This window comes from Pseudomonas sp. W15Feb9B (genome assembly GCF_000828175.1).
GTDB classification, from domain to species: domain Bacteria; phylum Pseudomonadota; class Gammaproteobacteria; order Pseudomonadales; family Pseudomonadaceae; genus Aquipseudomonas; species Aquipseudomonas parakoreensis.
On sequence record NZ_JTKF01000002.1, the window covers coordinates 1 to 56694 of the forward strand.

At 61.2% G+C, this 56694-nt stretch carries 52 protein-coding genes (1 of these 52 only partly in view); 30 read left to right on the forward strand and 22 right to left on the reverse strand.

Annotated elements, in window-relative coordinates:
* Positions 1 to 688 precede the first annotated feature (688 nt).
* Positions 689 to 1051, forward strand: coding sequence for a DUF6124 family protein (locus OC71_RS01180; protein WP_041063089.1), 363 nt, complete (start codon positions 689 to 691; stop codon positions 1049 to 1051).
* A 247-nt stretch (positions 1052 to 1298) separates the two neighbouring features.
* On the opposite strand, the gene nagE is transcribed toward OC71_RS01180, so the two are convergent.
* The 7 genes from nagE to OC71_RS01215 form a co-directional block, all read right to left on the reverse strand.
* Complete coding sequence (nagE, locus tag OC71_RS01185) at positions 1299 to 3014, reverse strand: N-acetylglucosamine-specific PTS transporter subunit IIBC (RefSeq protein ID WP_041063092.1); 1716 nt, start codon at positions 3012 to 3014, stop codon at positions 1299 to 1301.
* Between the two features lie 35 nt (positions 3015 to 3049).
* Positions 3050 to 5563 carry a phosphoenolpyruvate--protein phosphotransferase gene (ptsP, locus tag OC71_RS01190; protein WP_041063095.1) on the reverse strand — a complete coding sequence of 838 codons (2514 nt, stop codon included), beginning with the start codon at positions 5561 to 5563 and terminating at the stop codon, positions 3050 to 3052.
* 34 nt (positions 5564 to 5597) lie between these two features.
* Positions 5598 to 6608 (reverse strand): SIS domain-containing protein, encoded by a 1011-nt coding sequence (locus tag OC71_RS01195; RefSeq protein WP_041063098.1) that lies wholly within the window; start codon positions 6606 to 6608, stop codon positions 5598 to 5600.
* Positions 6601 to 7707 carry an N-acetylglucosamine-6-phosphate deacetylase gene (gene nagA / locus OC71_RS01200; RefSeq protein ID WP_041063102.1) on the reverse strand — a complete coding sequence of 369 codons (1107 nt, stop codon included), beginning with the start codon at positions 7705 to 7707 and terminating at the stop codon, positions 6601 to 6603. The genes OC71_RS01195 and nagA overlap by 8 nt, the downstream gene beginning before the upstream one ends.
* A 30-nt stretch (positions 7708 to 7737) precedes the next feature.
* Positions 7738 to 8469, reverse strand: coding sequence for a GntR family transcriptional regulator (locus OC71_RS01205; RefSeq protein WP_027610964.1), 732 nt, complete (start codon positions 8467 to 8469; stop codon positions 7738 to 7740).
* Positions 8470 to 8751: 282 nt separating this feature from the next.
* Positions 8752 to 9267 carry a murein L,D-transpeptidase family protein gene (locus OC71_RS01210; RefSeq protein WP_041063109.1) on the reverse strand — a complete coding sequence of 172 codons (516 nt, stop codon included), beginning with the start codon at positions 9265 to 9267 and terminating at the stop codon, positions 8752 to 8754.
* Between the two features lie 92 nt (positions 9268 to 9359).
* A complete protein-coding gene (locus OC71_RS01215; protein WP_041063112.1) occupies positions 9360 to 9911 on the reverse strand; it encodes an NUDIX hydrolase in 552 nt (183 codons plus the stop codon).
* Positions 9912 to 10057: 146 nt separating this feature from the next.
* On the opposite strand from OC71_RS01215, the gene OC71_RS01220 reads away from it, so the two are divergent.
* The 5 genes from OC71_RS01220 (at position 10058) to purT (ending at position 13408) form a co-directional block, all read left to right on the forward strand.
* Positions 10058 to 10657 (forward strand): CoA pyrophosphatase, encoded by a 600-nt coding sequence (locus tag OC71_RS01220; RefSeq protein ID WP_007967803.1) that lies wholly within the window; start codon positions 10058 to 10060, stop codon positions 10655 to 10657.
* Between the two features lie 47 nt (positions 10658 to 10704).
* Positions 10705 to 11229: a gamma carbonic anhydrase family protein gene (locus OC71_RS01225; protein WP_041063115.1), complete on the forward strand. Its 525-nt coding sequence runs from the start codon at positions 10705 to 10707 to the stop codon at positions 11227 to 11229.
* A complete protein-coding gene (locus tag OC71_RS01230) occupies positions 11226 to 11435 on the forward strand; it encodes a DUF1289 domain-containing protein (protein ID WP_041063118.1) in 210 nt (69 codons plus the stop codon). The genes OC71_RS01225 and OC71_RS01230 overlap by 4 nt, the downstream gene beginning before the upstream one ends.
* Before the next feature lie 224 nt (positions 11436 to 11659).
* Entirely contained in the window at positions 11660 to 12127 is a 468-nt protein-coding gene (locus OC71_RS01235; protein ID WP_041063121.1) for a preQ0 transporter, read from the forward strand.
* 99 nt (positions 12128 to 12226) lie between these two features.
* Positions 12227 to 13408, forward strand: coding sequence for a formate-dependent phosphoribosylglycinamide formyltransferase (gene purT / locus OC71_RS01240; protein ID WP_041063124.1), 1182 nt, complete (start codon positions 12227 to 12229; stop codon positions 13406 to 13408).
* Between the two features lie 118 nt (positions 13409 to 13526).
* Here purT and OC71_RS01245 read toward each other — a convergent pair whose 3' ends face one another.
* The 3 genes from OC71_RS01245 to OC71_RS01260 form a co-directional block, all read right to left on the reverse strand.
* On the reverse strand, positions 13527 to 14843 hold the full coding sequence (locus tag OC71_RS01245) for an MFS transporter (RefSeq protein ID WP_041063127.1): 1317 nt from the start codon (positions 14841 to 14843) through the stop codon (positions 13527 to 13529).
* Positions 14844 to 15200: 357 nt separating this feature from the next.
* Positions 15201 to 16433 carry a transporter associated domain-containing protein gene (locus OC71_RS01255; protein ID WP_041063133.1) on the reverse strand — a complete coding sequence of 411 codons (1233 nt, stop codon included), beginning with the start codon at positions 16431 to 16433 and terminating at the stop codon, positions 15201 to 15203.
* Positions 16434 to 16445: 12 nt separating this feature from the next.
* Positions 16446 to 17258, reverse strand: coding sequence for an inner membrane protein YpjD (locus OC71_RS01260; protein ID WP_041063136.1), 813 nt, complete (start codon positions 17256 to 17258; stop codon positions 16446 to 16448).
* Between the two features lie 195 nt (positions 17259 to 17453).
* Between OC71_RS01260 and ffh the strand changes: the two genes are divergently transcribed.
* The 6 genes from ffh to OC71_RS01290 all read left to right on the forward strand — a co-directional run bounded on the left by ffh (position 17454) and on the right by OC71_RS01290 (position 21530).
* Positions 17454 to 18830 carry a signal recognition particle protein gene (gene ffh / locus OC71_RS01265; RefSeq protein ID WP_041063139.1) on the forward strand — a complete coding sequence of 459 codons (1377 nt, stop codon included), beginning with the start codon at positions 17454 to 17456 and terminating at the stop codon, positions 18828 to 18830.
* A 249-nt stretch (positions 18831 to 19079) separates the two neighbouring features.
* Positions 19080 to 19331, forward strand: a complete 252-nt coding sequence (rpsP, locus tag OC71_RS01270) for a 30S ribosomal protein S16 (protein WP_003185073.1) — start codon at positions 19080 to 19082, stop codon at positions 19329 to 19331.
* A 5-nt stretch (positions 19332 to 19336) separates the two neighbouring features.
* Positions 19337 to 19873 (forward strand): ribosome maturation factor RimM, encoded by a 537-nt coding sequence (gene rimM / locus OC71_RS01275; protein WP_041063145.1) that lies wholly within the window; start codon positions 19337 to 19339, stop codon positions 19871 to 19873.
* A 3-nt stretch (positions 19874 to 19876) separates the two neighbouring features.
* On the forward strand, positions 19877 to 20629 hold the full coding sequence (gene trmD / locus OC71_RS01280) for a tRNA (guanosine(37)-N1)-methyltransferase TrmD (protein WP_003221981.1): 753 nt from the start codon (positions 19877 to 19879) through the stop codon (positions 20627 to 20629).
* A 45-nt stretch (positions 20630 to 20674) separates the two neighbouring features.
* Positions 20675 to 21025 (forward strand): 50S ribosomal protein L19, encoded by a 351-nt coding sequence (rplS, locus tag OC71_RS01285; protein ID WP_003175895.1) that lies wholly within the window; start codon positions 20675 to 20677, stop codon positions 21023 to 21025.
* 91 nt (positions 21026 to 21116) lie between these two features.
* Positions 21117 to 21530 carry an acyl-CoA thioesterase gene (locus tag OC71_RS01290; RefSeq protein ID WP_041063151.1) on the forward strand — a complete coding sequence of 138 codons (414 nt, stop codon included), beginning with the start codon at positions 21117 to 21119 and terminating at the stop codon, positions 21528 to 21530.
* A 106-nt stretch (positions 21531 to 21636) separates the two neighbouring features.
* Here OC71_RS01290 and OC71_RS01295 read toward each other — a convergent pair whose 3' ends face one another.
* Positions 21637 to 23445: a sodium:proton antiporter gene (locus OC71_RS01295; protein ID WP_041063161.1), complete on the reverse strand. Its 1809-nt coding sequence runs from the start codon at positions 23443 to 23445 to the stop codon at positions 21637 to 21639.
* 108 nt (positions 23446 to 23553) lie between these two features.
* On the opposite strand from OC71_RS01295, the gene xerD reads away from it, so the two are divergent.
* The 7 genes from xerD to OC71_RS01330 all read left to right on the forward strand — a co-directional run bounded on the left by xerD (position 23554) and on the right by OC71_RS01330 (position 30781).
* Positions 23554 to 24450, forward strand: coding sequence for a site-specific tyrosine recombinase XerD (gene xerD, locus OC71_RS01300; RefSeq protein ID WP_041063163.1), 897 nt, complete (start codon positions 23554 to 23556; stop codon positions 24448 to 24450).
* Between the two features lie 236 nt (positions 24451 to 24686).
* Positions 24687 to 25418: a bifunctional protein-disulfide isomerase/oxidoreductase DsbC gene (dsbC, locus tag OC71_RS01305; protein WP_007967782.1), complete on the forward strand. Its 732-nt coding sequence runs from the start codon at positions 24687 to 24689 to the stop codon at positions 25416 to 25418.
* 131 nt (positions 25419 to 25549) lie between these two features.
* A complete protein-coding gene (locus OC71_RS01310; protein WP_007908972.1) occupies positions 25550 to 26854 on the forward strand; it encodes a homoserine dehydrogenase in 1305 nt (434 codons plus the stop codon).
* Between the two features lie 66 nt (positions 26855 to 26920).
* Positions 26921 to 28330, forward strand: a complete 1410-nt coding sequence (thrC, locus tag OC71_RS01315) for a threonine synthase (RefSeq protein WP_041063169.1) — start codon at positions 26921 to 26923, stop codon at positions 28328 to 28330.
* A gap of 119 nt (positions 28331 to 28449) precedes the next feature.
* The gene (locus OC71_RS01320; protein ID WP_041063172.1) at positions 28450 to 29802 is read left to right on the forward strand and encodes a transporter substrate-binding domain-containing protein; all 1353 of its coding nucleotides are present in this window, start codon (positions 28450 to 28452) and stop codon (positions 29800 to 29802) included.
* 127 nt (positions 29803 to 29929) lie between these two features.
* Positions 29930 to 30337 carry a response regulator gene (locus OC71_RS01325; RefSeq protein WP_041063175.1) on the forward strand — a complete coding sequence of 136 codons (408 nt, stop codon included), beginning with the start codon at positions 29930 to 29932 and terminating at the stop codon, positions 30335 to 30337.
* A gap of 162 nt (positions 30338 to 30499) precedes the next feature.
* The gene (locus OC71_RS01330; protein ID WP_041063178.1) at positions 30500 to 30781 is read left to right on the forward strand and encodes a DUF3509 domain-containing protein; all 282 of its coding nucleotides are present in this window, start codon (positions 30500 to 30502) and stop codon (positions 30779 to 30781) included.
* A gap of 176 nt (positions 30782 to 30957) precedes the next feature.
* On the opposite strand, the gene OC71_RS01335 is transcribed toward OC71_RS01330, so the two are convergent.
* Together OC71_RS01335 and OC71_RS01340 are read right to left on the reverse strand one after the other, a co-directional pair.
* Positions 30958 to 31917 (reverse strand): TIGR02285 family protein, encoded by a 960-nt coding sequence (locus OC71_RS01335; protein ID WP_256198905.1) that lies wholly within the window; start codon positions 31915 to 31917, stop codon positions 30958 to 30960.
* Entirely contained in the window at positions 31865 to 33064 is a 1200-nt protein-coding gene (locus OC71_RS01340) for a CaiB/BaiF CoA-transferase family protein (protein ID WP_041063181.1), read from the reverse strand. The genes OC71_RS01335 and OC71_RS01340 overlap by 53 nt, the downstream gene beginning before the upstream one ends.
* 146 nt (positions 33065 to 33210) lie before the next feature.
* Between OC71_RS01340 and OC71_RS01345 the strand changes: the two genes are divergently transcribed.
* From OC71_RS01345 to OC71_RS01360, 4 genes are all read left to right on the forward strand, one after another.
* Entirely contained in the window at positions 33211 to 33753 is a 543-nt protein-coding gene (locus OC71_RS01345) for a YaeQ family protein (protein WP_041063193.1), read from the forward strand.
* Between the two features lie 55 nt (positions 33754 to 33808).
* A complete protein-coding gene (recJ, locus tag OC71_RS01350) occupies positions 33809 to 35518 on the forward strand; it encodes a single-stranded-DNA-specific exonuclease RecJ (protein ID WP_041063196.1) in 1710 nt (569 codons plus the stop codon).
* 267 nt (positions 35519 to 35785) lie between these two features.
* Positions 35786 to 36892: an NADH:flavin oxidoreductase/NADH oxidase gene (locus OC71_RS01355; RefSeq protein WP_041063201.1), complete on the forward strand. Its 1107-nt coding sequence runs from the start codon at positions 35786 to 35788 to the stop codon at positions 36890 to 36892.
* An 89-nt stretch (positions 36893 to 36981) separates the two neighbouring features.
* The gene (locus OC71_RS01360; RefSeq protein ID WP_041063205.1) at positions 36982 to 37515 is read left to right on the forward strand and encodes a GNAT family N-acetyltransferase; all 534 of its coding nucleotides are present in this window, start codon (positions 36982 to 36984) and stop codon (positions 37513 to 37515) included.
* A 125-nt stretch (positions 37516 to 37640) separates the two neighbouring features.
* Here OC71_RS01360 and OC71_RS01365 read toward each other — a convergent pair whose 3' ends face one another.
* Positions 37641 to 39269 (reverse strand): glucan biosynthesis protein D, encoded by a 1629-nt coding sequence (locus tag OC71_RS01365; protein WP_041063208.1) that lies wholly within the window; start codon positions 39267 to 39269, stop codon positions 37641 to 37643.
* A gap of 393 nt (positions 39270 to 39662) precedes the next feature.
* On the opposite strand from OC71_RS01365, the gene OC71_RS01370 reads away from it, so the two are divergent.
* Entirely contained in the window at positions 39663 to 39848 is a 186-nt protein-coding gene (locus OC71_RS01370; RefSeq protein ID WP_041063212.1) for a hypothetical protein, read from the forward strand.
* A 106-nt stretch (positions 39849 to 39954) separates the two neighbouring features.
* Here OC71_RS01370 and OC71_RS01375 read toward each other — a convergent pair whose 3' ends face one another.
* The 8 genes from OC71_RS01375 to OC71_RS01410 all read right to left on the reverse strand — a co-directional run bounded on the left by OC71_RS01375 (position 39955) and on the right by OC71_RS01410 (position 49908).
* On the reverse strand, positions 39955 to 41439 hold the full coding sequence (locus tag OC71_RS01375) for an APC family permease (RefSeq protein ID WP_041063215.1): 1485 nt from the start codon (positions 41437 to 41439) through the stop codon (positions 39955 to 39957).
* Positions 41440 to 41652: 213 nt separating this feature from the next.
* Entirely contained in the window at positions 41653 to 43077 is a 1425-nt protein-coding gene (locus OC71_RS01380; RefSeq protein ID WP_041063218.1) for a gamma-aminobutyraldehyde dehydrogenase, read from the reverse strand.
* A gap of 164 nt (positions 43078 to 43241) precedes the next feature.
* Positions 43242 to 44051, reverse strand: coding sequence for an ABC transporter permease (locus OC71_RS01385; protein WP_041063221.1), 810 nt, complete (start codon positions 44049 to 44051; stop codon positions 43242 to 43244).
* A complete protein-coding gene (locus OC71_RS01390; protein ID WP_041063224.1) occupies positions 44041 to 44976 on the reverse strand; it encodes an ABC transporter permease in 936 nt (311 codons plus the stop codon). Before OC71_RS01390 ends, OC71_RS01385 begins: the two co-directional genes overlap by 11 nt.
* Position 44977: 1 nt before the next feature.
* The gene (locus OC71_RS01395) at positions 44978 to 46015 is read right to left on the reverse strand and encodes an ABC transporter ATP-binding protein (protein WP_041063227.1); all 1038 of its coding nucleotides are present in this window, start codon (positions 46013 to 46015) and stop codon (positions 44978 to 44980) included.
* Positions 46016 to 46170: 155 nt separating this feature from the next.
* A complete protein-coding gene (gene ydcS, locus OC71_RS01400; RefSeq protein ID WP_041063230.1) occupies positions 46171 to 47322 on the reverse strand; it encodes a putative ABC transporter substrate-binding protein YdcS in 1152 nt (383 codons plus the stop codon).
* Between the two features lie 83 nt (positions 47323 to 47405).
* Entirely contained in the window at positions 47406 to 48893 is a 1488-nt protein-coding gene (locus OC71_RS01405) for a gamma-aminobutyraldehyde dehydrogenase (protein WP_084234106.1), read from the reverse strand.
* Positions 48894 to 48993: 100 nt separating this feature from the next.
* Positions 48994 to 49908 (reverse strand): LysR family transcriptional regulator, encoded by a 915-nt coding sequence (locus tag OC71_RS01410; protein ID WP_007954670.1) that lies wholly within the window; start codon positions 49906 to 49908, stop codon positions 48994 to 48996.
* Between the two features lie 176 nt (positions 49909 to 50084).
* Here OC71_RS01410 and OC71_RS01415 point away from each other — a divergent pair, with 176 nt between their 5' ends.
* The 6 genes from OC71_RS01415 to OC71_RS01440 form a co-directional block, all read left to right on the forward strand.
* Positions 50085 to 50807, forward strand: coding sequence for a tellurite resistance TerB family protein (locus OC71_RS01415; protein ID WP_041063239.1), 723 nt, complete (start codon positions 50085 to 50087; stop codon positions 50805 to 50807).
* Between the two features lie 357 nt (positions 50808 to 51164).
* A complete protein-coding gene (locus OC71_RS01420) occupies positions 51165 to 52787 on the forward strand; it encodes a methyl-accepting chemotaxis protein (RefSeq protein WP_041063242.1) in 1623 nt (540 codons plus the stop codon).
* A complete protein-coding gene (locus OC71_RS01425; RefSeq protein ID WP_041063245.1) occupies positions 52787 to 53305 on the forward strand; it encodes a chemotaxis protein CheW in 519 nt (172 codons plus the stop codon). Before OC71_RS01420 ends, OC71_RS01425 begins: the two co-directional genes overlap by 1 nt.
* Positions 53302 to 54570: a protein-glutamate O-methyltransferase CheR gene (locus OC71_RS01430; RefSeq protein WP_041063248.1), complete on the forward strand. Its 1269-nt coding sequence runs from the start codon at positions 53302 to 53304 to the stop codon at positions 54568 to 54570. Before OC71_RS01425 ends, OC71_RS01430 begins: the two co-directional genes overlap by 4 nt.
* Positions 54567 to 55262, forward strand: a complete 696-nt coding sequence (locus OC71_RS01435) for a chemotaxis protein CheW (RefSeq protein ID WP_041063251.1) — start codon at positions 54567 to 54569, stop codon at positions 55260 to 55262. The genes OC71_RS01430 and OC71_RS01435 overlap by 4 nt, the downstream gene beginning before the upstream one ends.
* Positions 55259 to 56694: the 5' portion of a hybrid sensor histidine kinase/response regulator gene (locus OC71_RS01440; RefSeq protein WP_041063254.1), read on the forward strand. The gene runs 859 nt beyond the window's last position; the window shows 1436 of its 2295 coding nt (coding positions 1-1436); its start codon is at positions 55259 to 55261; its stop codon lies beyond the right edge, outside the window. The genes OC71_RS01435 and OC71_RS01440 overlap by 4 nt, the downstream gene beginning before the upstream one ends.

Below are 56694 nucleotides of genomic sequence, written 5' to 3' on the forward strand. Positions count from 1 at the left end.
CCCTCCACTCAGCCTTCCGACGTCGCCCGTGGATCAAGATCAAGATCAAGAACGACAGCCGAGCTTGCGCTCATCCTGGAGTGGGGCGGCTTCGCCGCATGGCGGTGTTCACAAGTTAAAAATATGGGAGCTGGCTTGCCGGCGAAGGCGCCCTGCCAGCCAACCGTTCTCCAATTGAATACCCCCAATCCATTGTGGAGCTGGCTTGCCAGCGATGGCGGCCTGAAAGCCGACCAATTTCTATCTGGTGCAGTACTCACCTGTAGGAGCTGCCGAAGGCTGCGATCTTTTGACTTTGGTTTTTTACAGGCAAAGGGCAGATCAAAAGATCGCAGCCTTCGGCAGCTCCTACACGAGATGTTTTGTGTTTAAGAGTGTGTGGAATTACCAGAACCTTCCCACAAGATTTTCAGGTTGTCCCTCGGACGTCCGGTCTCTAGGCTTCGTCTGTCGCTGCCAATTCAGCGACCGGGAGGTGAGATACCCGATTTGGATCCCCAGACAAGTGCCCCCATAATTGCGGCCAGCTTTCGCTGTCAGCAATTCCTTATGGCGGCTATGTACGGGCGGACTTCGGTCCGGCCGGATTTGGGGTCCTTACCGGTAATCTCACTCCGTACATGGCTGCCACCTCTTCTCCGAGTGAGATCGGGATCAAGTGGCTACAACACTTAAAAGGACTTGTTCGATGGACAAACTGATCCCCGACCCACCCCACAAAACCACAGCACCACCCGTCGACGCCATCCGCGTCGAAGACCTGACGAAAGACCGTGAAGCCATCAAGCGCGCTGTCGATTTCTACTTCACCCAGCAACCCGCTCAGGCGCATCAGCCCAGCACAATGTTCCTGGTCAACCCCAGCATCGACACCGAAACCCTGCTAGCCCACGCCTACGAATCGTTGGCCTGCGCCAGTGCCATGGCCAGCAACTTCGCCAGCGAACTCAGCGGCCTGCAACGCAGCAACGCACTGGCGATCCAGCAAATCGTCATGCTCGCCGAACTGGCGGTAAACCGCGCGCTGGACCGGGTCGATCCACAAACCTGACAACGCGACATCGTTGATCGCCAGTAGGCTTGCTTCCACAACGTCGTGTACGATTTTGAGAACTTTGCCCAACCTGTGGGAGCCTGGCTCGTCAGCGATGGCGACCTGATTCTTGGGAAAGATAGCTTCCATGTAGGAGCTGTCGAGTGAAACGAGGCTGCGATCTTTTGATCTTTGCTTATGATTGTAAAAAGCAAAATCAAAAGATCGCAGCCTGCGGCAGCTCCTACATGGGTGATGTGTGGGGTCAGACTTTGGCGCTGACCTCACTGCGATTAACCAACGCCTCAATCGCCCCACTCAAACTCGCGGCTTTCTCGCCAATCAACAAGTGCCAGACCCCACCTTCCAACGGGCTTACACCCTGGCAACCCAGCTCTTTCAACTGAGCCTCGGAAAGCGCTTTACCATCGGCCAGTTGCAGGCGAATGCGGGTCAGGGCGATGCAGTCCAGCTGCAGCACATTCTCGCTACCACCCAGTGCTGTCAGCCATTGCTGGGCTTCCGGTGCAGCGACGAATGCAGCTTTCGATTCCTCGACCACCACCGTAGGCGTAGCCACCAACGCACGCCCCAGCGCTGGCATCGCGAGCCGGATTTCGTCGGCGATGCTGTCGGCCAATGGCCCAACCACCACCTGCAAGCTGCCGCCCTTGCCCGGGCGTACCACGGCCATCGCGCCCAGCGCTTTCAAATCCGCATCGGATGCCTTGTTGCGATCGACCATTTCCAGGCGCAGACGAGTCGTGCAGGCGCCCACGGTAAGCAGATTCTCGGCACCGCCCAAGGCCTTGATGTACGCAGCGGCACGTTCGTTTTCCGTGAGCACTGACTTCTCGGTGGCGGCCACATCCTCACGACCCGGCGTCTTCAAATTGAAGCGACGAATGCAGAAATCAAACACCGCGTAATACACCACGGCGTAAGCCAGCCCGACCGGAATCACCAGCCAGCCATTGGTCGAGCGCCCCCAACCGAGCACCATGTCGATGAAGCCGCCGGAGAAGGTGAAACCCAGGTGAATGTTCAGCGCATTGGTGATCGCCATCGACAGGCCGGTCAGCAGCGCATGCAGCAGATACAGCAGCGGGGCGAGGAACATGAAGGCGAATTCGATTGGCTCGGTCACGCCCGTTAAAAACGAGGTCAGGGCCATCGACAGGAAGATCCCGCCCATGACCTTGCGCCGCTCCGGCAGCGCGTTGCGGTACATCGCCAGGCACGCAGCAGGCAGACCGAAGATCATCATCGGGAACATGCCGGTCATGAACTGGCCGCCCTTCGGATCGCCGGCGAAGTAGCGTGACAGATCGCCGGTGACCAGTGCACCGGTGGTCGGATCGGTGAAGTTGCCGAACACGAACCACGCCATGTTGTTGAGGATGTGGTGCAGGCCGGTAACGATCAGCAGGCGGTTGAACACGCCGAAGACGAACGCGCCAATGCTGCCGCTTTCCATCATCAGCGCGCCGAAGGCATTGATGCCGTGCTGGATCGGCGGCCAGATGTAGCCGAACACCACGCCCAGCCCGACGGCTGCGAACCCGGTGACGATCGGCACGAAGCGCCGGCCGCCGAAGAACGCCAGGTACTCCGGCAGCTTGATGTCCTTGAAGCGGTTGTACAGCGCGCCGGCCATCAGGCCGCTGACGATCCCGGCGAGCATGCCCATGTTGATGCTCGCGTCGAGCACCTTGAGGGTGGAGATCATCACCAGGTAACCGATCACCCCGGCCAGGCCTGCGGTGCCGTTGTTGTCCTTGGCAAACCCGACAGCGATGCCGATGGCGAAGATCATCGCCAGGTTGGCGAAGATCACTTGCCCGGCGTCGTGAATGATCGCGATGTTTAAAAGGTCGGTGTCACCCAGACGCAGCAGCAGGCCGGCAATCGGCAGGATCGCGATCGGCAGCATCAGCGCGCGGCCGAGGCGTTGCAGGCCTTCGATGAAGAGTTGGTACATGGTGGTTCTCCCTGCTCTTTATAGAGAGCTTGTTGTTAGTGCAGAGGCCAATGCTGGTGGCAGGCGTGACGTACCGCAGCGGCGCTGTTGAGTTTCAACAGGTCGAGGCTGAGGCGTTGGCATTCGGCCTCGTGCAACTGGCGCACGCGGTCCTTGATTTCACCGATCTGCACCGGGCTGACCGACAGTTCCGTCACGCCCAGGCCGATCAGTACCGGCGTCGCGAGCGGGTCGGAGGCGAGGGCGCCGCACACGCCGACCCAGCGCTTGTGCACTGCCGCGCCTGCGCAGGTCATGGCGATCAGGCGCAGCAGCGCCGGGTGCAAGGCATCGACCCGGGCGGCGAGGCCGGCATGGTCGCGGTCCATGGCCAGGGTGTATTGCGACAGATCGTTGGTGCCGATCGAGAGGAAGTCGGCGTGCTCGGCGAGTTGTTCGGCTTGCAGCGCGGCGGCGGGGACTTCGATCATCACGCCGATTTCCGGGCGCTGGCTGATGTTCAGTTCCAGGCACAACGCATCGACGCGTTGACGAATGTGCAGCAGTTCGTCGACTTCGGTGACCATCGGCAGCAGGATCCGGCAGCGGCGCAGCGGGCTGACTTGCAGCAGTGCGCGCAGTTGTTGATCGAGGATTTCCGGACGGGCCTGAGCCAGACGAATGCCACGCAAGCCGAGTACCGGGTTGGCTTCGGCAGGCAGCGGCAGGTAGTCGAGTTGCTTGTCGCCGCCGACGTCGATGGTGCGGATGATCACCGAATGTTCACCCATGGCATCGAGCACCGCTTGATAGGCAGAGCGCTGCTCTTCGACGTCCGGCGCGGTCTGCCGGTCGACGAACAGAAACTCGGTTCGCAGCAGGCCGACGCCATCGGCGCCGTTGGCAAAGGCGTCTGCCGCCTCATGGCTGGAGGCAACATTGGCGACCACTTCGATGACCACGCCATTGCGGGTTTCGGCGGGCAGGTGGGCCTTTTTCTGTTGCGCATCGCGGCGTTGCTGACGCTCGATTTGCGCCTGCTGCACTTCGGCCAGACGCTCGGCATTTGGCTTCAGTTCGAGGCGACCGCCATCGGCATCCAGCACCACCGACTGACCTTGTGCTTGATCGAGTAAAGCGGCGCCCAGTGCAACCAGGCACGGCAGACCTTTGCCGCGCGCCAGAATCGCCACATGCGAGGTCGCGCCGCCTTCGGCCATGCACAATCCCGCGACACCTTGCGCGCTGAGTTGCAGCAGATCCGACGGCGTCAGTTCATGCGCAGCAACGATGGCGCCGGCCGGCACCTCGTAATGCCAGGCTTCGCCGAGCACGGCGCGCAGCACCCGTTGCTTGAGGTCGCGCAGGTCATTGGCCCGTTCGGCCAGCAGCGCGCTGCCGGTGCGTTGCAGCACCTCGCACTGGGCATCGATCGACTGGCTCCAGGCGTGAGTCGCCGCTGCGCCTTGAACGATGGAATGCTGCGCAGCGTCGAGCAGGGCCGGGTCTTCGAGCAGCGCCAGATGCGCGGCGAAGATCGCCTCTTCGTCGACATTCTTGTGTTTTTTCGCTTGCGCGAGGGTGCCGTCGATTTCGCTGCGCACCTGATTCAGCGCCGCGTCGAGCACCTGCTGTTGCTGCAGCGGATCATGATTGCCCGCATCCGCCGGCAAACTGATCGTGTTCAGGCGAAACAGCGGCCCGCCAACCAGTCCCGGCGCAGCACATACTCCGTGCAACACGCCAGCCTCGGGCGGGCGCTTAAGAGTGGCAACACTGACCGGCGCCGCCGCGTGATGATCATCCGGCAGCGCCGTGGCCAACGCGCTGAGCAACGCTTGCAACGCTGCTTCGGCATCCGGCCCCTGACAACTGACGTGCACCTCATCCTGTTCGCCAACCGCCAGGCCCATCAGCCCGATCAGGCTGTTGCACGGCGCCGATTTGCCGGCGAAGTGCAACTGCGAGTGGCTTTTGAAACCTTGTGCAGTCTGCCGAATCAGCGCGGCCGGGCGTGCATGCAAACCGCCACGATGCGCCACCGACACCTGCCCATGCACCTCAGTCCCGCCAGGTTCCTCAACATTCACTGCCGCACTGTTGCGGGCAATGATGTGCAGCAACGGGTCGCCGACCTTCACCGCTTTGAGGGTGATCGGGCGAACCTCGAAGTCTTGACTGTTGGTCAGGATCAACAGGCTGACCAGGCTTTTGCATTGCTGGCCGACCTTGTCCAGGTCGTAGCGCAACAACGGCTGCCCCTTGCTGACACGGGTGCCGTCCTTGACCAGCATCGAGAAGCCTTCGCCGTTCAGTTCAACGGTGTCGAGGCCCAGGTGCAGAAGGATTTCCGCGCCGTTGTCGGCGCGTACTGTCAACGCGTGCCCGGTGCGCGCGACGTGGATGATCAGCCCGGCGCACGGCGAATACAGAGTGTCATTCAACGGGTCGATGGCGATGCCGTCGCCCATCGCGCCACTGGCGAACACCGCGTCCGGGACTTTGGCGAGCGTGAGCACCGGGCCGCTGAGCGGGGCGCTGAGGGTCAGCTCTTTATTGTTGTTGTGCATGGCTCGGTCTCATCAGGTGTGCAGTCATTCGGACTTAGTGCGTACGGGTCACTTTGCTCAGGTGACGCGGCTGATCCGGGTCCATGCCGCGAGCCACGGCCAGGCCGGCGGCCATCACGTAGAAGCTCTGGATCGCCAGAATCGGGTCGAGGGCCGGGTGTTCGGCGCGGCTCAGGGTCAGGTCGCGTTCGAGAATGTCGTCCGGTGCCGCGAGCAGCACACGGGCACCGCGTTGACGCATCTCTGCCGCAAGACTGATCAGGCCGGCCTGTTCGGCACCGCGCGGGGCGAATACCAGCAGCGGGTAATGCGCGTCGATCAGCGCCATCGGGCCGTGACGGACTTCGGCGCTGCTGAACGCTTCGGCCTGAATCGCCGAGGTTTCCTTGAACTTCAGCGCGGCCTCTTGGGCGATGGCAAAACCGGCGCCACGGCCGATGACCATCAGCCGTTCACAGTCGCGCAAGGCGTCGATCGCGGTGCTCCAGTCCTGTTTTGCCGCTTCGCGCAGACCTTCGGGCAGGGCGTTGTGCGCTTCCAGCAGTTCGCGGTCTTCTTTCCAGTGCGCGATCAGGCGGGCGCTGGCGCTGAGGGTGGCGATGAAACTCTTGGTCGCGGCGACGCTGCTTTCGGTGCCGGCGAGCAGCGGCAGACTGAATTCACACGCCGCTTCCAGTGGCGAATCGGCGGCGTTGACCATCGACACGCTCAGCGCGCCACGCTTGCGCAGCAGACGCAGGCTGTTGACCAGATCCGGGCTTTGCCCCGATTGCGAGAACGCGAACGCGACCTGACCGCTGACCTTCAACGGCGCCTGCTGCATGGTCACCACCGACATCGGCAACGACGCCACCGGTACCCCCAGTTGCTGCATGGTCAGGTAGGCGAAGTAGCTCGCCGCGTGGTCGGAGCTGCCGCGCGCAACGGTCATCGCCACTTGCGGCGGCTGGCGGCGCAGGCGCCCGGCGATCTCGATCATCTGCGGGTCGAGCTGTTGCAGTTGGGCTTGCACGGCCTCGAACGAGGACAGCGCCTCTTCAAGCATTTTTGAAGTCAATGTCTTCTCCTTCGACCATGACGGCGGTCAGTGTGAGTGAGCGATCCAGCCGCACGCAGTCGGCCCAGGCGCCCGGTTCGAGGCGCCCGCGTTCGGTGATGCCGAGGTAGTCGGCGGGGAATTGCGAAAGACGTTGCGAGGCCTCGGCGATCGGCAATCCGATCTTCACCAGGTTGCGCAGGGCCTGATCCATGGTCAGGGTGCTGCCGGCCAGCGTGCCGTCGGGCAGGCGCACGCCACCCAGGCATTTGGTCACGGTGTGACTGCCGAGCTTGTATTCACCGTCGGGCATGCCGGCGGCGGCGGTCGAATCGGTGACGCAGTACAGGCACGGGATCGAACGCAGCGCCACGCGGATCGCGCCGGGGTGCACGTGCAACAAGTCCGGGATCAGCTCGGCGAATTTGGCGTGGGCCAACGCGGCGCCGACGATGCCCGGCTCGCGGTGATGCAGCGGGCTCATGGCGTTGTACAAATGGGTGAAACTGGTCGCGCCGGCATCGAGGGCGGCAACGCCTTCCTCGTAGCTGCCGAGGGTGTGGCCGATCTGCATGCGGATGCCGCGGCTGCTCAGTTCACGAATCAACCCGTCGTGGCCGGCGATTTCCGGAGCGATGGTGATCACCCGGATCGGCGCCAGCGCGAGGTATTGCTCGACTTCGGCCATCAACGCGGTGTGGGCGAAATTCGGTTGCGCGCCGAGTTTGCCGGGGTTGATGTACGGACCTTCCAGATGCACACCAAGGACGCGGGCGGCACCTTGCGGACGCTGTTCGCAGAACTCGCCGACCTCTTTCAGCACGCTGGAAATCTCGGCGCTCGGCGCGGTCATGGTGGTGGCCAGCAGTGAAGTGGTGCCGAAGCGCACGTGGGTTTTGGTGATGGTTTCGAAGGCGCTGGCGCCTTCCATGATGTCTTTGCCACCACCGCCGTGGACGTGCAGGTCGATGAAACCCGGCAGCAGGTACGGCAGGTCATTCTCGGCCGGATCGCAGGGCACGCCTTCGATCGACACGACTTTGCCGTGTTCGTGAATCAGCCGGCCGCGAACCCAGCCGCTGGCGGTGAGGATGTTGTCTTCGGACATTTTGCTTCTCTCGTTTGGCCTGGCTGCCGGTCAGCGGCGAAGCTCTGCAACAAAGTCGTAGTAGTCGTTGCGGCAATAGGTGTCGGTGACTTCGATCGGCGTGTTGTCTTCCAGATAGCCGACCCGGGTCATCAGCAGCATGGCGGTGCCGGGGGCGATGCCGACCAGTGCGGCGAACTCGTCCGAGGCGTTGATCGCCTGAATATGCTGCAGGGCGCGGACGATCGGTTTGCCGATGCCGTCGAGGTACTCGTAGAGCGAATCGCCGACCAGGTGCGGCTTGGGCATGATCGAGGCGGGCAGGGTGCTCATCTCGATGGCCATAACGGTGTCGTCGGCCTTGCGCAGGCGTTTCATGCGCGCCACCTTGTCGTTCGGCGACAGGCTCAGGCGGATCAGTTCTTCGTGAGTCGGCAGGGTGATTTCGCGCTCCAGCCACTGTGAGCTGGGGACGAAGCCCTTGAGGCGAAGCATTTCGCTGAAGCCCGAGAGGCGTGACAGCGGTTGTTCCAGACGGGGGGTGATGAAGGTGCCGGAACCTTGCAGGCGGCGGATCAGACCTTGATCGAGCAGCACTTCCAGCGCCTTGCGCGCGGTGACCCGGGAGATCCCGAGTTGCTCGCTGAGGTTGCGCTCGGAGGGCATGGCCTGCTCGGCCTTCCATTGCCCGGAATGGATCGCCGATTCCAGATTGCGCGCCAGCTGCAGGTACAGCGGCGTCGGCTGGGAGTCATCTGGGCGTAGGGCCTGGAGGTCGTTCATGTAGGTCATTTCCGACGCGAGTATAGGATTGTTGTGGCTCGCTTGTGGGGCGGAAATTAATACCACTTGAATACCATGTCAACGCAGTGAATTGGCGTGTAGCCCAATGAAATGGCGGGTTTCGGGGTTTGTGGTTTGAAGTGGTATTAGGGGTGGGCTGTAAAAAGCAAAAGATCGCAGCCTGCGGCAGCTCCTGCAGTGGGAAGTGGTATCAACCCTGTAGGAGCTGCCGCAGGCTGCGATCTTTTGATTTATTTTTTTCAGGTGACCAGTGGTCAGTCGTTAAGGACGAATCTCGATCATCGTGCCGTCCGGCACCAGACCCCAGACTTCACGCATGTCCATGTTGCGCATGGCGATGCAGCCGTCGGTCCAGTCCAGAGTGTGGAACAGGTCTTCGGGGGTTTCTTCCGAATCCGGCGTGCCGTGAATCATGATCATCCCGCCAGGCTCGACGCCTTCGCGGCGGGCGCGGGCCGAGTCGCTGATGTTCGGGTAGGAGATGTGCATCGCCAGGTTGAATTTCTCGCTGACCTTGCGCCAGTCGATCCAATAAAAGCCTTCCGGGGTACGTTTGTCGCCTTCAATCAGTTTCGGACCTTTTTTCGCGCCCTTGCCCAGGGAAATCCGATAGGTCTTGATCGGCTTGCCGTCGGCGATCAACTGCAGTTGATGCGCCGATTTGAGCACCAGGATTTTTTCGATCAGCGGGGTGTTCGACGGCGTCACGGTGGTCACGAAGGACGCTTGGGAGACTGAGACGAATGACAGGCAAAACAGAGCAAACAACCAGCGCATTGAAACAATTCCCCAAAGAGTGACGCAACGTTAAGTGTAGGAGCTGCCGAAGGCTGCGATCTTTTGATCTTTTGATCTTTGGATTTTTTGAGTCAGCTAATGGCAGGCTGAGCCAGCGGCGGAATCGATTCGGAGCGAACCGGGTAGTTTTCGGCGCGGCGATCAGCGAAGAAACATTCTAAGGTACGCCCCACGGTGCGGAAAGCCAGCTCGTCCCAGGGAATGTCGGCTTCGTCGAATAGTTGCACTTCGAGGCTTTCGGGGCCGGCCGCGAAGTCCAGGTCGGCCAGTTCGGCGCGAAAGAACACATGCACCTGGCTGATGTGCGGCACATCGATCAGGGTATAGATGCTCAGATTGCGCACTCGGGCGCAGGCTTCCTCGGCGGTTTCGCGGATCGCGGCCTGTTCGATGGTCTCGCCGTTTTCCATGAAGCCGGCGGGCAGCGTCCAGTAACCCAGGCGTGGTTCGATGGCACGGCGGCAGAGCAGCACCTGGCGACCCCAGGTCGCGACGCAACCGGCGACGATATTGGGGTTTTGATAGTGAATGGTCTGACAGCTGTCACAGACAAATCGCAGTCGCGAGTCGCCTTCGGGAATGCGCTGGGTCACCGGGTTGCCGCACTGGCTGCAAAATTTCATGCTGGGGTTCCTGAATGCTGCGCCTATCTTGGCGCGCAGCGGTGTCGGTCGGCAAGTTGTCGTTTCGCGACATGGCCCGGCGAAGGGCTTGGGCGGCTGCAATGATTGGTGCATGATGCAGGGTAAGGCACAGATCGAGAACACTCATGCTGGACGAGCTACTGCATAGGGTAAGCAACCACACACCGCGCACGCTGGAGACCGATAAACGTTTCCCCGAGGCCGCTGTTCTGGTGCCGATCACCCGCAGTGACGAGCCCGAGCTGGTGCTGACCCTGCGGGCCAGCGGCCTCTCGACCCATGGCGGCGAAGTGGCCTTTCCCGGCGGTCGCCGCGACCCCGAAGACCCCGACCTGATTTTCACCGCCTTACGCGAAGCCGAAGAAGAAATCGGCCTGCCACCGGGGCTGGTCGAAGTCATCGGCCCGCTCAGCCCGCTGATCTCCCTGCATGGCATCAAGGTCACGCCGTATGTCGGGGTGATTCCGGACTTTGTCGAATACCAGGCCAACGATGCCGAGATCGCTGCCGTCTTCAACGTGCCGTTGGAGTTCTTCCGCAAAGACCCGCGTGAGCATACGCATCGTATCGATTATCAGGGCCGCAGCTGGTACGTGCCGAGTTATCGTTACGGCGAATTCAAGATCTGGGGATTGACCGCTATCATGATTGTCGAGCTGATCAATCTGCTCTATGACGAACAGATCAGCCTGCATCACCCGCCCAAAAGCTATATCAACACCTGAAGCCATCGCTCGAATGGCCCGTCATCGTGAGCCCTGAGGAAAACAAGATGAAATACCGCCTGGGCGACGCCCGCGTCGAGACCCATCCACAGAGCTGGGTTGCACCCAATGCCGTGCTGGTGGGCAAGGTCAAGCTGGAAGAAGGCGCCAACGTCTGGTTCAACGCCGTGCTGCGCGGCGACAACGAGCTGATCCTGATCGGCAAGAACAGCAACGTCCAGGATGGCACGGTGATGCACACCGACATGGGCTATCCGCTGACCATCGGCACCGGCGTGACCATCGGCCATAACGCCATGCTGCATGGCTGCACCGTTGGCGACTACAGCCTGATTGGCATCAACGCGGTGATCCTCAACGGCGCGAAAATCGGCAAGAACTGCATCATCGGCGCCAATTCGCTGATCGGCGAAGGCAAGGAAATCCCCGATGGCTCGCTGGTGATGGGGTCGCCGGGCAAGGTCGTGCGTGAACTGACCGAGCCACAGAAGAAAATGCTCGAAGCCAGCGCCGCGCACTATGTGCACAATTCCCGGCGCTATGCGCGTGATCTGGTAGAGCAGGAAGCATGAAGACGCCCGAAAGACCGGTTGCCTCGCCGTGCGTGAATATCTGTGCGCTGGATGAGGACGATATCTGCACCGGCTGCCAGCGCACGGTCGCGGAGATCACCCGCTGGGGACGCATGACCAATGACGAGCGGCGGGTGGTGCTGGGGTTGTGTCATGAGCGGGCGAAAGCGAGTGGGTTGGTGTGGATGATCCCGGCCAAGCGCTGAGATATTGGTTGAAGTGCTTTTGTGGCGAGGGAGCTTGCTCCCGCTGGGTCGCGAAGCGGCCCCTCTTTTGCTCTTGAAAGCAGGGACTGCTGCGCAGCCCGGCGGGAGCAAGCTCCCTCGCCACAGGTAGTTCGCTTGCCAATACGCGTGTATACAATTTTCGATCGACTTGGCCGAACTCTCCGCCTCAAGTAACCTGTGCGCCAATTTCCCAGGTCGCCGCCATGATTTTCCTCATCGCCTACATCAGCAGCGTCGTGCTGATCAACTTCGCTTTCTCCACCGCGCCACACCTGGACATCATCTGGTCGGCCTGGGGCGGATTGGTGTTTGTGTTGCGCGACATGGTGCAAACCCGTTTCGGCCACGGTGCCATCGTGGCGATGCTGGTGGCGCTGGTGTTGTCCTACGTCACCTCGGATCCTTCCATCGCCCTGGCCAGCGCCACGGCGTTTGCGATCTCCGAATGCATCGACTGGCTGGTGTTCAGCATCACCAAACGGCCGCTGCGCGACCGCCTGTGGATCAGTTCGGCGCTGAGCATTCCGCTCGATACCTTCATCTTTTTCGGCATGATCGACCTGATGACGCCACCGGTGATCATCACTGCACTGGTCTCGAAGTTCGCTGGCGTCACTGCCGTCTGGCTGATCATGGCCTGGCGCGAGCGCAAACAGGCTGTCGCCAGCTGAGCCAAATCCTGCGGTTCATGTAAAATGCCGCGCTTTCTCCCCATGGAAAGCGCGTCTGGCGTTGCTTTCCTCGATGATCCGCTTCTTTGAGGACCTGAGATGACCCGTATCGGAACTCCATTGTCGCCGACCGCGACCCGCGTATTGCTGTGTGGCTGTGGTGAGTTGGGCAAGGAAGTGGTAATCGAGCTGCAACGCCTGGGCGTTGAAGTGATTGCCGTCGACCGTTACGCCAACGCGCCAGCGATGCAGGTGGCGCATCGCAGCCACGTGATCAACATGCTCGACGGCGCCGCGCTGCGTGCGGTCATCGAAGCCGAGAAGCCGCACTTCATCGTGCCGGAAATCGAAGCCATCGCCACCGCCACGCTGGTCGAGCTGGAAGCCGAAGGCTTCACCGTGATCCCGACCGCCCGCGCCGCGCAATTGACCATGAACCGCGAAGGCATCCGTCGCCTGGCCGCTGAAGAGCTGGACCTGCCGACCTCGCCGTACCACTTTGCCGACACCTTCGAGGACTACAGCAAAGCCGTGCAGGATCTAGGCTTCCCGTGTGTGGTCAAACCGGTCATGAGCTCGTCGGGCAAAGGCCAGAGCCTGCTGCGCAGCGCCGATGACGTGCAGAAAGCCTGGGAGTACGCGCAAGAAGGCGGTCGCGCCGGCAAAGGTCGGGTGATCATCGAAGGCTTCATCGATTTCGACTACGAAATCACCCTGCTGACCGTGCGCCATATTGGCGGTACCACGTTCTGCGCACCGGTCGGTCACCGTCAGGAAAAGGGCGACTATCAGGAATCCTGGCAGCCACAGGCCATGAGCCCGATTGCCTTGGCTGAGTCCGAGCGCGTGGCCAAAGCCGTGACCGAGGCTCTGGGTGGTCGTGGTCTGTTCGGCGTCGAGCTGTTCATCAAAGGCGATCAGGTGTGGTTCAGCGAAGTTTCGCCGCGCCCGCACGACACCGGTCTGGTGACCCTGATTTCCCAGGACCTGTCGCAGTTCGCCCTGCACGCGCGTGCCATTCTCGGTCTGCCGGTGCCGCTGATCCGTCAGTTCGGCCCATCCGCTTCGGCGGTGATTCTGGTGGAAGGGCAGTCGACCCAGACCGCGTTCGCCAACCTTGGTGCGGCGCTGAGCGAGCCGGATACCGCACTGCGGCTGTTCGGCAAGCCTGAAGTCAACGGTCAGCGCCGGATGGGCGTGGCGTTGGCGCGGGATGAGTCGATTGAGGCGGCTCGTGCCAAGGCGACCCGTGCGGCTCAGGCTGTCGTTGTAGAGCTGTAAACCGAGGCGCGGCTATCGCGAGCAAGCTCGCTCCCACAGGTTCGGCGGTGTTCACAAATTTTGTGTACTGCACGGACACTGTGGGAGCGAGCCTGCTCGCGAAGCTTTTGATCTTCTGTCAGGCAACCTGATTCAAATCGTTGCCACGCGTTTCCTTCAGGCACAGCACCGCAATCAAGCTGAGCACCGCTGCCGCCGACACATACCCGCCGACATAACTCAAACCGCCCATCGCCACCAGTTTCTGCGCAAAGAACGGTGCCGCCGAGGCGCCGACGATCCCGCCCAGATTGTAGGCCGCCGATGCGCCGGTATAGCGCACGTGGGTCGGAAACAGTTCCGGCAGCAGCGCGCCCATCGGGGCAAACGTCACGCCCATCAGGAACAGCTCGATGCACAGGAACAGTGCCACGCCCCAGGTCGAGCCCTGTGTCAGCAACGGCTCCATCAGGAACCCGGACAGGACCGCCAGCACACCGCCGACGATCAGCACCGGTTTGCGCCCGTAACGATCGCTGGCCCAGGCGGACAACGGTGTAGCCGCCGCCATGAACAGCACGGCAAAACACAGCAGTCCAAGAAACGTCTCACGGCTGTAGCCGAGGGTGGACACGCCGTAGCTCAGGGAAAACACCGTCGAGATATAAAACAGCGCATAGCACACCACCATCGCTGCCGCGCCGAGCAGGGTGGGCGCCCAGTATTGGCTGAACAGCTCGACCAGCGGCACTTTCACTCGCTCCTGACGGGCAATCGCGTTGGCGAACACCGGCGTTTCGTGAAGCTTGAGGCGTACATACAGACCGACCATCACCAGCACTGCGCTGAGCAGAAACGGAATCCGCCAGCCCCAGCTGCGGAACTGCTCGTCATTGAGGGTCATGGCCAGGGTCAGGAACAACCCATTGGCCGCGAGAAAACCGATCGAAGGCCCCAGTTGCGGGAACATGCCGAACCACGCCCGCTTGCCCTTCGGCGCATTCTCGGTGGCCAGCAACGCCGCGCCGCCCCATTCACCACCCAATCCCAGCCCCTGACCGAAACGCAGCACGCACAGCAGAATCGGGGCCCAGGCGCCGATGCTGTCGTAACCCGGCAGCACCCCGATCAGGGTGGTGCACACGCCCATCAGCAAGAGTGAGGCGACCAGCGTCGATTTGCGCCCGATGCGGTCACCGAAGTGGCCGAACAGCGCCGAACCCAGCGGCCGGGCGAGGAAGGCGATACCAAAGGTGAGAAACGCCGAGAGCATTTGCGCGGTGCCGGACGTCTGTGGAAAGAACACCGGTCCGATCACCAGTGCAGCGGCGGTGGCGTAGACATAGAAGTCGTAAAACTCGATGGCGGTGCCGATGAAGCTCGCCGTTGCCACGCGGGTGGCGGAGTTGGTCGGCTGGGCAGGCGCGGTGGCGCTGTAAGCGGTACTGGTCGTCATGCGGTGATCCCTGACAGTCATGGCTCCGTTGGAGCGAATTATTATGGTCGAGCACCCAGGGATGTGGGATGAGACGCGAGCGCTGTTTCGAGTAGGAACAGTCGTCGGGGTAGTGCGGAAAATGGCCGAAACCGCTTCAGTGCGGGGTAAGCACAGGGCTCGGCAGCGCTTGGGTAAGCGGCTCGATTATAGGAAGGGGGCTAACGATCAAACAAGAGCAAAAGATCGCAGCGGATTGACGTCGATTGATCTTCCTGTGGCGAGGGAGCTTGCTCCCGCTGGGTTGCGAAGCGACCCCAACACATTTACGGCCGCTGCGCGCCCGAGCGGGAGCAAGCTCCCTCGCCAGAAAAGCGCTTAAACCTTGGCAGGCACCGAGCTCGTATGCCAGATCAGCACCTTGCTCACCCGGTTGTCCTCGGTCTCGAGAATCTCCAGTCGGTAGCGGCCGATCTTCAGGCACACCGCGCTGTCCGGAATGGTTTCCAGCGCCTCGGTTACCAGGCCGTTGAGGGTTTTCGGCCCGTCGCTCGGCAAATGCCAGCCCAGGCATTTGTTCAACTCGCGGATCGACGCAGTGCCGTCGATCACCATGCGCCCGTCGGGCTGCGGATGGATGTGCGGGTTGTCGAGGCTGTGCTCGCTTTCGAATTCTCCGACGATTTCTTCGAGAATGTCTTCCAGGGTGACGATGCCCAGCACTTCGCCGTACTCGTCCACCACCATGCCCAAGCGGCGTTGCTGCTTGTGGAAATTCAGCAGTTGCAGTTGCAGCGGCGTGCTTTCCGGGACGAAGTACGGTTCGTAGCTGGCGGCCAGCAGCGCTTCGCGAGTCAGTTGGCCATCGTTGAGCAGATGGCGGATCTGCCGGGTGTTGAGTACCGCTTCGACCTGGTTGATGTCGCTGTGGAACACCGGCAGGCGCGTGCGCTTGTTGTGGCGCAGTTGTTCGACGATCGCTTCGATCGAGTCGTCGAGGTTGATGCCGTCGACATCGCTGCGCGGCACCAGAATGTCGTTGACCGTGATGTTGTCCAGCGCATGGATTCCTGACACCGAGTGGGTGCGAGACGGATGTTCCGGGTCGTCGTTCGGGTCGGCAGGTTCTTCGTCTTCGCTTTGCTGCACCACCTGGGCTTTGCGCGCAAAGGGGCGCAGCAGCAAACCGCTGATGCGGCTCAGCAGCCAGGCCAGCGGATAAAGAATCTTCAGCGGAACGGCCAGCAGGGTATTGCCGAACGACAGCGCTGCATCCGGATAGCGCTGGGCCACGGTGCGCGGAAAGTAGTCGGCAAACACCAGCAACACGGCACCGGCGCCGAGGCAGGCGGCCCACGGGCCGTTTTCTTCGCAAAGGAAGATTGCCAGCAGTGTGGCAATGACCACCGCGAGGGCGCGGCACAGGGTGTTGCACAGGATCAGACTGTCGAGCGGGAAGCTCAGCTTCGCCAGCGGCTTATCGCTGGCGCGCGAGGCGGTGCGTTGCGCGAGCAGGTGCTGCTGCGCGATTTCGACGGCGGTAAACAGCCCCGACCATAAAATCAGCAGGACAAATACCGCGAGCATCGGCCCTATGGGCAAACCGTCCATTTATGCCGCCCGTCAGATGTGCAGGATGTATTCACGAACCAGTTTGCTGCCGAAATACGCCAACATCAGCAGGCAGAAACCGGCGAGGGTCCAGCGAATCGCCTTGTGACCGCGCCAGCCGAGGCGGTTGCGGCCCCACAGCAGCACGCTGAACACGATCCAGGCCAGGCACGCCAGCAGGGTCTTGTGCACCAGATGCTGGGCGAACAGGTTCTCGACGAACAGCCAGCCGGAGATCAGCGACAGCGACAGCAGCGTCCAGCCAGCCCAGAGGAAGCCGAACAACAGGCTTTCCATGGTTTGCAGCGGCGGGAAGTTCTTGATCAGGCCCGACGGGTGCTTGTGCTTGAGCTGGTGATCCTGCACCAGCAGCAACAAGGCCTGGAACACCGCGATGGTGAACATGCCGTAGGCGAGGATCGACAGCAGGATATGAGCGAGGATGCCCGGCTCTTCGTCGATGATCTGTACCGTGCCGGCCGGCGCGAACTGCGCCAGCAGCACCGTCGCCGCGCCGAGCGGGAACAGCAGCACCAGCAGGTTTTCCACCGGGATCCGCGAGCAGGCCAGCAGCGTCAGGGCGATGACGGCCGCGGCGATCAGGCTGGCGGCGCTGAAGAAGTCCAGGCCCAGGCCGATCGGGGTCAGCAGGTGAGTGAGCAGGCTGGCGCTGTGGGCGAGCACGGCGAGGATGCCGAGCGTAACCAGCAGGCGCTTGTTCGCCTTGGCGCCGGAGGCCAGGCGGGTGCCCTGATAAAGGGTCGCAGCGGCATAAAGAAGAGCGGCGGCGAGCGTGGTCAGCAAACTGGGTGACAAGGGGAGCATAAATCCTGTTAGGCAGGCCCGAAAGGCGCTGAGTTTGGCATAGAACCGCCACACCACGAAAGTGCGAGGTGTCCGCCCGACGCAGTCTTCGCTATAATCCGCGACCTGCCCACGCCGCAGGCTCGCCGAGCACATGTTGAATCCGGTCTGGGCCGCCATTATCCCGGTCTACACAGGGCCTGAAAGGATCGCGCAATGTTTGAAAACTTAACCGACCGTCTCTCGCAGACGCTGCGCCATGTCACCGGCAAGGCGAAGCTGACTGAAGACAATATCAAAGACACCCTGCGCGAAGTGCGCATGGCGTTGCTCGAAGCCGACGTCGCCCTGCCGGTGGTCAAGGACTTCGTCAATTCGGTCAAGGAGCGCGCTGTCGGCACCGAGGTGTCGCGCAGCCTGACGCCGGGCCAGGCATTCGTGAAGATCGTCCAGGCCGAACTCGAAAGCCTGATGGGCGCGGCCAACGAAGACTTGAACCTGAGCGCTGTGCCGCCCGCCGTCATTCTGATGGCCGGTCTGCAGGGTGCCGGTAAAACCACCACCGCCGGCAAGCTCGCGCGCTTCCTTAAAGAGCGCAAGAAGAAGTCGGTGATGGTCGTATCGGCGGACATCTACCGCCCGGCGGCTATCAAGCAGCTGGAAACCCTGGCCAACGACATCGGCGTGACGTTCTTCCCGTCCGATCTGAGCCAGAAGCCGGTCGACATCGCCAACGCGGCTATTAAAGAAGCAAAACTCAAATTCATCGATGTGGTCATCGTCGACACCGCCGGTCGTCTGCACATCGATGAAGAGATGATGGGCGAGATCAAGGCGCTGCACGCCGCGATCAAGCCGGTCGAAACCCTGTTCGTGGTCGACGCCATGACCGGTCAGGACGCCGCCAACACGGCCAAGGCCTTCGGTGATGCGCTGCCACTGACCGGTGTGATCCTGACCAAGGTCGACGGCGATGCCCGAGGCGGTGCGGCGCTGTCGGTACGCGCGATCACCGGCAAGCCGATCAAGTTCATTGGTATGGGCGAGAAGAGCGAAGCACTCGATCCGTTCCACCCTGAGCGTATCGCTTCGCGGATCCTCGGCATGGGTGACGTGCTCAGCCTGATCGAACAGGCTGAAGCGACCCTCGACAAGGACAAGGCCGACAAGCTGGCCAAGAAGCTGAAGAAGGGCAAGGGCTTCGACCTCGAAGACTTCCGCGATCAGCTGCAACAAATGAAGAATATGGGCGGCCTCGGCGGGCTCATGGACAAACTGCCGAGCATCGGCGGCGTCAACCTGTCGCAGATGGGCAATGCCCAGAACGCGGCAGAGAAACAGTTCAAGCAGATGGAAGCCATCATCAACTCCATGACCCCGGCCGAGCGCCGCGACCCTGAGCTGATCAGCGGTTCGCGCAAACGCCGGATCGCCATGGGTTCCGGCACCCAGGTGCAGGACATCGGTCGCTTGATCAAGCAGCACAAGCAGATGCAGAAGATGATGAAGAAATTCACCGCCAAGGGCGGTATGGCGAAAATGATGCGCGGCATGGGCGGTATGTTGCCCGGCGGCGGCATGCCAAAAATGTAAAGATCTCGCCGGTCGTCGCACCGGCGCAGACCCTGCAAGGACGCAGGATCAACAGCAAACCCGCACTCGGCGGGAGCTGACCGGCCGTTTTCATCAACGGCTCTATATGCAAATCCGCACGGCATGCCATAGGCGCCGGAAAAAGTCATTTGCAAAAGTCCGGATATTCCTTAGAATATGCGGCCTTTCGGGCACCCATGCCCGCTGTGCATTTAGATTTGCAGCACCGACTACAGGAACGATGTTCACATGCTAACAATCCGTCTTGCCCTTGGCGGCTCCAAAAAGCGCCCGTTTTACCACCTGACCGTAACCGACTCGCGTAACCCGCGTGACGGCTCCCACAAAGAACAGGTTGGCTTCTTCAACCCTGTTGCCCGTGGTCAGGAAATCCGTCTGTCCGTGAACCAAGAGCGCGTAGCCTACTGGCTGAGCGTTGGTGCACAGCCTTCTGAGCGTGTTGCTCAGTTGCTGAAGGAATCTGCCAAGGCTGCAGCCTGAGCAGTATGAGCGCGACGCCAGAAAAAGCTGATGACCTGATCGTTGTCGGCAAGATTTTTTCGGTTCACGGCGTTCGCGGCGAGGTGAAGGTCTTTTCCTTTACCGATCCGATTGAAAACCTGTTGGACTACCGCCACTGGACGCTTCGGCGCGAAGGCGTGGTGAAACAGGTCGAGCTGGTCAGCGGCCGGTCCACTCAAAAGGATCTGGTTGCCAAGCTCAAAGGCCTCGACGATCGCGATGAAGCCCGTCTTCTGAGCGGTTACGAGATTTGCATCTCGCGAAGCCTTTTGCCCAACCTGACAGGCAACGAGTACTACTGGTACCAGTTGCAGGGTCTGAGCGTCATCAACCAGGACGAGCAATTGTTCGGCAAGGTTGATCACCTGTTGGAGACCGGCGCGAACGATGTATTGGTGGTCAAGCCCTGCGCGGGCAGCCTGGATGATCGTGAGCGGTTGTTGCCCTACACGGAGCAATGCGTGCTGACAATCGATCTGGATGCAGGCGTGATGAGGGTGGAATGGGACGCGGACTTCTAAGCAATGGCCAGCCTGCGCGTAGACGTCATAACGTTGTTCCCCGAGATGTTCTCGGCCATCAGTGAGTACGGCATTACCAGTCGTGCGGTCAAACAGGGGCTGTTGCAGCTGACCTGTTGGAATCCGCGGGATTACACGACGGATCGGCATCACACTGTGGACGATCGCCCGTTTGGCGGTGGTCCGGGCATGGTGATGAAGATCAAGCCCCTGGAAGATGCTCTGGTTCAGGCCAAGGCAGCAGCCGGGGAGGCGGCGAAGGTGATTTACCTGTCCCCCCAAGGCCGTCAACTGACTCAGTCGGCGGTACGCGAGTTGGCAAAATCGGATGCATTGATCCTGATTGCCGGCCGCTATGAAGGCATTGACGAGCGCTTTATTGAGGCTCATGTCGATGAAGAGTGGTCGATTGGTGACTATGTATTGTCTGGCGGCGAGCTGCCGGCCATGGTCATGATCGATGCGGTTACACGACTGCTGCCCGGAGCTTTAGGGCATGCGGATTCCGCTGAGGAAGATTCCTTTACGGATGGTCTGCTGGATTGCCCGCACTACACCCGACCTGAGGTGTATGCGGATCAGCGTGTTCCCGACGTGTTGCTAAGTGGCAATCACGCGCATATCCGGCGTTGGCGTTTACAGCAGTCCCTTGGTCGGACCTATGAACGACGCGCCGATCTTCTGGAAAGCCGCTCGCTTTCTGGAGAAGAGAAGAAGCTGCTCGAGGAATACATCCGCGAGCGGGACGATAGTTAACAACGTATCGATGGTAGATCAGTTGATTTACCTTAGGAGCACAGCATGACCAACAAAATCATCCTTGCACTCGAAGCAGAGCAGATGACCAAAGAAATCCCTACCTTTGCCCCAGGCGACACCATTGTCGTTCAGGTGAAAGTGAAGGAAGGCGATCGTTCCCGTCTGCAAGCGTTCGAAGGCGTTGTCATCGCCAAGCGTAACCGCGGCGTGAACAGTGCGTTCACCGTTCGTAAAATCTCCAACGGTGTTGGCGTAGAACGTACTTTCCAGACCTACTCCCCGCAGATCGACAGCATGGCTGTCAAACGTCGCGGTGACGTACGTAAAGCCAAGCTGTACTACCTGCGCGACCTGTCGGGTAAAGCAGCTCGCATCAAGGAAAAACTGGCTTAAGTCCAGCTTCCGATGCAGAAAAAAGCAGCCTACGGGCTGCTTTTTTGTTGCCTGTAATTTATCCACAGCATTTTTGTTTCAGGCCAGAACCATGACCACCCGCGATCAGGAAATCCAGCGCCGCACCGAACTCTCGGTAACGCGCGTGACCAAAGCCGTCTTCCCGCCGACCACCAACCATCACAACACCCTGTTCGGCGGCACCGCGCTGGCGTGGATGGACGAAGTGTCGTTCATCACCGCCACACGCTTCTGCCGTCTGCCTTTGGTGACTGTGTCCACCGACCGGATTGACTTCAATCATGCGATCCCGGCTGGTTCGATCGTCGAGCTGGTAGGGCGGGTGATCAAAGTCGGCAACACCAGTCTCAAGGTTGAAGTGGAAGTGTTTGTCGAGAGCATGAGCTGCGATGGTCGCGAGAAGGCCATTCATGGGCAGTTCAGCTTTGTCGCTATTGATGATGACAAGCGGCCGGTGCCGGTGCTGCCTGGGTTTGCAGCCTGATCCGGAACCGAGTCGCGGCATTCGTGAGCACGCTCGCTCCCACAGGTTCTGTGTTGGACACAATTTCCGATCACAGTGGGAGCGAGCCTGCTCGCGAAGCGTCAGATCAGACGCCGCTGGCCTCCGGCTGAATCAGCGCCAACAAAGTCCACCCGGATCCCGGTTTCACAGCAGTCTCCGGCGTCACCACGTGCACCCACCCGCTGTCATCGCGCATGAACAGCAGCGTCGCCCGATTGCCATGCAATGCCTGGTAATCCTCCCAACCGAACCCGTCCGTCAGCGTCGTGCTGTAGACCTCGGCGCCGTTGCTGATCAGGCTGGCCAGCTTGGCATAGGTCAGCGCCTCGCTGCCCAGCTGATTACCGCGATGCTCCAGACTCGCGCGATGCTTGTCAGTGCGACGAGTTTCCTGACCGCTGGCCAGACCGAACAAACGCTGGTGACCAAAGTCGTGGCGAAAGCGCATTGCCGCCAAAGTATTCAATTCGCCCGAGGGCGATAGCGCCAATAGATGCCCCAGCCCCACCAGATCCAGATGCGCATCGGCATGCTGCGATGCCGGGTTGCCAAAGTACGTTGGCAACCCCTCCATACGCGCCGCACGAATATTCTCCCAGCTCGAATCGGTCAACAGTACGCGGCTGCCCAGTTGCTGCAATGACTTGCCCAGCAACCGCGCTGGGCCGTTGGCGCCGACGATCAGGAAGCCGCTCGGTGCCGGTTCAGCGACGTTCAGCAAGCGTGCCAGTGGCCGAGCGGTTGCACTTTGCAGCACCACGGTGCCGATGATCACCGCGAAAGTCAGCGGCACCAGCAGCAGCGCACCTTCGTGCCCGGCTTGATCCAGACGAATCGCGAAAATCGCCGACACCGCTGCCGCCACGATCCCGCGCGGGGCGATCCAGCACAGCAAGGCGCGTTCACGCCAGCTCAGGCTGGAGCCAGCAGTGCTCAACAGCACGTTCAGCGGACGCGCGATCAGTTGAATCACCAGCAGCAGAATCAGCACCAACGGCCCGAGGCTGATCAGTGCATGCAGATCCAGCCGCGCCGCCAGCAGAATGAACAGTCCGGAAATCAGCAAAACGCTCAGGTTTTCCTTGAAGTGCAGGATGTGCCGCACATCCACGCCCTTCATGTTCGCCAGCCACATGCCCATCAGCGTCACCGCCAACAGACCGGACTCATGCATCACCTGGTTGGCAGCAATGAAAATCCCCAACACCGCCGCCAGCGAGGCGAGGTTGTGCAGGTATTCCGGCAGCCATTGGCGACGGATGATGGTGCCGAGCACCCAGCCGCCGACCACCCCGAATACGCTGCCGCAGGCAATCACGCCGCCGAAGGTCAGCAGGCTCTGTTCGAGGCCGTTACCCTCGGAGCGGGCGATGATGAAGCTGTAGACCACCACCGCAAGCAGGGCGCCGATCGGGTCGATGACGATGCCTTCCCAGCGCAGGATGTTGGCGATCGAGGCTTTCGGTCGCACCACCCGCAGCATCGGCACGATCACCGTCGGCCCGGTCACCAGCGTCAGGCTGCCGAACAGAATTGCCAGCAACCAGTCGAAGCCGAGCAGGAAGTGGGTCGCGACGGCAATCACCACCCAGGTCGTGAGTGCGCCGATTGTCACCAGCCGATGCACGACGCTGCCGATCTCGCGCCATTCCGACAGGTGCAGGGTCAGACTGCCCTCAAACAGGATCAACGCGACCGCCAGCGACACCAGCGGCATCAGCAACGGGCCGAACATTTCCTGCGGGTCGAGCCAGCCCAGCACCGGCCCGGCGAGAATCCCGGTCAGCAACAGAAACAGAATCGCCGGCAGCTTCAGGCGCCACGCCAGCCACTGGCAACCCAGCGCCGCGGCGCCGATCCCGCCAAATGCCAAGAGAATTTGCTGCTCGTTCATTGATGCTCCCTGTTCCTTGAATTAGCGGGCTATGAAAGACTAGCGGCCATTCCTACAGTTCACTCTACATTTGCGCACGGCCCCGGAGGTTGTGTGTCTTGAGCGCCCATGCCTGCCATCGACCATCCGCTGATTGACCAATTCCTCGACGCCCTGTGGCTGGAAAAAGGCCTGTCCGACAACACCCGCGGCGCCTACCGCAGCGATCTGGCGCTGTTCAACGGCTGGCTGCAGGAGAAAAACCTCGAGCTGATCAATGCTGGTCGTGAGTTGATCCTCGATCACCTGTCCTGGCGCCTGGAGCAGAACTACAAGCCGCGTTCCACCGCCAGATTTCTTTCCGGTGTGCGTGGTTTTTATCGCTATCTGCTGCGAGAAAAGCTGATTACGGTCGATCCGACCTTGCGCGTCGACATGCCGCAGCTGGGTCGGCCTTTACCCAAATCATTGTCGGAAGCCGACGTCGAGGCGCTGCTCAAGGCGCCGGATCTGAGCGAAGCCATCGGCCAGCGTGATCGCGCCATGCTTGAGGTGCTGTACGCCTGTGGTCTGCGGGTGACCGAACTGGTCAGTCTGACGCTGGAGCAGGTCAACCTGCGTCAGGGCGTGTTGCGGGTGATGGGCAAGGGCAGCAAGGAGCGCCTGGTGCCGATGGGCGAGGAGGCGATTGTCTGGGTCGAACGCTACCTGCGCGATGGCCGAAGCGAGCTGCTGGGCGGGCGCCCCAGCGATGTGCTGTTCCCCAGCCAGCGCGGCGAACAGATGACGCGCCAGACCTTCTGGCACCGGATCAAGCATTGGGCCAAGGTCGCCGGGATCGGCAAATCGCTGTCACCGCACACCTTGCGTCACGCCTTCGCCACGCACCTGCTCAACCACGGCGCCGACCTGCGGGTGGTGCAGATGTTGCTCGGGCACAGTGATTTGTCGACGACGCAGATTTACACCCATGTCGCCCGCGCCCGTCTGCAAGACCTGCATGCCAAACACCACCCAAGAGGCTGATTGCCCCCCCCTGTAGGAGCTGCCGAAGGCTGCGATCCTTTGATCTTGCTTGTGATTCCAAAAGCAAAGTCAAAAGATCGCAGCCTTCGGCAGCTCCTACATGTCTTGTGTCAGGCGCATTCGGCCATGCGAGCCTTATGTGGTAGGCTTTGCCGGTTTGCACGATGGACGGTTATGACCCGGTGTTCCGGCACGGGCGTTCTGACCGTTTCATTTGTCCGCCTTCAGGAGTTCTCATGCGTCTGACCCAGATTTTCGCCGCCGCAGCCATTGCGTTGGTCAGCACCTTTGCCGTCGCCGATGACGCGGCCGACAAAGCCATTCGTCAAAGCCTGGAAAAACTCGAACTCGAGGTTCCGGTAGAAAGCATCAGTGCCAGCCCGTTGCCGGGCATGTATGAAGTCAAACTCAAGGGCAGCCGCGTGCTGTACGCCAGCGCTGACGGCCAGTACATCGTTCAGGGCTACCTGTTCCAGCTCAAGGACGGCAAACCGGTCAACCTGACCGAGAAGACCGAGCGTCTGGGCATCTCCAAACTGATCAACGCCATTCCGGTGGCCGAAACCGTGGTGTATCCGGCGGTGGGCGAGACCAAATCGCACATCACCGTGTTCACCGACACCACCTGCCCGTACTGCCACAAACTGCACGCCGAAGTGCCCGAGCTGAACAAGCGCGGTATCGAAGTGCGTTACGTGGCGTTCCCGCGTCAGGGCCTCGGCTCACCGGGTGACGAGCAACTGCAGGCCGTGTGGTGCTCGACCGACAAGAAAGCCGCCATGGACAAAATGGTCGATGGCAAGGAAATCAAGGCCGCCAAGTGCGCGAACCCGGTTTCCAAACAGTTCGCTTTGGGTCAGTCGATCGGCGTGAACGGCACACCGGCCATCGTTTTGGCCGACGGACAAGTCATTCCGGGCTACCAGCCGGCGCCACAAGTCGCCAAACTGGCGCTGGGCGCCAAGTAATTCGCATCGTCACGGTCCGCCGTTGACGATCATGGTCCGGCAGCAGCATCGCCGGGCCATTAATAGAGAGCCGCGAACACGCGGTTGTTTTCCGGCCGACCTTGCGTCGGCCGTTTCATGGGGAGTTCACAGTGAATCCGGTCAAAGTAGGCATCTGTGGGTTAGGGACCGTCGGTGGCGGTACCTTCAACGTACTTCAGCGCAACGCCGAGGAAATTGCTCGTCGTGCCGGGCGTGGGATCGAAGTGGCACAAATTGCCATGCGCACGCCAAAGCCTCAGTTCCAGACGACCGGTATTGCGATTACCAACGATGTCTTCGAAGTGGCCACGAACCCTGAGATCGACATCGTCATAGAGCTGATGGGCGGCTACACCGTTGCCCGCGAGCTGGTACTCAAGGCCATCGAGAATGGCAAGCATGTGGTCACCGCGAACAAGGCACTGATCGCCGTTCACGGTAATGAGATTTTCGCCAAGGCACGCGAGAAAGGCGTGATCGTGGCGTTCGAAGCGGCCGTGGCCGGTGGCATTCCGGTGATCAAGGCGATCCGTGAAGGCCTGTCTGCCAACCGCATCAATTGGGTGGCCGGGATCATCAACGGTACCGGTAACTTCATCCTCACCGAAATGCGCGAGAAGGGTCGCACCTTCGAAGACGTGCTGGCCGAAGCGCAAGCGCTGGGCTACGCCGAAGCCGATCCGACCTTCGACGTCGAAGGCATCGACGCCGCGCACAAACTGACGATTCTGGCTTCCATCGCGTTCGGCATTCCGCTGCAATTCGACAAGGCCTACACCGAAGGCATCACCAAGCTGACCACCGCTGACGTGAACTACGCCGAAGCGCTGGGCTACCGCATCAAGCACCTCGGTGTAGCGCGCAGCACCGCTGCCGGTATCGAGCTGCGCGTACACCCGACGCTGATCCCAGCGGATCGTCTGATCGCCAACGTCAACGGCGTGATGAACGCCGTGATGGTCAACGGTGACGCTGCCGGCTCGACCCTGTTCTACGGCGCTGGCGCCGGCATGGAGCCGACCGCTTCGTCGGTGATCGCCGACCTCGTGGACGTGGTTCGCGCGATGACCTCCGATCCGGAAAACCGCGTACCGCACCTGGCCTTCCAGCCGGACTCGCTGTCGGCCCATCCGATCCTGCCGATCGAGGCCTGCGAAAGTGCCTACTACCTGCGCATTCAGGCCAAGGACCATCCGGGCGTTCTGGCTCAGGTGGCAAGCATCCTTTCGGAGCGCGGTATCAACATCGAGTCGATCATGCAGAAGGAAGTCGAAGAGCATGACGGTCTGGTACCGATGATCCTGCTGACCCACCGCGTGGTCGAGCAGCGTATCAACGATGCGATCGCTGCCCTCGAAGCCCTGGCCGGCGTGAATGGTCCGGTTGTGCGGATCCGCGTCGAGCACCTGAACTAAGTCGTTGTCCTGCAATGGCCCCGTGAAAGGGGCCACTGTTGTGCACACTCTCCATTGGAGTCAGTCATGCGTTACATCAGTACCCGCGGCCAGGCACCGGCCCTGAATTTCGAAGACGTCCTGCTGGCCGGTCTGGCCACCGACGGCGGTCTGTACGTCCCGGAAAACCTGCCACGTTTCACCCAGGAAGAAATCGCTTCCTGGGCCGGTCTGCCGTACCACGAGCTGGCTTTCCGCGTGATGCGCCCGTTCGTGACCGGCAGCATCCCGGACGCCGATTTCAAGAAGATCCTCGAAGAAACCTACGGTGTGTTCTCGCACAACGCCGTGGCGCCGCTGCGTCAGCTCAACGGCAACGAATGGGTGCTCGAGCTGTTCCACGGCCCGACCCTGGCGTTCAAGGACTTCGCCCTGCAACTGCTCGGTCGTCTGCTCGATTACGTGCTGGAAAAGCGCGGCGAGCGCGTGGTGATCGTCGGCGCCACCTCCGGTGATACCGGTTCGGCCGCCATTGAAGGCTGCAAGCACTGCGAAAACGTCGACATCTTCATCCTGCACCCGCACAACCGCGTGTCCGAAGTGCAGCGTCGGCAGATGACGACGATTGTCGGCGAGAACATCCACAACATCGCCATCGAAGGCAACTTCGATGACTGCCAGGAAATGGTCAAGAACAGCTTCGCTGACCAGAGCTTCCTCAAGGGCACGCGCCTGGTAGCGGTGAACTCGATCAACTGGGCGCGGATCATGGCCCAGATCGTCTACTACTTCCACGCCGCTCTGCAGTTGGGCGGCCCGGCGCGTTCGGTGGCATTCTCGGTGCCGACCGGCAATTTCGGCGACATTTTCGCCGGGTACCTGGCGCGCAACATGGGTCTGCCGATCAACCAGTTGATCGTCGCCACCAACCGCAACGACATCCTGCACCGCTTCATGAGCGGCAATCAGTACGTCAAGGAAACCCTGCACGCCACGCTGTCGCCGTCGATGGACATCATGGTCTCGTCGAACTTCGAACGCCTGCTGTTCGACCTGCACGGTCGCAACGGCGCGGCCATCGCCGGGCTGATGGATTCGTTCAAGCAGGGCGGTGGCTTCAGCGTCGAGCAAGAACGCTGGACCGAAGCCCGCAAACTGTTCGACTCGCTGGCCGTGGATGACGCGCAAACCTGCGAAACCATCGCCGAAGTCTACGCGCAATGCGGCGAAGTGCTGGACCCGCACACCGCCATCGGCGTCAGGGCCGCCCGCGAATGCCGTCGCAGCCTGGACATCCCGATGGTGATTCTGGGCACTGCACATCCGGTGAAATTCCCGGATGCCGTGGAGAAAGCCGGTGTAGGAAAAGCTCTCGAACTGCCTGCACATCTTTCTGATTTGTTTGAGCGAAACGAGCGTTGCACCGTTCTGCCGAACGAACTGAAAGCCGTACAGGCCTTTGTCAGCCAGCATGGCAACCGCGGCAAGCCGTTGTAAGCCGAAAAAGCTGTCACATTTTGAAGCCCGTCTCCTGACGGGCTTTTTTGTTTCTGCTGCCACACTGCTCGGGTTTTCGCCCATGAAGGACGGGTGAGTCGATCACGAAGGAAGTGGCAATGCTGTTTGAAAGAGGATGGAAACACACCCTGAAGCAGGTTCTGCTGTTGTGCCTGTTGTACGGCTGGCGCGTGAGCGCGGCGGCGCATCTGGCGCATGAGGAAGACAAGTTGAACATCGGCACCGTGGTGCTGGATGAGGAAGAGCGGCAATGGATTCGCGATAATCCGACGGTGATCGTGGCGGCGGAGCAGTACCCGTTGTACCTGTTTCTGGACGAGCACGGTCATTGGAGCGGCCTCAACAGCGATGTGCTCAAGCGCATCAGCGCCATGACCGGCTTGCAGTTCATCTACCGGGAATCCTTTTCCACCGCGCAAATGCTCGAGCGCCTGGAAACCGGTGCTGCGGACATCAGCACAACCCTGGCGATGAATGATGAACGCCGATTGAGCCTGGATTTCAGTCATGCCTTTGGCGGTGCCGGCTGGGTATTTGTCGGCCGCGCCGGCGAGCCGCAGGTGCAGTCACTGGAGCAGTTGGCCAAACGGGTGCTGGTATTGCCGGGTCGGCATGCGCTGGAGGGGGTGATCCGGCGCGATTATCCGTCCATCGAGTTACGTTCGGTGAAAACCTATGCCGAGGCGCGGGCGCTGGTCGAAAGCGGTGAGGCCTATGCCACCATCGAAAATGAAATCGGTGCGCAACTCTATCCCTCCGGCCTGCTGAAGGTCGGCGAATTGCTGGAGGGGAAATGGGAGGCCGATCTTCTGGCCGTGCGCAAGGGTCAGCCGCAATTGCTGAGCATCCTGAACAAGGCGCTTGAAGCGTTCCCGGCTTCCGAACTCCGGGCCATTCGCCTGAACTGGCTGGGCGGCATCGGGCCGAAACCTGCCGCCGCCGGTTGGCAGCACTGGCTCCGCTCGAGCTGTTGGGGGGTGGTTTTGGTGGGGGGCTTTTGCGTGATGTCGCTGTTATGGAATCGGCGAATGGCGGCCGTGATCAAGCGGCATCGAGACGTGCAAAGCGTGCTCGACGATCAGTTGGTCTTCCAGCGTGCATTGATTGATGCCATGCCCGATCCGGTGTTCGTCCGTGACCTGGAAGGGCGCCTGATCCTGTGCAACAAGAGTTACGAAGAGGCATTGTCGCTCCGCTTTGAGCAGGTGCAGGGATGCCGTTTGATCGAGGTCGATGCGCTACCGCGAGCCACTGCCGCCACGCTGCATGATGAGTTCATGATTCAGTTGAGAACGCGCAGGACCCGCTTCAGCAAGCGCCGTTTGCAATTCAACGATGGCAATCGGGAAATCTATCAGTGGACCGTCCCGTTCTACAGCGCCAAAGGGGAATTGCGCGGCCTGCTCGGGGGCTGGACAGATATCACCCAGCGTGAGGCTGAGGCGGGATAAGGTCCGCATTGATATTGGGAAATTTCCTATGTCACGCGCCTCTTTTTCCGATGGGGGACTGAAGGAGGCTCGCCTAAAGTGGGCAACCACTGCGGCGAGTCCGCGATTGCCGTTTCCGAGGTCGCCCATGCGCTCGCTCAAAGTCCTGATTCTCGAACCTGACCCTTATCGAATGATGGCGTTGCACCAGATGCTCAACGCGTTCGGTATCTATGACGTACTCACGGCGTCATCGCTGGCCTCGGCACGCTGCTCGCTGGAGCGTCGTACCCGGGTCGACATCGCGATCTGCGATCCGCAGCTGAAAGGCGGGGAAGGCCTGGCGCTGATCCGGCATCTGGCGGCCGAGCGGGAGGCCAGTGCTGTCATTCTGTTGGGGCGAGTAGCACCGGGCCTGCTGAGCGATCTCGACAGCCTGCTGCAAACACAGGCGTTGATGCTGCTGGGGCGCCTGCAAACGCCGGTTTCGGCGGTGCTGATGCGCGGGCTGCTGGACCGCTACCTGCAAACGGCAGCCCAGCCGGCCGGTGCCTGAACCGACGGTTATGTTTCTGTCATCTTCACCGTGCATGCTCTGACAGACCGCTAACTGCTTCGTGAGCAGCGCGGCATTCAGAACTTTCTTCTCGGGCTGGTGGTCACTTAATGTGAACACGCCCCAGGCACAATGTTTTCGGACTATTGAGTGGAGATCGAGATGGAAAGTATCAGTCTATTGCTCGGTGAGGCTCTGAGCCCGTATCAGGTGACGTTGACTCCGTGTGGCGCCCATGGCGAATGCCTGGTGACGCTGAAGAACAGCAACGGCGCCCTCGTGGTGGAGCGCGAATTCAATCAGGCGCAGTTGACCGACAAACGCCTGCTGACCGATGTGGTCGACGGGTTGCACCGCGACGTCCTGATCGCCGAAGGGCGGCTGGAGCCCTGTGTCATCGCGGCTTTGCGCAATGCGGCGCTGGATAAGCGTGCGGCACTGTAAAGATGAAATATTTTTTGTGGGAACCTTCCTGCATTCCCGGCAGTCAGACCCCGTAACAGCAGGATCAAGCATTGTGCTCCGGTGCTTGTCGCTTGCTGCTACGGGTCTTTATGTAGACCGCGTTTAACCCCGAGTCGTTTCCCCACTTCTCGGGGTTTCTTTTTGCCCGCAGGTTTTTATTGCGCGGCCTGTTGTTCGAAAAAGATTCGTGCCTGTTGCAGGTAATCCGTGCGCATTTCGGGGTCAAGCCAGTCGGCATACGACTGGTTCAGTTGCTCATGGGGCAGGGTACGCAGCAGTTGGTTGATCTCACTGATCGCCTGACGGCCCTGAGGCGTATCGGAACACCCGACATAGCCGGACAGATATTTGCCGGTGCCTCGAATCGGATAGAACACCAGTTGGTCTTCGGCGATTTGCGCCTGATGCGCCTGATAGCGGATCTCCGGCCAGTAACCCAACACCACTTGCAGCCGACCCAGGCGCTGCATCGATAGCAGGCTGCTCAGGGCGTCGTTGCCATAATGCGGCGTCAGCGCACCGTCCGGGGCCTGCTTGAGCAGCGTGTCGAGATACTCGCCGTAACTGCGTTCTGCGACGACGCCGATCTTGATTTCGCCGTTGGCCAGAAATGCCGTCAGATCGACTTCACCGTCGACCAGGTATGGCGCCAGTACCTCGCGATCTTGCTGACGCACCACCAGACCATTACTGACAGCGCGAAACGCCGGAATAGAGAAGGCGATCCATTGCGTGCGTTCCTTGCTCCAGATCAGCGACGGATCGCAAGTGAAGGTCGGCTCGTGCAGCATCTGCATGCCCCGGGCGCGATTGACCCGCATCAGCGTGTGTTCGTATTGCGGCATGCCGGCGATCAGCATCGGCATCAGTTGATCGATCACGCCTTGGCCCTTTTTCGAGCCTTCGAAGATGGTCAGGGGCGGCAAGTCGCGCAGCAACCAGATCAGCGTGGGTTTCGCTTGCGCCCAGGCGGGCAGGGCCAGCAGAAACAGCAGGCCGAACAGCCGCCACGTCCACCAGTGGTGGGCGCGGTTGGCGGCCGATGTCTGGCGATGTTTCAGCTTAAATGGCTCCGTCTGTGCGCAACCGGGCGATCTGCTGTTCGTCGTAGCCAAGATCGTGCAGCACCTGCGCATTGTGTTCACCGAGCTGTGGCCCGACCCATTCGGAAGTGCCCGGCGTCTCGGAGAGTTTCGGCACGATGCCCGGCATCTTGAAAGGCTTGCCGTCCGGCAGTTTCGCCTGCAGGAACATTTCCCGGGCGAGGTACTGCGGGTCGCTGAACATGTCTTCGGCACTGAAGATCCGGCTGGCCGGCACTTCCGCCTGGTTGAGCAGGTCGAGCACGCTTTGCAGCGGCAGCGAATTGACCCAACGGTCGATCACCCCATACAACTCGTCACGGCGAGTGTCGCGCCCGTCGTTGCTCGCCAGCGTCGGGTCGTTGGCCAGATCCTCGCGGCCGATGATCAGCATGAAACGTTTGAAGATCGCGTCGCCATTGGCGCCGATCTGCACATGCTTGCCGTCGGCGCTGGTGTGGATCGATGACGGCGTGATGCCCGGCATGATGTTGCCGGTGCGCTCGCGGATGAAACCGAACACGTCGAACTCCGGCACCATGCTTTCCATCATGGCGAAAATCGCCTCGTACAACGCGACATCGACGACCTGGCCGAGACCGCCGTTGACCTCGCGGTGACGCAGGGCCATCAGCGCACCGATCACGCCCCATAACGCGGCAATCGAATCACCGATGGAAATCCCGGTGCGCACCGGTGGCCGATCCTCGAAACCGGTGATGTAGCGCAAGCCGCCCATGGATTCACCGACCGCGCCGAAGCCCGGTTGATCCTTCATCGGCCCGCTCTGGCCGAACCCCGAGAGGCGCACCATCACCAGTTTCGGGTTCAGGGCATGCAGGGTTTCCCAGCTCAGCCCGAGTTTTTCCAGGACACCGGGGCGAAAGTTCTCGATCAGGATGTCGGCTTCGCCCAGCAGTTTTTTCAGGATCACCAGACCCTCGGGGTGCTTGAGGTTCAGCGTCAGCGACTTCTTGTTGCGCGCCTGAACGAACCACCACAACGAAGTGCCTTCATACAATTTGCGCCATTTGCGCAGCGGATCGCCGCCGTCGGGCGATTCGACCTTGATCACTTCGGCGCCGAACTCGCCGCAAATGCGTGAGGCGAACGGCCCGGCAATCAACGTACCCAATTCAATGACTTTCACACCGCTGAGCGGTTTGTTGGCGAACGGCATACTGAATCCTGTAGGACAAGGCTGAGCAGATACAGCGTTTTAACATAGCCGGCTGTCAGACGCCGCAGCTTGATCGCCATCAATTCGATGATTGCCTACCGCATCGGTTAGACTTGCCGACTTTCCTCGTATCAAGAAGCCCGTTCATGGCCCAGCCGTCTACCACTTACAAATTCGAACTGAACCTCACTGACCTCGACCGTGGTGTCTACGAGAGCGTCAAGCAGACCATCGCCCGTCACCCTTCGGAAACCGAAGAGCGCATGACCGTGCGGCTGCTGGCCTACGCCCTTTGGTACAACGAACTGCTGTCGTTTGGCCGTGGTCTGTCGGATGTGGATGAACCTGCGCTGTGGGAAAAAAGCCTGGACGACCGTGTTCTGCACTGGATTGAAGTCGGCCAGCCGGATGCCGATCGCCTGACCTGGTGCTCGCGTCGCACCGAACGCACCAGCCTGCTGGCCTATGGCAGCCTGCGCGTATGGGAAGGCAAAGTGGTGCCGGTGGCGAAGAACCTGAAAAACGTCAACATCGCCGCGGTGCCGCAAGAGGTGCTGGAAACCCTGGCCAAGGACATGCCGCGTGTCATCAAGTGGGATGTGATGATCAGCGAAGGCACGATCTTCGTCACCGACGACCGTGGTCAGCACGAAGTCCAGCTGGAATGGCTGGCAGGCGAGCGCGGCTGATCCCGCGTCGCCTGCTGATTAATCCCACGTATTCAAGAGAAGTTTCCGTTACCCCATGCGTATTGATCCTCGACCGTTGCCTGCCACGCTGCCGTTTCTCGGTGATCTGCCACCTTTGCTGACCCGTTTGTACGCGGCGCGGGGCGTTCAATCCGAGGCCGAGCTGGATAAAAGTCTGGCGCGGCTGATTCCGTTCCAGCAGCTCAAAGGCATCGAGGCGGCGGTGGATCTGCTGGTGACGGCGCTGGAGCAGCGTCAGCGGATTCTGATCGTCGGTGACTTCGATGCGGACGGGGCGACGGCCAGTACGGTCGGCGTGCTCGGCTTGCGTCTGCTGGGCGCGGCGCATGTCGATTATCTGGTGCCGAACCGCTTCGAATACGGCTATGGCCTGACCCCGGAAATCGTCGAAGTCGCCCTGACCCGTGAGCCGCAGTTGTTGATCACTGTCGACAACGGCATCTCCAGCGTCGAAGGCGTGGCTGCCGCCAGGCGCGCGGGACTCAAGGTGTTGATCACCGACCACCACTTGCCCGGCGATGAATTGCCGCTGGCCGATGCACTGGTTAACCCGAATCAGCCAGGCTGCGAGTTTCCGAGCAAGGCGCTGGCCGGGGTCGGGGTGATTTTCTACGTGCTGATGGCCTTGCGCGCGCGCCTGCGCAGTCTCGGCTGGTATGAGAGCAAGCCACAGCCGAACATCGGTGAGTTGCTCGATCTGGTGGCGCTGGGCAGCGTCGCCGACGTGGTGCCGCTGGACGCCAACAACCGGATTCTGGTGCATCAAGGCCTTGAGCGGATTCGCGCCGGGCGCGCACGGCCGGGGATCAAGGCGATTCTCGAAGTGGCCAAGCGTGATGCGGCGCGCATCACCTCCACCGACCTGGGTTTCATCGTCGGCCCGCGCCTGAATGCGGCGGGGCGCCTGGATGACATGAGCCTCGGGATCGAATGCCTGCTCACTGCCGACGCCAATCTGGCGCGGGAAATGGCCGCGCAACTGGACGGCATGAACCAGGACCGCAAATCCATCGAGCAGGGCATGCAGCGCGAGGCGCTGGCCCAGCTCAAGGATTTGCCGGTGGAATCAATGCCGTTCGGCCTGTGCCTGTTCGATCCCGAGTGGCATCAGGGCGTGATCGGCATTCTCGCCTCGCGGATGAAAGAACGTTATTTCCGCCCGACCATTGCCTTCGCCGATGCTGGCGACGGGCTGCTCAAGGGCTCTGGACGTTCGGTGCAAGGCTTCCACATTCGTGACGCGCTGAGCGTGGTGGCCGCGCAGCATCCGAACCTGATTGCCAAATACGGTGGTCACGCGATGGCGGCGGGCCTGACCTTGCCGCAGGAGAATTTTGCGCTGTTCGCCGAGGCTTTCGATGCCGAAGTGCGTCGGCAACTCCGCGAAGAAGACCTGACCGGGCGGATGCTCTCGGACGGCACGCTCGCCGTCGAGGAATTCCACCTCGAACTGGCCCGCGCCCTGCGTCATGCCGGGCCTTGGGGCCAGCATTTTCCGGAGCCGCTGTTCCATGGTGTGTTCCAGTTGGTCGAGCAGCGCGTGGTCGGCGAGCGCCATCTGAAAGTAGTGCTGAAAAGCGAGTGCGGGTCGGTGAAGCTGGATGGCATTGCGTTCGGCATTGACCGCGATGTGTGGCCGAACCCGACCATTCAGTGGGTCGAGCTGGCTTATAAGCTCGACGTTAACGAGTTTCGGGGCAACGAGTCGGTGCAATTGATGATTGCCCACATCGAACCACGCTGACCCCATTCGCGAGCAGGCTCGCTCCCACAGGCACGGTGTTGTCTTTGTGGGAGCGAGCCTGCTCGCGAAAGCACCCTTTCACACACTGAATCACTCTGAACCCTCCCTCATCCCCGGTTGTCGACTAGGCTCTAAGCACTGCTTGATTGGCCTTGTGACGTCTTGTCGAATTTTTTGCCCGCGGGGGCGGGTGCTGCGCCTTTTTTGTCACTCGTCGACTTTTCAAACAGAACCCTGGAGCCTGCCCACTGATTTGAGAGGTGCCCCATGAGTCTGCTGCTCGAACCCTTTACCCTTCGCCAACTGACCCTGCCCAACCGCATCGCCGTGTCACCGATGTGCCAGTACTCCAGCGTCGACGGTCTGGCCAACGACTGGCATCTGGTGCACCTGGGCAGCCGCGCGGTGGGCGGTGCCGGACTGATTTTCACCGAGGCCACGGCGGTCACCGCCGACGGACGAATCACCGCCGAAGACCTCGGTTTGTGGAACGACGAACAGATCGAACCGCTGCAACGCATCACCCGTTTCATCACGGCACAGGGTGCGGTTGCTGGCATTCAACTGGCCCACGCCGGGCGCAAGGCCAGCACCCATCGGCCCTGGATCGGCAAACATGGCAGCGTCAAACCGGAGGATGGCGGCTGGACCCCGGTCGGGCCATCGCCGATTGCCTTCGACCCGCAGCACACGCAACCGAAACAGCTCGATGAAGCGCAGATCGCCGAAATGATCCAGGCCTTCGTTGCTGCGGCCAAACGCGCGTTGACCGCGGGTTTCAGCGTGGTCGAGGTGCATGCCGCCCATGGTTATCTGCTGCATCAGTTTCTGTCGCCATTGAGCAATCAGCGCCGCGATCAATACGGTGGTTCGTTCGAAAACCGTATTCGGCTGGTCTTGCAAGTCACCGAGGCCGTGCGCGAGGTCTGGCCACAAGAGTTGCCGGTGTTTGTCCGGGTTTCGGCCACCGATTGGGTCGAAGACGGCTGGAACCCGGATGAAACCGTGGAACTGGCGCGCCGCCTCAAGGCACTGGGAGCGGACCTGATCGACGTCTCTTCCGGTGGTACCGCCGCCAACGCCGAGATTCCTGTGGGGCCGGGTTATCAGACGCGCTTCGCCGAACGGGTGCGCAAGGAGTCAGGCATCGCCACCGGCACCGTCGGCATGATTACCGAGCCGGCGCAGGCTGAGCACATTCTGCGCACCTGTCAGGCCGACATCATCTTCCTCGCCCGCGAACTGCTGCGTGACCCTTATTGGCCGCTGCATGCCGACGATGATCTGGGTGGGCGCAAAGCGGTGTGGCCGGCGCAGTATCAGCGCGCAACCCATCGTGACCAGCCGATCCATGAGTCTGACCTGCGCGATTGATTTCAAAACCGCGTAACGTCTATAAAACCCGCCATTGGAACGGCGGGTTTTTTCTTGTCCGCCGTTCTGGAATTTCAGGGAAGACAGCCATGTTGATCGAACGAGAACTGAGCGAACACGACTTGCCGTTGCTGGCGCAGATCGACCGCAGTGAACGGGTTGAGGCGAACTATCGTCTGGAAAACGGTGAGCTGATTCTGTACCCGGTGCATGTCGACATGCGTGGTTGGCCCGAAGGGGAGGCCGAAGAAAACGCATTGGTGCTGGAAAAGTGTTTGCGGCGCGGAGGTTGGCTGTATGGCGCTTTCGACGGGCAGGCGCTGGTCGCGGCGGTGGTTGTGGATAACCGGGTTATACACAACCAGGGGCTGAGCATGCGTCAGCTGAAGTTTTCGCACATCAGCCGTGATTACCGCGGGCAAGGGCTGGGGGCGAAGCTGTTTGCGTTGGCTTGTGAGCAGGGGCGGCGGTTGGGTGCCGAGGCGTTGTATGTTTCAGCGACTGAATCGCGCAACACTGTGGAGTTTTATCAGCGACAGGGTTGCCGGTTGGTTGATCAACCGGATCCGGAGTTATTCGCTCTGGAACCCTGCGACATCCATTTGTATTTGCCGCTGACCTGACGGACGCCATCGCTGGCAAGCCCGCTCCCACAGTGGTCGGTGTCGATCACGAAATGTGTGTACGGCACCGAACTTGTAGGAGCTGGCTTGCCAGCGATGAGGCCCGATCAGACGCTAGACAACCTTCAAGGATACTTGCGCTTGTCCGGCGCCGGCGGGAAGTACTGGTACAACCAGGTCTCGCTCAGCGTGCGGTCATTGGTGCGGATGAACAGGCGCAGTTCCACCGGGTCGACGCTGTCGCTGGTCGGGTACCAGTCGAACAGGATCCGGTAACCCTTGATGTCATCGAGCACCAGCACGCTGAAGTCCTGCACCTTGCCGTTGGAGCAGGTGACCACCGGTTCGATCCCGGTACCCTGTGGCAGGCGATCCAGGCCGCCGCCGGTGAAGTCCACGGCAAAGCGCCGTGCCCAGACCGGCGGATAATGCTCGCCCGGTGCCCAGCCTTCGACGAACCCCCCCATGCCCGAGCGGGTCGCATGCACTCGCGCCAGCGGTGTGCCAACCGGCGGCAGAGCGCTCCAGTAGAGCTTGTAGCCGTAATTCAGCGAGTCACCGGCAGCCACCGGCTTCTTCGGGGTCCAGAACGCGACGATGTTATCGAGGGTTTCGCCGGTGGTCGGAATTTCCAGCAGATCGATCGAGCCTTCGCCCCACGCGGTTGTAGGCTCGACCCACAGGCTCGGGCGCTTGCTGTACCAGTCGACAGTGTCCTGATAGTTGGCGAATTCGTGGTCGGTCTGTACCAGACCGAAGCCTTTCGGATCGGTGTCGGCAAACGCGTTGAACTGCAGGGTCGCCGGGTTGTTCAGCGGACGGCAAATCCACTCGCCATTGCCACGCCACATCGCCAGGCGATCGGAGTCATGGATCTGCGGGTGAATGGTGTCGCACATGCGGCGTTCATGGGTGCCGCAACTGAACATGCTGGTCATCGGCGCAATGCCCAGCTGTTCGATGGCTGTCCGCGCGTTGATGTGGGCGTCGATCTCCATCACCACGCGCTCGGCCTGGCAATCGATGTCGAAGCGATAGGCGCCAGTCGCACTCGGCGAGTCGAGCAGGGCGTAGACCACAAAACGCGTGGCGTTCTGCTCCGGAGTCTCGAACCAGAACTTGGTGAAGTCAGGGAATTCTTCGCGCTTTTTCGCGTAGGTGTCGACGGCCAGGCCACGGGCCGAGAGGCCATATTGGCCAGTGGCATCCACCGCACGGAAGTAGCTGGCGCCGAGGAACGACACCACGTCGTGACGATCCAGCTCCGGCGCCTTGAACAGCTTGAAGCCGGCAAAGCCCAGGTCGCCCTTGAGCTGCTGGGTATCGACCGAGGTGTTCTCGTAATCGAATAATGTCGGGCGGAAATGCACTTCGCGCGCGGTGCGGGTCTTCGGATCGACGCTGTACATGCGCACTGGCTGGCGGAAACCCATGCCGACGTGGAAGAACTGCACGTCCAGCTGACCCTTGTTTTCCTTCCACAGCGAATGTTCGCCGTCGTAGCGGATCGCGTTGAAATTCTGCGGGGTCATGGTCGCCAGGGTCGGCGGCAGCACCTGTTTAGTGTCCTGATAGGCCGAACCGGCCAGTTGCTTGGCCTGACGCTTGAGCGCTTCGAAATCGAAGGCCTGCGCTTCGCCATCAGCGGCGCCACCATTGGCGGCCCAGGCACGGGCGGCCAGCAGGCCGGAAGCCGAGAGACCGGTGTAAGCCGCAATGGCCATCGACGCTTTGAGCAAATTCCTGCGGTGCATAAATACAACCTGTCGTGAGCAATCCCGCGCCTTTCCTGGCACGTGCTGGATCAGAAATTACGGTTCGGACAAGCCTTCGGCCAAACGCAACGGACTATAAACAGATGCCGGCTAGCTTAAACGGTTCGCTCGCCGAGCAAAATTCGTTGATACACGATGACAGCGTGTCAATGAAACAAGACATGTCGGTTAAACGTCCTACGGCACTTACTGATTTACAGGGCATATCTGCTTTTTTCGACTAATTACTCTAAAAACCGCTTTTCAGCGCCGATTAAATTTCTATTCTATGGGCATGGCCGGTACGACCGGCAGGGCACAGGCGCTGCTGTAAGGGGCAGGGCGATGTGGTGATCAAGCAATTCTTCGACGTATCAGAGAAGGACATCGTCCATGGCAAAAATACAAGGCATCGCCGAAATGCTCGGCATCTTTCCCTGCCTGAGCAGCGGACGCAGAAGGCGTCGATTGAGTTCTGAAGAGCTGAAGCTGGTGGAGCGTTATCGCGAGTTGTCGGAGAGTGACCGGATTGCGATGCGCTATCTGGTGGATGCGATGCGCAGTGTTTCGCGGTTTTGAGTGTGTCTAGCCCTGAAACAGGCTTACACCTGTTTCAGGGCTAGACAATTGATGACGGCGCTTCGAGGAGGCCCCGGAATCAAAATTCGATTCCGGGGAACTCGTCTTAGCGACTCACCTTCCACGCATCCCCAGCCGGCGCCTTCCCATGGTCATACGGCTTGCAGATCCACATATAAACCAGCCCCAGTCCAATCACGATCGCCGTGCTCAACACCATCGCATAGTTCACATACCACGCCGCATCCGGTGTGCGAGGCCAGGCCATGTTGATGATTGCGCCGACGCCATACGCCAGCGCGCCGATGTTCACTGGCCAGCCCCACGCGCCGAGGGTGAATTTGCCGCTGGGTTTCCAGCCTTTCATCCGCGCGTACAAAGCGGCCAGCACGATCATCTGGAACGCGAGGTAGATGCCGATGGCGGCGAAGCTGACGATGGTGGCCACGGCGTCTTGCAGGAAGAAGCCGAGGGCGATGATCAGGGCGGGCAGGACACCGGACACGAACAGTGCGGCAACGGGCACCTGGGTTGTAGGAGAAATCTTTTTCAGCAGTCGGCTGCCGATGACCATTTCGTCGCGAGCGTAGGAGTACAGCAGACGACTCGCCGCAGCCTGCAGGCTGATGACGCAGGAGATGAAGGAAATCATCACCACGCCCATCACCACTTTCGAGCCGATCGGGCCGAAGGCGTTATTGAGGATGGTGGTGACCGGGTCTTTGTCAGTGCCGTTGATCACCGCTTGCATGTCCGGCACGGCGAGGATCAACGCCAGGCAGGCGAACATCGCCGCGATGCCGCCAATGTAGATGGTCATGCGCATGGCCACCGGGATTTTTGCGCTCGGGTTCGGGGTTTCTTCGGCGACGTCGCCGCAGGCCTCGAAGCCGTAGTAAAGGAACATCCCCGCCAGCGACGCGGTGAGGAACGCCGGCAGGTACGAGCCGTCAACGCTGATGTCGAAGGTGTTGAACAGCACGCTCAGCGGCTGATGACGTTCGAAAACCAGCAGGTAGACGCCGACGATCACCGCGCCGACCAGCTCGCAGAGGAAGCCGAACATGGCGATCCGCGCCAGCACTTGGGTGCCGCTCAGATTGACGAGCGTGGCGAACAGTGTCAGTACCAGCGCGATGACGATATTGGTGTTGTTGCTCGGCTCAAACCCGAGCATCGCCGCCAGATACGGCCCGGCACCGACAGCCACTGCCGCAATGGTCACGCACAGGGCGATGGAGTAGATCCAGCCGACCATCCATGCCCATTTCTTGCCAACCAGGCGCCGCGCCCATGGATAGACGCCGCCGGAAATCGGGAACTGCGACACCACTTCGCCGAAGATCAGGCACACCAGCAACTGGCCGCAACCGACCAGCAGGTAAGCCCAGAACATCGGTGGTCCGCCGGCGGCGAGGCACAGGCCGAACAGGGTATAAACCCCTACGACCGGTGACAGATAAGTGAAGCCCAGCGCGAAGTTTTCCCACAGGCTCATGCTGCGGTTGAAGTTCGAGGTGTAGCCCAGTTTGCGCAGTTGTTCGGCATCGCTGTCGGCAACGCCGGCCGAGAATTCGGGTGAGGCACTCATGTGTGTTTGCTCCGTGAAATCGGCAGATTTCGGATGGCCGAGGCCGTGGCGGTGCTTTGCGGGCGCCGCCCGGTTCGGTAGTTATTGTTTTGGAATCCTGGTGGTGCGTAATGCCGGTTTCCTTCCTGAAACCGCGGTGACGCCATCGCTGGCAAGCCAGCTCCCACAAGAGCTGCACTGAACCTTGTGGGAGCTGGCTTGCCAGCGATGCTTTTAGTGCTTGAACATCACATGCCGAACCGTGGTGTAGTCCTCCAGCCCGTACATGGACATGTCCTTGCCGTAGCCGGACAGTTTCTGACCGCCGTGGGGCATTTCGCTGACGAGCATGAAGTGCGTGTTGACCCAGGTGCAGCCGTATTGCAACCGAGCAGACAAGCGATGCGCGCGTCCGACGTCCGCCGTCCACACCGAGGAGGCGAGGCCGTAGTCGGAATCGTTGGCCCACTCCAGCGCCTGCGCTTCATCGGTGAACTTGGTCACCGACACCACCGGCCCGAATACTTCACGGCGCACGATTTCGTCATCCTGCTGCGCGTCGGCCAGCACCGTCGGTTCGAAGAAGAAGCCGTTGCCTTCCACAGCCTTGCCGCCGGTGATCAAGCGAATGTGCGGCTGCGCCACGGCACGTTCGACAAAACCAGCGACGCGGTCGCGATGTTGCGCAGTGATCAACGGCCCAAGCTCAGTCGACGGATCTTCCTGCAAGCCATACTTGATGCTGCTGACCGCTGCGCCGAGTTTCTCGACGAACTTGTCATAGATGCCTTGCTGGGCGTAGATCCGGCACGCGGCGGTGCAGTCCTGCCCGGCATTGTAGAAACCGAAGGTGCGAATACCTTCCACTGCAGCATCGATATCGGCGTCGTCGAAGATGATCACCGGCGCCTTGCCGCCCAGTTCCATGTGCATGCGTTTGACGCTGTCGGCGGTGCTGGAAATGATGTTCGAGCCAGTGGCGATGGAGCCAGTCAGCGAGACCATGCGCACTTTAGGATGCGTGACCAACGGGCTGCCGACGGCAGGACCGCGACCGAACACCAGATTGAGTACACCGGCCGGGAAGATTTCCGACGCCAGTTCGGCCAGACGCAACGCGGTCAGCGGGGTTTGTTCCGACGGCTTGAGCACCACGGTATTACCGGCAGCGAGGGCCGGGGCGATTTTCCAGGCGACCATCATCAGCGGGTAGTTCCACGGCGCAATCGAGGCGATCACGCCCACCGGGTCGCGGCGAATCATTGAGGTGTGGCCGGGCAGGTATTCACCACCGGCCGAACCGCTCATGCAACGGCTGGCGCCGGCGAAGAAACGGAACACGTCGGCAATCGCCGGAATCTCGTCATTCAGCGCGGCGCTGTAGGGCTTGCCGCAGTTGTCGGATTCGAGTTTAGCCAGTTCCTCGCCATGGGCTTCGATGGCGTCGGCGAGTTTGAGCAGCAGCAGCGAACGGTCTTTCGGTGTGGTTTGCGACCACTCGGCGAACGCGTTATCGGCGGCGCGCACCGCGGCATCGACCTGGGCCTCGGAGGCTTCATTGATTTCCACCAGTACGCTGCCGAGCGCCGGGTTGAGCACCGGTTGCGCCGGGCCTTCGCCGTTGACCAGGTGGCCGTTGATCAAGAGTCTGGTTTGCATGGTTTTGTCCTCGTTAACACTTTTATTGTTCTGGCCGAATCGAGATCCCTGTGGGAGCGAGCTTGCTCGCGAAAGCGGTGCGCCAGTCGACATCAACGTTGGATGTCATGGCCTCTTCGCGAGCAAGCTCGCTCCCACAGGGGGAAAGTGGTATCTGTCATGAATCATTTGCCGCCGCTACCGGCGACACTCTCGCCACCCCGGGTCAGGTAATACGCGCCAAGGATCGGCAGCATGGTCACCATCATCACCAGCATCGCGACGACGTTGGTCACCGGCACATCCCGAGGACGGCTGAGTTGATTGAGCAACCACAGCGGCAACGTGCGCTCATGCCCGGCGGTAAACGTGGTGACGATGATTTCATCGAACGACAGCGCAAACGCGAGCATGCCGCCGGCCAGCAGCGCCGAGCCAAGGTTCGGCAGGATGATGTAGCGAAAGGTCTGCCAGCCGGCGGCACCGAGGTCCATCGAGGCCTCGATCAGACTGTGCGAGGTGCGGCGCAGGCGGGCGATGACGTTGTTGTAGACGATCACCACGCAGAACGTCGCGTGACCAACGATGATGGTGAACATCCCCGGCTCGATCCCCAGCGTCTTGAACGTCGCCAGCAGCGCGATCCCGGTGATGATCCCCGGCAACGCAATCGGCAAAATCAGCATCAGCGAAATACCCTGCTTGCCGAAGAAGTCCCGGCGATACAGCGCGGCTGAAGCCAATGTGCCGAGCACCATCGCAATCAGCGTGGCGATAGCGGCAATCTGCAGCGAGAGCTTGATCGCCTCCAGCACGTCCGGGCGCGAAAACGCCACGCTGAACCAGTGCAGGGTGAAACCCTTTGGCGGAAAACTGAACGCCGCTTCCTCGGTGTTGAAGGCGTAAAGGAAGATGATCAGGATCGGGAAGTGCAGAAACACCAACCCGCCCCAGGCTGCGATGCGCAGACCGAGAGAGGCTTTTTCAGAGTGCATCGAAGGCCCCCAGACGTTTAACGATGGACAGGTAAACCGCGATCAACACAATCGGCACCAACGTGAACGCTGCGGCCATCGGCATGTTGCCGATCGCACCTTGCTGCGCGTAGACCATGCTGCCGACGAAGTAACCCGGCGGCCCGACCAATTGCGGCACGATGAAGTCGCCCAGGGTCAGGGAAAAAGTGAAGATCGAGCCGGCCGCAATTCCGGGCACCGACAGCGGCAGAATCACCTGCATGAAGGTCTGGCGCGGCTTGGCGCCGAGGTCGGCAGACGCCTGCAACAGCGACGGCGGCAGACGCTCCAGCGAGGCCTGAATCGGCAGGATCATGAACGGCAACCAGATATAGACAAAGACCATGAAGCGCCCCAGATGCGAGGTCGACAAGGTGCTGCCGCCGACGCCGGGAATCCCCAGAATGAACTGCAGGACCGGCTCCAGTCCCAGATGCTGCACGAACCACTGCGCCACACCGCCCTTGGCCAGCAGCAACGTCCACGCATAGGCCTTGACGATGTAACTGGCCCACATCGGCAGCATCACCGCGATGTAGAAAAACGCCTTGGTCTTGCCCGTGGTGTAGCGCGCCATGTAATAGGCAATCGGGAACGCGACGATGGCGCTGGCGATCGACACGACGATGGCCATGCTCAGCGTGCGCAGGATGATGTCGAAGTTCGACGGCTGGAACAGCGCGGCAAAATTGGCCAGGGTCAGGTCAGGGGTGACCGCCATGGTGAAGTCGTCGAAGGTGTAGAAACCTTGCCACAACAGCACCAGCAGCGAGCCGAGGTAGATCGCGCCAAACCACAGCAACGGTGGTACCAGCAGCAGTGACAGATACAGATTCGGCTTGCGGTAGAGCAGGTTGGAAAACCGCCGCAACGGCGGTGCTTGAGTCATTGCGAGCGTGCTCATCTCACACCCCGCTCGAGACAGTGTCGTGCAGTGGGATCATCGCTTCCCGCGCCCAGCGTGCGTGCAGGCGCTGGCCGGTCTGGTGCTGCGCGCTGCTGTCGATCCACTGATTGTTGGCGTGGCTGATGCTCAGGGTCTGGCCGTTTTCCAGGGTCAGTTCATAGCGCGTGGCGCTGCCCTGATACTGGATGTCATGCAGCACGCCGCTGACTTCGATTTCATGGCTGGCGAGCGGCCCTTCGGCGAAACGCACGTGCTCGGGGCGAATCGAAAACGGCTGCGGATGGCCGCTGAGCTGGCGCGCCAGATCGCCGCGAATCACGTTGGAAGTGCCGACGAATTCGGCGACGAAGGTGGTGGTCGGTTTCATGTACAGATTGCGCGGGGTATCGACCTGTTCGATGCGGCCCTTATTGAACACCGCCACGCGGTCGGACATCGACAATGCTTCGGTCTGATCGTGAGTGACGAAGATGAAAGTAATGCCGAGCTGGCGTTGCAGCTTCTTCAGTTCACTCTGCATCTGCTCGCGCAATTTCAGGTCGAGGGCGCCCAATGGCTCATCAAGCAACAGCACGCGCGGGCGATTGACCAAGGCGCGGGCGAGGGCGACACGCTGGCGCTGACCGCCGGACAACTGCACCGGTTTGCGTGCGCCGTAGCCGCCGAGGGCGACCATGGCCAACGCCTCTTCGGCGCGCTTGTGGCGTTCGGTTTTGCTCACGCCTTTGACCTTCAAACCGTAGGCGACGTTGTCCAGCACGTTCATGTGCGGGAACAGTGCGTAATCCTGGAAGACGGTGTTCACATCACGTTGATACGGCGGCAGACCGGCGGCTTCGGCGCCGTGAATGCGGATCGAGCCGGCACTCGGTTGTTCGAAACCGGCGATCAGGCGCAGGCAGGTGGTCTTGCCCGAGCCGGATGGGCCGAGCATGGAAAAGAACTCGCCGTCCTGGATATCGATGGAAACCCGGTCAACGGCCTTCACCTCGCCGAACTGCCGGGAAACGTTGGTGAACTGGACTGCAAGCGTCATGGTGCGGTGCTCCAAAAAGGCGCGGGCCGTCGCAGCGGCCCTGCCTGGACTTCTGAAAAAGCTGAAACATCTAACGGTGAATGCGATCCGCTTTTAGCTCCCTCTCCCCCAGAGGGGAGAGGGGGAAAGGGAGTTAGACCAAGTTGCTCTCGGGCTTACCTGCCGCCCATGATCGCGATGTAATCCTGGGTCCAGCGGCTATAAGGCACGAATTTGCCGCCTTCAGCCTGCGGGGTTTTCCAGAAGGCGATCTTGTCGAACTGGTCGAAGCCATTGGTCTTGCAACCCTCGGCGCCGAGCAAATCGCTCTCCTTGCACGCCGCCGGCACGGCTGGCAGCGAACCAAACCACGCCGCCACGTCACCCTGGACTTTCGGCTGCAGCGACCAGTCCATCCACTTGTAAGCGCAATTAGGGTGCTTGGCCTCGGCGTGCAGCATGGTGGTGTCGGCCCAACCGGTGGCGCCTTCTTTCGGGATGGTCGAGGCAATCGGCTGTTTCTCATTGATCAGGCCGTTGACCTGATACGGCCAGGCACTCGACGCCACCACGCCTTCGTTCTTGAAGTCGCTCATCTGTACCGTGGTGTCGTGCCAGTAGCGGTGGATCAAAGGCTGCTGCGCACGCAACAGATCGAGCACCGCTTTGTACTGTGCTTCGGTCAATTGATACGGATCCTTGATCCCCAGCTCAGGCTTGGCGGTTTTCAGGTACAGCGCCGCATCGGCGATGTAGATCGGCCCGTCATAGGCTTGCACGCGACCCTTGTTCGGCTTGCCGTCGGGGAAGTTCTGCGCGTCGAACAGCACATTCCAGCTGGTCGGCGGCGTCTTGAACACGTTGGTGTTGTACATCAGCACGTTCGGGCCCCACTGATACGGGGTGCCGTAGGTCTGCTTGTTGACCACGTACCACGGCGCATCTTTCAGGCGTGGATCGAGGGTGTTCCAGTTCGGGATCAACGCGGTGTTGATCGGTTGCACGCGCTTGCCGACGATCAGGCGCAACGAGGCATCGCCCGAAGCGGTGACCAGATCGTAACCGCCCTTGGCCATCAGGCTGACCATTTCGTCGGAGGTGGCGGCAGTCTTCACATTGACCTTGCAGCCGGTTTCTTTTTCGAAACCGGTGACCCAGTCGTAAGCCTTGTCACTCTCGCCACGTTCGATGTAACCGGGCCAGGCCACGATATCCAGCTGACCCTCGCCGGCGCCGACGGCCTTCAGCGGCTCGGCGGCTTGCAGGCTGGCGCTGGCCAGCAGGGCCGTGGTGATTGCACTGAGCAGTGCGGTCTTGTGCACGAACATGGTTGAACCCTCTTCTTTAAATTATGGTCGGGGCAGTTGTGAACGCGGTGCAGCATGCCGTTGATGGCCTGTTATTAGCGTAGTCAGAGATGCTGGCCGTGGCGGGCCATGATGTGCCGCACCACGCTGTAGTCCTGCAGCGAATCACTGGACAAGTCTTTGCCGTATCCGGAGCGTTTCAGTCCGCCGTGGGGCATTTCGCTGACCAGCATGAAATGGCTGTTGATCCAGGTGCAGCCGTACTGCAAACGGGCGGCGACCTGCATTGCCTTGTCCAGATTCTGCGTCCACACCGACGAGGCGAGGCCGTATTCGGAGTCGTTGGCCCAGTCCACCGCTTGTGCGAGTTCGTCGAAGCGGGTCACGGTCACCACCGGGCCGAACACTTCGCGCTGGACGATTTCATCCGTTTGTTTGCAACCGGCCAGCAGCGTCGGCTGGTAAAAGAACCCGGCGCCGGAATGCACCGCCGCGCCGGTCACCCGCTCGATGTGCGGCTGGCCGAGGGCGCGTTCGACGAAACTGGCGACGCGGTCGCGCTGGCGGGTGCTGATCAGCGGGCCGATCTCGTTGTCGGCATCGCGCTTGCCGGCGAAGCGCAGGCTGCTGACTGCCGCACCCAGTTCGGCAACCAGTTTGTCGTGAATCCCGGCCTGCGCGTAGATGCGGCACGCGGCGGTGCAGTCCTGACCGGCGTTGTAGTAACCGTAGGTGCGCACGCCGTCGACCACGGCTTGCAGGTCGGCGTCGTTGCACACGATCACCGGGGCTTTGCCGCCGAGTTCCAGATGCGTGCGCTTGAGGGTCTTTGCAGCGGCTTGAAGGATTTTCTGCCCGGTGACGATATCGCCGGTCAGCGAGACCATACGCACCTTGGCGTGACCGACCAGATGGCTACCGACGCCTTCGCCACCGCCGCAGATGATGTTGATGACCCCGCGCGGCAGGATCTCGGCGAGTGCTGGCGCCAGTGCGAGGATCGACAATGGTGTGTGTTCCGAGGGTTTGAACACCAGGGTGTTGCCGGCGGCGAGGGCCGGGGCGATTTTCCACGCGGCCATCATGATCGGGTAGTTCCACGGCGCAATCGACGCCACCACGCCAATCGGATCGCGACGCACCATGCTGGTGTAGCCCGGCAGGTACTCGCCACTGAGCTGGCCGGTCTGGCAGCGCACGGCACCGGCAAAGAAGCGGAACACATCGACGGTGGCGCTCAGATCGTCCTGCCGCGCCAGGTGCAGCGGCTTGCCGCAGTTCAGCGATTCGAGGCGGGCGAGGTGATCGGCGTGTTTTTCGACGGCGTTGGCGATGTCCAGCAGCAGACTGGAACGTTGTTGCGGCGTGGTGCGCGACCATTCGGCAAAGGCGCGGTGGGCGGCGAGAATCGCGGTTTCGACCTGCTCGGTGCTGGCCTCGGCGATGTGGGTGAGGATTTCACCGGTGGCCGGGTTGAGGATCGGTTCGACGAAACCTTGACCGGCGACCAGTTCGCCGTCGATCAACAACGCGGTACACATCGGGGTCTGCACGCCAGCCATTTTCCGCGATCTCTTTTCTTGTGTGGTCATTGTTGCTCCCGTGCCCGGGAGCCGACCGTCTTATAGATGCAGCAAGACTAGTGCGCGGCTCCGAGGTCGACAAATTCTAAATACTGAAGGTGGCATTCGATTAAATAGATGGCTTGCGTCCGCCGTGCGGCTGCTCGCGGGCTACGGTCAGGAATGGATCAACCAGTGCGGGGCGCGCGGTCCCTCGGCGCCAGGCCAGACCGACATCGAGGGTCTGGTTGAGGTCGGCGATCGGCCGCGCTTCGATGATGTCGCCCTCCAGTGACCATGGGCGGTACGTCATGTCGGGTTGAATCGAAACGCCGAGCCCTGCCGCCACCAGACTTCGCACCGCCTCGGTGGATGCGGTTCTGAGGGTGATCTTCGGTTGCAGCCCGGCGCCGCGCCACAGGCGTTGGGCGTTGCGATCCATTTCATCAACATTCAGTTGAATCAGCGGTTCGCGAGCGACGTCGGCGAGGTTGATGCTGTCGTGTTCCAGCAGCGGATGCTGGGCCGGCAGCCACAGACGGTGCGGCGAGTGGGTCAGCACTTCGGTCTGCAGGGCGTGGCGGTCTTCGAGGTTGGAGAGGATCAGCACGCCGACATCGATTTCGCCGCTGACCAGCAAATGCTCGATGTACGGCCTTTCGTCCTCCATCACGCGGATTTCGACGTTGGGATAAGCGCGCTGAAAACGGGTGAGCAGATCGGCGAGGTAATAACCGGCCACCAGACTGGTCACGCCGACAATCAACTGCCCGGCCACTTGATCGGTGCTTTGTTGCAGGCTGCGCTTGGCGTTATCCACCGTTGCCAGAATCAGATGCGCCTGGCGCAGGAATTGATGACCCTGATGAGTCAAGGTCATGCCCTTGGCGTGACGGTTGAACAGGCTGACGCCGATTTCCTCTTCCAGTTGCTGGATCGCCAGCGTCAGGGTCGACTGGGATATGAACGCGGTTTGCGCGGCGGCGGAGATCGAGCCGGTCTCGGCCACCGCGATGAAGTGACGGATCTGACGCAGGGTCATCATGAGAAGGGTACCCGGTGGGCGGTTTTTATCGATTGGCCTGAGTGTATATCGATTTTCACGAAGGGCCTGCGCCTGTTGAGCAACATCTGGAAGCACACTTGCGGGCAGGCCCAGGGCACTTTCGAACTAGGCTGAGGGCCCGATAGATCCGGATAACCCCTGTTTTGGAGGCGAACATGAACACCCGTGGATTGCTCGATCAACTGCTCAAGTCCGGCCAGGATCTGTTGCAGAACAAGGCCGGTGGCGCGCAGAACAAACCGGCGGCTGGCGGCCTGGGCGGTTTGCTTGGTGGGTCTTCTGGTGGCAGTGGCCTCGGCGGTCTGCTGTCAGGTGCTGGCGGCGGCGCATTGGCGGCGGGCGCGATGGGCTTGCTGCTGGGTAACAAGAAAGTGCGCAAGGTCGGCGGTAAAGTTGCGATTTACGGCGGGCTCGCAGCGCTTGGCGTGCTGGCCTACAAAGCCTACGGCAACTACAACGCTCAGAAAGGCACCGCACCGCAAACCGAACCGCAAACCCTTGACCGCTTGCCACCGGCGCAGGCCGAGCAACACAGCCAGGCCATTCTCAAAGCACTGGTCGCCGCCGCAAAGGCTGATGGCCATATCGATGATCGCGAGCGCCAATTGATCGAAGGCGAATTCACCAAACTCGACAACGATCAGGAACTGCAACACTGGCTGCACGCCGAACTCAACAAACCCCTCGACCCAAGCGACGTCGCCCGCGCCGCGAGTACGCCGGAGATGGCGGCGGAAATGTACATCGCCAGCGTGATGCTGGTGGATGAGGAGAGCTTTATGGAAAAGGCGTATCTGGAGGAACTGGCCAAGCAACTGAAGCTGGAGCCGGGGTTGAAGGTAGAACTGGAGAAACAGGTGCGACAGGTATCGCTATAGAACTGCCTGAACACGCTACTCATGTAGGAGCTGCGGCACGCTGCGATCTTTTGATGTTGACTTTAAAAATCAAAAGATCGCAGCGTGCCGCAGCTCCTACACGTCAGGCGCCGAAATGTGTAGGAGTCAGCCTGCTCGCGATTGCTTTCCAGCCTCACAACAACAGCAATGGCCGATCCATCGCCCCTTTTTGCCGTTCCATCACTGGCACGTCAGCCCCCGATTGTCGGACAGTCCCACCCCAGAGCCTTCCCGCCAACCACCTCGGGTCGGCCCGAGGGTTAAAAAGCGTCTTATAAATGAGACACCGCCCTCGGCTATACTCCCCGCATTTCGACTTAGGCACGAGGAATCACTGTGAAGAACTGGACGTTGCGCCAACGCATTTTGGCGAGCTTTGCGGTGATTATCGCCATCATGTTGCTGATGGTCGTTGTTTCGTATTCCCGCCTGCTGAAAATCGAAGCCAGTGAAAGCAGCGTGCGTGATGACGCCGTTCCCGGCGTCTATTACAGCTCGATGATTCGCGGTGCGTGGGTCGACAGTTACCTGCAGACCCAGGAACTGCTCGGCCTCAAGGAAGGGCAGGGTATCAGCAGTGAAGATGCGGCGGACTACAAGGCGTTCGAGACGCGCCTGCAAGAGCAGATGGCCAACTACCGCAGCACCGTCACCACCGACGAAGACCGGGTCGAGTTCGCTGCGTTCGAGAAGGATCACGACACCTACATGCAGATTCAGGATCAGGTACTCGATCTGCACAAGCGCAATCTCGAAGCCGAGGCGGTCAAGCTGTTTACCGAGAAGCTGACCCCGGCCTGGTACACCGGCCGCATGAAACTCAACGACATCATCGGTGAGAACAAGCGGGTCGCCGATCAGGCCATGGCCAACATCGACGAGGCGGTAGCGGCGGCCAAGGTCAGCATGTTTGTCTCGCTGCTGGTGGCCGTGCTGGCGGCAGGTGCCTGTGGCCTGCTGCTGATGCGCGCAATCATGGCGCCGATGAACCGCATCGTGAAGATCCTCGAAATCATGCGCACCGGTGACTTGAGCAGCCGTCTGAATCTGGATCGCAAGGACGAGTTCGGCGCGGTGGAAACCGGCTTCAACGACATGATGACCGAGCTGACTTCGCTGGTGTCTCAGGCCCAGCGTTCGTCGGTACAGGTGACCACCTCGGTGACCGAGATTGCCGCCACGTCGAAGCAGCAACAGGCCACCGCCACCGAAACCGCGGCCACCACCACCGAAATCGGCGCGACCTCGCGGGAAATCGCCGCCACCTCGCGGGATCTGGTGCGCACCATGACCGAAGTGTCCACCGCCGCCGATCAGGCCTCGGTACTCGCCGGTTCCGGCCAGCAAGGCCTGGCGCGCATGGAAGACACCATGCACTCGGTGATGGGCGCAGCCGATCTGGTCAATGCCAAACTGGCGATCCTCAACGAGAAGGCCGGCAACATCAATCAGGTGGTGGTGACCATCGTCAAGGTCGCCGATCAGACCAACCTGCTGTCGCTCAACGCCGCCATCGAGGCCGAGAAGGCCGGTGAGTACGGCCGTGGTTTTGCCGTGGTCGCCACCGAAGTACGGCGTCTGGCGGATCAGACCGCCGTCGCCACTTACGACATTGAGCAGATGGTCCGCGAGATCCAGTCGGCGGTGTCTGCCGGCGTGATGGGCATGGACAAGTTCTCCGAAGAAGTGCGCCGGGGCATGGCCGAAGTGCAGCAGGTCGGCGAGCAACTGTCGCAGATCATCCATCAGGTGCAGGCGCTGGCGCCGCGGGTGTTGATGGTCAACGAAGGCATGCAGGCCCAGGCCACCGGTGCCGAACAGATCAACCATGCGCTGGTGCAGTTGGGCGACGCCAGCAGCCAGACCGTCGAGTCGTTGCGTCAGGCCAGTTTCGCCATCGACGAACTGAGCCAGGTGGCCGTCGGGCTGCGCAGTGGCGTTTCGCGATTCAAAGTCTGATGAGCGAAATCACCGCCAAACGCAGCGCTGCGCCGGTGGCGAAGCAGGCGTTGTTCCTGCTGTTTCGCATCGGCAGCGAGCGTTACGCCTTGCGCGCCACCGAGGTGGCGGAAGTGTTGCCGCGCCTGCCGTTGAAGCCGATTGCCCAAGCGCCGAACTGGGTCGCCGGGGTGTTCGCCTATCGCGGTGCGGTGGTGCCGGCCATCGACCTCAGTGCGCTGACCTTCGGCCAACCGGCCGAGGCGCGTACCAGCACCCGGCTGGTGCTGGTGCATTACCGCCCGGATGAACGGCAGCCGTCACGCTGGCTCGGACTGATACTCGAACAGGCGACCGATACGCTGCGCTGCAATCCCGAGGATTTTCAGCCGTATGGTCTGGACAATCGTCAGGCGCCGTACCTCGGCCCGGTGCGCGAAGATGCCCAGGGCCTGGTGCAGTGGGTGCGGGTCAACGACTTGCTGGATGACGCCGTGCGCAGCCTGCTCTTTCCCGCGCCGCATGAGGCGCAGTCATGAGCAGCGATCAGCGTTTTTTCGATTTCCTCAAGGAACGCATCGGTCTGGATGTCACGTCGGTCGGACCGGCGATCATCGAGCGCGCGGTGCGCCAACGCACCACACTCTCGCAAGCGGCGCACAGCGATGAATACTGGCAACTGTTGCAAGGTTCGCGGGACGAACAGCAGGCGTTGATCGAGGCGGTGATCGTCCCCGAAACCTGGTTTTTCCGTTACCCGGAATCCTTCGCCACCCTCGGCAAGCTGGCGCGCAAGCGTCTGGACGAATTGAACAACATGCGCGCGCTGCGCATCCTCAGCCTGCCGTGTTCGACTGGCGAGGAACCCTATTCGATTGCCATGGCCTTGCTCGATGCCGGGCTCAAGCCCCATCAGTTCAAGGTCGATGGCATGGATGTCAGCCCGCTGTCGGTGGACAAGGCGCGGCGCGGGCTGTACGGCAAGAACTCGTTTCGGGGTCAGGAGCTGGACTTTCGCGAGCGTCATTTCACCGCCGAACAGGACGGCCATCGAGTCAGCGACGCCGTGCGCGAACAGGTGCGCCTGCAGGCCGGCAATGTGCTGGATCCGGCGCTGCTGGCGGGTGAGCCGCCGTTCGATTTCGTGTTCTGCCGCAACCTGTTGATCTATTTCGACCAGCCGACCCAGAAGCAGGTGTTCGAAGTGCTCAAGCGTCTGACTCACGTGGATGGCGTGCTGTTCATCGGCCCGGCCGAGGGCAGTCTGCTCGGGCGTCTGGGCATGCGCTCGATTGGCATCCCGCAGTCGTTTGCCTTCAGTCGACAAAACGATCCGGTACCGCAACCGCTGTCGCTGCCGACTCCGCCACCATTGCCCGTGCGCCAACCGCTGCGCACGCCGCCGCCACCCGTGCGCCCGCGTCCGTTTGCCAACGTTGCACCGTTGCCCGTCAGCAGCAAAAGCGTCAACCCGGACGCGGCGACCTTGCTCGCCAACATCGCTGCGCTGGCCAACGAAGGCAAAAGCGCCGAGGCCCGTTCGGCGTGCGAGCAGTACCTGCGCAGTCACGAACCGGTGGCGCAGGTGTTCTACTGGCTCGGCCTGCTCAGTGACGTGGCCGGCGCCACCCTCGAAGCCCAGAGCCATTACCGCAAGGCCTTGTACCTTGAGCCGCAACACCCCGAAGCATTGATGCACCTGGCTGCGTTGCTGCAGGCCCAGGGCGACAGCGCCGGTGCCAGACGATTGCAGGAACGCGCCGCGCGCAGCGGTCGTACCGCCGACAGTGAGCGTAAACGATGATCCCGTCCGACACCTTGAACGTCACCCACGAAGACGCCCGGGCCATCGATGACTGCTGGAACCGCATCGGCATTCACGGCGACAAGTCCTGCCCGTTGCTGACCGAGCATATTCACTGCCGAAACTGCGCGGTGTATTCCGCTGCCGCCACGCGTCTGCTCGACCGCTATGCGTTGCAGCAGGATGAGCGCGACCCGGTCGCCGTGGCGGTCGAAAGCGATGTGAAAACCCGTTCGCTGCTGATGTTCCGCCTCGGCGAAGAGTGGCTCGGCCTGGCCACTCGCAGTCTGGTGGAAGTCGCTCCGCTGCAGGCGATCCACTCGTTGCCACACCAGCGCTCGCGGGCCCTGCTCGGCGTGGCGAATGTGCGCGGCGCGCTGGTGGCGTGCCTGTCGCTGGTCGAGTTGCTCGATCTGGATGGCAACGCCGCACCGGCCACGGGCGCGCGGATCATGCCGCGTATGCTGATCATCGCCGCCCACGGTGGGCCGGTGGTGGTGCCAGTGGATGAGGTCGACGGCATCCACGCCATCGATGAAAAAATTCTCGACGCCGCGTCGCGTGCCGGCAGTGAGCACAACAGCACTGCCAGCGCCAAATACACCCGTGGCGTCCTGCAATTCCGGGGACGCAGCCTGCGTTGGCTGGATGAAGAACAGTTGCTGTCCGCCGTGACCCGGAGCCTCACATGACCCCCGAGCAAATGCGCGACGCCTCGCTGCTGGAACTGTTCAGCCTCGAAGCCGAGGCCCAGACCCAGGTGCTGAGCAGCGGGCTGCTGGCGCTGGAGCGTAATCCGACTCAGGCCGACTATCTGGAATCGTGCATGCGTGCGGCGCACTCGCTCAAGGGCGCGGCGCGGATCGTCGGCATCGACAACGGTGTCAGCGTCGCCCACGTGATGGAAGATTGTCTGGTCAGCGCTCAGGAAAAGCGGCTGTTGCTGCGCCCCGAACACATCGATGCGTTGTTGCAGGGCACCGATCTGTTGATGCGCATCGCCACACCGGCCAATGCCCCGCAAGCGCCGGACATTGAGGCGTATGTGGCGTTGATGGGCCGCCTGCTCGACCCTTCGACACCGCCCGCCGTGGCGTCGCCGCCCATGGCCGAATTGCAGATGCAGGCACCGTCTGCGCCGATTGAAACGCCACCGCCAGCGCCGCCGGCGGTTGATGCACCGCTGGAAACCTCCGATCCGGCGCCGCGCAAGAACAAACGCACCACCGAAGGTGGCGAGCGCGTGCTGCGGGTCACTGCCGAGCGTCTGAACAGCCTGCTCGACCTGTCGAGTAAATCACTGGTCGAAACCCAGCGACTCAAGCCGCATCTGGCTACCATGCAGCGCCTCAGGCGCATGCAGAACAATGGTCTGCGGGCGCTGGAAAGCCTCAATGTGCATCTCAAGGAACAGACGCTGAGCCTCGAAGCCCAGGAAGCCCTTGAAGATGCGCGGCGCTTGCTGGCCGAGTCTCAGCAATTGCTCGCGGAAAAGAACGCCGAGCTCGACGAATTCGCCTGGCAGGCCAGCCAGCGCGCACAAGTGCTCTACGACACCGCGCTGGCCTGCCGCATGCGCCCGTTTGCCGACGTGCTCACCGGTCAGGTGCGCATGGTTCGGGATCTGGGGCGCAGTCTTGGCAAACAGGTGCGGCTGGAAATCGAAGGCGAGAAGACGCAGGTCGACCGCGACGTACTGGAAAAACTCGAAGCGCCGCTGACTCATCTGCTGCGTAACGCGGTCGACCACGGCATCGAAACCCCGGAACAACGCCTGCTCAAGGGCAAGTCCGAAGAGGGCCTGATCCGCCTGCGTGCTTCGCATCAGGCCGGTTTGCTGGTGCTCGAACTGAGTGACGACGGCAATGGTGTCGACCTGGAAAAGGTCCGCCGCAGCATCGTTGAACGCCAATTGTCACCGGCCGAAACTGCCGCGCAGTTGAGCGAAGAAGAACTGCTGACGTTCCTGTTCCTGCCAGGTTTCAGCCTGCGCGACACCGTCACCGAAGTGTCGGGGCGTGGCGTCGGCCTCGACGCGGTGCAGCACATGGTCCGGCAACTGCGCGGTGCAGTGGTGCTGGAGCAGACGGCGGGCGAGGGCAGCCGCTTTCATCTGGAAGTGCC

Excerpts from the sequence above, each read along its gene's own strand:
- OC71_RS01375 (WP_041063215.1), bottom strand. The coding sequence starts at position 41,439 with ATGAGTGCCTCACCCGAATTCTCGGCCGGCGTTGCCGACAGCGATGCC.
- OC71_RS01430 (WP_041063248.1), top strand. The coding sequence starts at position 53,302 with ATGAGCAGCGATCAGCGTTTTTTCGATTTCCTCAAGGAACGCATCGGT.
- OC71_RS01245 (WP_041063127.1), bottom strand. The coding sequence starts at position 14,843 with ATGACGACCAGTACCGCTTACAGCGCCACCGCGCCTGCCCAGCCGACC.
- OC71_RS01340 (WP_041063181.1), bottom strand. The coding sequence starts at position 33,064 with ATGCCGTTCGCCAACAAACCGCTCAGCGGTGTGAAAGTCATTGAATTG.
- OC71_RS01365 (WP_041063208.1), bottom strand. The coding sequence starts at position 39,269 with ATGCACCGCAGGAATTTGCTCAAAGCGTCGATGGCCATTGCGGCTTAC.
- OC71_RS01225 (WP_041063115.1), top strand. The coding sequence starts at position 10,705 with ATGAAATACCGCCTGGGCGACGCCCGCGTCGAGACCCATCCACAGAGC.
- OC71_RS01255 (WP_041063133.1), bottom strand. The coding sequence starts at position 16,433 with ATGGACGGTTTGCCCATAGGGCCGATGCTCGCGGTATTTGTCCTGCTG.
- dsbC (WP_007967782.1), top strand. The coding sequence starts at position 24,687 with ATGCGTCTGACCCAGATTTTCGCCGCCGCAGCCATTGCGTTGGTCAGC.
- OC71_RS01220 (WP_007967803.1), top strand. The coding sequence starts at position 10,058 with ATGCTGGACGAGCTACTGCATAGGGTAAGCAACCACACACCGCGCACG.
- OC71_RS01360 (WP_041063205.1), top strand. The coding sequence starts at position 36,982 with ATGTTGATCGAACGAGAACTGAGCGAACACGACTTGCCGTTGCTGGCG.
- OC71_RS01230 (WP_041063118.1), top strand. The coding sequence starts at position 11,226 with ATGAAGACGCCCGAAAGACCGGTTGCCTCGCCGTGCGTGAATATCTGT.
- ydcS (WP_041063230.1), bottom strand. The coding sequence starts at position 47,322 with ATGTTCGTGCACAAGACCGCACTGCTCAGTGCAATCACCACGGCCCTG.
- nagE (WP_041063092.1), bottom strand. The coding sequence starts at position 3,014 with ATGTACCAACTCTTCATCGAAGGCCTGCAACGCCTCGGCCGCGCGCTG.
- OC71_RS01385 (WP_041063221.1), bottom strand. The coding sequence starts at position 44,051 with ATGCACTCTGAAAAAGCCTCTCTCGGTCTGCGCATCGCAGCCTGGGGC.
- OC71_RS01260 (WP_041063136.1), bottom strand. The coding sequence starts at position 17,258 with ATGCTCCCCTTGTCACCCAGTTTGCTGACCACGCTCGCCGCCGCTCTT.
- OC71_RS01325 (WP_041063175.1), top strand. The coding sequence starts at position 29,930 with ATGCGCTCGCTCAAAGTCCTGATTCTCGAACCTGACCCTTATCGAATG.
- OC71_RS01320 (WP_041063172.1), top strand. The coding sequence starts at position 28,450 with ATGCTGTTTGAAAGAGGATGGAAACACACCCTGAAGCAGGTTCTGCTG.
- OC71_RS01355 (WP_041063201.1), top strand. The coding sequence starts at position 35,786 with ATGAGTCTGCTGCTCGAACCCTTTACCCTTCGCCAACTGACCCTGCCC.
- OC71_RS01410 (WP_007954670.1), bottom strand. The coding sequence starts at position 49,908 with ATGATGACCCTGCGTCAGATCCGTCACTTCATCGCGGTGGCCGAGACC.
- OC71_RS01425 (WP_041063245.1), top strand. The coding sequence starts at position 52,787 with ATGAGCGAAATCACCGCCAAACGCAGCGCTGCGCCGGTGGCGAAGCAG.
- rplS (WP_003175895.1), top strand. The coding sequence starts at position 20,675 with ATGACCAACAAAATCATCCTTGCACTCGAAGCAGAGCAGATGACCAAA.
- rpsP (WP_003185073.1), top strand. The coding sequence starts at position 19,080 with ATGCTAACAATCCGTCTTGCCCTTGGCGGCTCCAAAAAGCGCCCGTTT.
- OC71_RS01330 (WP_041063178.1), top strand. The coding sequence starts at position 30,500 with ATGGAAAGTATCAGTCTATTGCTCGGTGAGGCTCTGAGCCCGTATCAG.
- OC71_RS01395 (WP_041063227.1), bottom strand. The coding sequence starts at position 46,015 with ATGACGCTTGCAGTCCAGTTCACCAACGTTTCCCGGCAGTTCGGCGAG.
- OC71_RS01390 (WP_041063224.1), bottom strand. The coding sequence starts at position 44,976 with ATGAGCACGCTCGCAATGACTCAAGCACCGCCGTTGCGGCGGTTTTCC.
- thrC (WP_041063169.1), top strand. The coding sequence starts at position 26,921 with ATGCGTTACATCAGTACCCGCGGCCAGGCACCGGCCCTGAATTTCGAA.
- OC71_RS01380 (WP_041063218.1), bottom strand. The coding sequence starts at position 43,077 with ATGCAAACCAGACTCTTGATCAACGGCCACCTGGTCAACGGCGAAGGC.
- xerD (WP_041063163.1), top strand. The coding sequence starts at position 23,554 with ATGCCTGCCATCGACCATCCGCTGATTGACCAATTCCTCGACGCCCTG.
- recJ (WP_041063196.1), top strand. The coding sequence starts at position 33,809 with ATGCGTATTGATCCTCGACCGTTGCCTGCCACGCTGCCGTTTCTCGGT.
- ptsP (WP_041063095.1), bottom strand. The coding sequence starts at position 5,563 with ATGCACAACAACAATAAAGAGCTGACCCTCAGCGCCCCGCTCAGCGGC.
- OC71_RS01290 (WP_041063151.1), top strand. The coding sequence starts at position 21,117 with ATGACCACCCGCGATCAGGAAATCCAGCGCCGCACCGAACTCTCGGTA.
- OC71_RS01295 (WP_041063161.1), bottom strand. The coding sequence starts at position 23,445 with ATGAACGAGCAGCAAATTCTCTTGGCATTTGGCGGGATCGGCGCCGCG.
- ffh (WP_041063139.1), top strand. The coding sequence starts at position 17,454 with ATGTTTGAAAACTTAACCGACCGTCTCTCGCAGACGCTGCGCCATGTC.
- trmD (WP_003221981.1), top strand. The coding sequence starts at position 19,877 with ATGGCCAGCCTGCGCGTAGACGTCATAACGTTGTTCCCCGAGATGTTC.
- OC71_RS01180 (WP_041063089.1), top strand. The coding sequence starts at position 689 with ATGGACAAACTGATCCCCGACCCACCCCACAAAACCACAGCACCACCC.
- OC71_RS01235 (WP_041063121.1), top strand. The coding sequence starts at position 11,660 with ATGATTTTCCTCATCGCCTACATCAGCAGCGTCGTGCTGATCAACTTC.
- OC71_RS01405 (WP_084234106.1), bottom strand. The coding sequence starts at position 48,893 with ATGACCACACAAGAAAAGAGATCGCGGAAAATGGCTGGCGTGCAGACC.
- OC71_RS01205 (WP_027610964.1), bottom strand. The coding sequence starts at position 8,469 with ATGAACGACCTCCAGGCCCTACGCCCAGATGACTCCCAGCCGACGCCG.
- OC71_RS01415 (WP_041063239.1), top strand. The coding sequence starts at position 50,085 with ATGAACACCCGTGGATTGCTCGATCAACTGCTCAAGTCCGGCCAGGAT.
- OC71_RS01215 (WP_041063112.1), bottom strand. The coding sequence starts at position 9,911 with ATGAAATTTTGCAGCCAGTGCGGCAACCCGGTGACCCAGCGCATTCCC.
- OC71_RS01195 (WP_041063098.1), bottom strand. The coding sequence starts at position 6,608 with ATGCTTGAAGAGGCGCTGTCCTCGTTCGAGGCCGTGCAAGCCCAACTG.
- nagA (WP_041063102.1), bottom strand. The coding sequence starts at position 7,707 with ATGTCCGAAGACAACATCCTCACCGCCAGCGGCTGGGTTCGCGGCCGG.
- OC71_RS01345 (WP_041063193.1), top strand. The coding sequence starts at position 33,211 with ATGGCCCAGCCGTCTACCACTTACAAATTCGAACTGAACCTCACTGAC.
- OC71_RS01435 (WP_041063251.1), top strand. The coding sequence starts at position 54,567 with ATGATCCCGTCCGACACCTTGAACGTCACCCACGAAGACGCCCGGGCC.
- rimM (WP_041063145.1), top strand. The coding sequence starts at position 19,337 with ATGAGCGCGACGCCAGAAAAAGCTGATGACCTGATCGTTGTCGGCAAG.
- purT (WP_041063124.1), top strand. The coding sequence starts at position 12,227 with ATGACCCGTATCGGAACTCCATTGTCGCCGACCGCGACCCGCGTATTG.
- OC71_RS01210 (WP_041063109.1), bottom strand. The coding sequence starts at position 9,267 with ATGCGCTGGTTGTTTGCTCTGTTTTGCCTGTCATTCGTCTCAGTCTCC.
- OC71_RS01370 (WP_041063212.1), top strand. The coding sequence starts at position 39,663 with ATGGCAAAAATACAAGGCATCGCCGAAATGCTCGGCATCTTTCCCTGC.